This is a genomic window from Collimonas sp. OK412 (assembly GCF_900112135.1).
GTDB classification, from domain to species: Bacteria; Pseudomonadota; Gammaproteobacteria; order Burkholderiales; family Burkholderiaceae_D; genus Collimonas; species Collimonas rhizosphaerae.
In genome coordinates this window covers 1-57,671 of record NZ_FOLC01000026.1, presented here as the reverse complement: position 1 = coordinate 57,671, position 57,671 = coordinate 1, and the positions used below count along the sequence as shown (strand labels likewise).

The window sequence follows — 57,671 nt, the reverse complement described above, 5'->3', positions numbered from 1 at the left end:
AGATCCATACCTCCGCTTCCTTGATCGACTACGTACAAGCGCTGGCCCATGCCTCGCGCCAGAACGGCCTGTTCGCGGAAGGCATGAGCCCGCGCGCCGCCATCGCACTGCTGCAGGGCGCGCGCGCCTGGGCTGCCATGGAAGGACGCAACCATGTCATTCCAGAGGATGTGCAGGCGGTCCTGGTGCCGGTGACGGCGCATCGCCTGCGCCCGCTCAAGGCGCATGCCGGCAGCACCCTGGGCGCACGCGACCTGGTGCTGCAGCTGATGAAGTCGGTCGCGGTTTAACCGGCGTTTTCATGGCTGCCAGCCTGCCCCCGCCACTATGCTGACATCTCTCCGCCAACGATTCCGAAACTGGCTCGACCAGTCTCTGTTCCAGCTGCGCGACGCCGAAGCGGGTGAAGTATTGCTTACCCAGCGGCGCGTGTTCATCGTGCCGAGCCGTCCCGGGCTGGCGTTTGCGGTCGTGCTGGTATTGCTGTTCTTGTGCTCGGTCAATTACAACCTGAGCCTCGGTTTTGGCCTGACCTTCCTGCTGGCCGCCTGCGCTGTCATCGACATGCACCTGACGTTCCGCAACCTCGCCTATCTGTACCTGACGGCAGGCAAGGCAGCCGCGGTATTTGCCGGCGAGGACGCGCTGTTCGAACTGCACCTGACGAACCGCCGCAAGCATGCCCGTTACGCGATCATGCTCGGCTTCATCGGACGCGGCCTGCCCGCCATAGAACGCGCGATGGATGTCTCGGCCCATAGCACCAGCCACCTGACGCTGGCGCTGACCACCACCCACCGCGGCTGGCAGCCGGCTCCCAGAATACGCTTGCGAACCCGCTTTCCGCTTGGCTTGCTGCGGGCATGGAGTTACTGGCAGCCGGACAGCCGGGCCCTGGTATACCCGCAGCCGGAAGCGTCGGCATCGGCACCGCCGTTGCCGCTGGAGCCGATCGAAAAGAGCGACGGCAACGGCGTTGCCGGCCACCAGGATTTTGCCGGCGTGCGCACCTACCAGAGCGGCGACTCGCTCAAGCACCTGGCCTGGCGCCAGATCGCCCGGCTGGACACCGATCTCGACGCCAAGCTGATCACCAAGCAGTTCGAAGGCGGCGCAGTCAGCGACCTGGCTATCGATTTTGCATCCCTGCCCTACGACATGACGCTCGAGGATAAACTCTCGCGCATGACGCGCTGGATACTGGAGGCGGAAGCGCGCCAGCTGGCTTATGCATTCCGCCTCGGCGACAGCGTTTATGCGGCAGCGCTGGGGCCGGCCCACCAGCGCGCCTGCCTGCGTGCGCTGGCGCTTTACCAGGGGGCGCCATGAACACCAGGTCCATGCAGCAGATCAAGGCTGAACTTGAGAGCAAACCCTTGTACCGCATCTCAAGCACGTACGTGCATTCCCTGTCGCGCGACAAGAGCGACACCGTATTGCTGCTCAGCGCCTGCGCCATGGTGCTGCTGCCGCATTTCCTGCATCTGACCTGGTGGAACTCGCTGGTCTGCGGCGGGTTGCTGCTGTGGCGCGCCTGGATCACCTTGCGCGGCCAGCGCCTGCCGCCGCTATGGCTGCTGCTGCCGCTGGCGGCGCTCACCATGGGCGGAGTCTATATCGACTACCGCACTTTATTCGGACGCGATGCCGGGGTGGCGATGCTGGCGCTGTTGCTGACGTTCAAACTGCTGGAGATGCGTGCGCGGCGCGATTTGTTCGTGGTGCTGCTGCTGACTTTCTTTTTGCTGCTCACCACTTTCTTCTATTCCCAAAGCATGCTGTCCCTGCTGTGGATGATGGCAACCCTGGTGCTGATCCTGACGGCGCAGCTTTCTTTCCAATATACCGGCATGGTGCCGCCGCTCAAGCAGCGGCTGCGCCTGGGCGCCACGATACTGGCCATGGCGCTGCCGCTGATGCTGATCCTGTTCCTGCTGTTTCCGCGCATCCAGGGGCCATTGTGGGGCTTGCCTGGCGATGCGCACAGCGGACACAGCGGCATGTCGGACAATATGACGCCGGGGAATATCGCGCAACTTGCCTTATCCGACGATATTGCGTTCCGCGTCAAATTCTCCGGCACGCCGCCGGCTCCTGCCCAGCGCTACTGGCGCGGCATAGTGTTGAGCGATTTCGATGGCCGCACCTGGACCCAAGGACGAGCGAGCCGCAATACGGCTGACGCTGAAACCCAGATCCAACCCGTGGCCAGCCCTAACCCGGCAACCGCTGTGCAACAGCAAATCACGATGGAAGCCAATGGCCAGCGCTGGCTGTTTGCCCTGGAAACGCCGCAGCTGGCGCCGACCCTGGACGGCATCCCGGTACTGCTGACTGCCGACCACCAGCTGCGCGCGGCGCGAGCGATCAATGAGCGTATCCGCTACGATGTCGTATCGAATCTGAGATCGAAATCGCCAGACCCGATCACGGCAAGCGGCATGCAGCAGGCACTGGCATTGCCGGACAACTTCAATCCGCGCACGCTGGAATTTGCCGCCAGCCTGCATGAAAAATGGCCGGACAATGCTGCCTTGGTGAAGGCGGTGCTGAGCTTCTTCCGCAATGAAAATTTCAGCTATACGCTGGAGCCGCCGCTGCTGGGCAAAAATAGCGTCGACGATTTCCTGTTTTCCAGCCGTGCCGGTTTTTGCGAACACTACGCCAGCTCCTTTGTGGTGCTGATGCGTGCGGCAGGCATTCCGGCACGCGTGGTGACCGGTTACCAAGGCGGCGAAATCAATCCGGTCGACGACATGATGACGGTGCGCCAATCCGATGCCCACGCCTGGGCCGAAGTATGGCTGCCGCCGCGCGGCTGGGTCAGGGTCGATCCTACGGCTGCGGTGGCGCCGAACAGGATCGAGACCCAGCTCGGCAATCTGCTGCCGCGTTCCTTCTTCGGCAACCTGCTGGGAGGGCCTGCCGGCCAGGCCAATTGGTGGTCGAGCCTGAACAACGCGACGGCTCTGCTGCGCGCCAATTGGGAAGCGCTCAGCAATGGCTGGAACCAATGGGTCCTGAACTACACGCCGGCGCGGCAAATGGGATTGATGCGTTGGCTGGGACTGGGTGAACTGGACTGGCGCAGCCTGGGCATCGTGATGCTGGCCATAGGCGCGGTGGCAGCCGGCAGCGTCACCCTGCCCTTGCTGCTGGCGCGAAACAAGAGCAACCCGCTCGATACGGTATACTCTTCGCTGTGCGCGCAGATGGCGCGGCGCGGCATGGCGCGCAACAAGCATGAGGGGCCGGCCACTTACGGCCGTCGCCTGTGTGCCGGCGACTCGCCGCTGTCGCCCTCCGTCAAAATGGCGGTCAAGCGCTTCATGGATTTGTACGAAGCCCTGCAATATGGCGCCGACTACGGGCCGCACAATAAACCGCCGGCGCCTTTGATGGCACAACTAAAATTACTGCTTTCCCAATGTCGATGAAATCAACCCCAGGTCTCCTTACCGTCGCCCAGCTTTGCGCTCTTGCCCTGGCGATCTCTGCCAGTCCCGCTCTGCAGGCCCAGCAAAACAGTTCCGGCAAAGTTGCTTCGGCAAAAATCCGCAAAGCGAGCAGCGTTGCCGACGATGGCGAGTTCGCCAATTTCGCCGACTGGAAAGAGGTCTCGGCATTCATCGACCAGATGGTCGAAAAAAACGGCTTCGACCGGAATGAACTGGTCGCCATGTTCAACAAGGTGCGTTACGTCGACAGCGCGATCCAGCTGATGAAGCCGGCTCCGGCCAGCAAACCCAAGAACTGGGCGGCTTACCGTGCCCGCTTTGTCGAGCCGGTGCGGATCCAGGCCGGCGTCGATTTCTGGAATACCTACGCTGACGCCCTTAACCGGGCCGAGGCGCAGTACGGCGTGCCGGCGGAAATCATCGTCGGCATCATCGGCGTCGAAACCGTGTACGGCCGCAATGTCGGCAGCTTCCGGGTGATGGACGCCATCACCACGCTGGCGTTCGATTATCCGAATACGCCAACGCGCGAAGCGCGCATGGCGTTTTTCCGCGGCGAACTGGAAAGTACCCTGCTGTATGCCCGGGAGTCGGGCATCGATCCGTTTACCTTGCTGGGCTCATATGCCGGCGCCATAGGCTGGCCGCAGTTCATGCCGAGCAGCATCCGCCAGTACGGCGTGGATTTTGACGGCAAGGGGAAAATCGACTTGCGCAATTCACCTGTCGATGCGATCGGCAGCGTAGCCCATTACTTGGCCGAGCACGGCTGGAAAACCGGCCTGCCGGTGGTCTTCCCGGCGACACTGTCGACCGACACCAGCGCCGAAAACCGGTGGCAGGCTTTTATCGGGCAGGGCCTGGAAGCCAAATATCCGCTGGATGAACTGACCGCGGCCGGCGTGGTGCCTGGCGTAGTGCCGCCGAACGACATACGGTACGGCCTGATCGACTTGCAAAACGGCCAGGCGCCGGCCGAGTATTGGCTCGGGACCGATAATTTCTACGCCATCACGCAGTACAACCGCAGCTTCTTTTATGCGATGTCGGTGGTGGACCTGGGACGTGCGGTGCGGGTGGCCCGCACTGCGCAATAAATCAGGGATTGCTGACGCTGAGTTCGACCTCGACGGTCTGGCCGTTGGCGCTCAGCCAGATCTGCGCATCCTGGATAGTGCACTGCAATTGCATGCTGCGCTGGGCGAAACCGGTCAGGGCCTCGCTGCTGGCCGCGGCAATATTGATGACTGTCAGGTTGCGGGCGCGCGCTACCTTGCTGCTGATCTGGTTCCACCAGATGTGGCTGGTGCTGCTGTAGCTGTAGACCACCACTTGCGCGGCCCGTCCACAGGCTTTGAGGATGCGCTTTTCGTCAGGCTGGCCGACTTCGATCCAGAGATCGATGGCGCCGGTCAGGTCCTTGGCCCACAAATCAGGCTCCTCGGCATCCGATAAGCCTTTGCCGAATACCAGCGCAGCCGAGGCGTGACGGGCGAACGCCAGCAGGCGCACCATCATGCGCTCGTCGGTTTCCGACGGATGGCGGGCCAGCGTCAGCGCGTGCTCCTGATAATAATGACGGTCCATATCCGCAATTTGCAGATCGGCTTTGAAAATAGTTGCTTTAAGGGCCATAACGCCTATTGTTATATATAGTTGAATCAAACCCGGTGTGTCGCAGTCACGGGATCGGAAGAATAACCCGATTTGCGCCGCCTGGAGCACATATATGAGCGCCGGAAGTGCCTGCGGCAACGCTTGATGCCGCCGGATTCATCCTTATATTCATCTAAATTGTTTGTAAATAATGCTTCCCAATCTCATGAAAACTGCTTCATCCACTACCTCCTCAACAGATATGATGCCGTTTTCCGGCGAAGTAATCGCTCACACAAAATTATGGCTGGAGCGTGCCGTGATCGGGCTAAACCTTTGCCCGTTTGCCAAAGCGGTATTTATCAAGGATCAGATTCGTTACGTCGTCAGCAGTGCACAGACGCCGGAAGAGTTATTGGTGGACCTGATGGCGGAACTGAAATTGCTGCAGCAGGCAGATCCAGAAGCAATCGACACCACCCTGCTGATACATCCTGATGCACTGCGTGATTTCCTGGACTACAACGACTTCCTGGATGTCGCCGATGCAGCGGTCGAGGAGCTTGAACTGGACGGCGAAATCCAGGTTGCCAGTTTCCATCCCGAGTATCAGTTCGCCGGCACCGACATAGACGACATCAGCAACTATACCAATCGCGCGCCTTATCCTACCTTGCACCTGTTACGTGAAACCAGCGTCGAGCGCGCGGTTGATGCGTTCCCCGAGGCCGCCCAGATATTCGATAAAAACATGCGGACCCTGCAACAATTGGGATTAGATGGCTGGCAGAAACTACTTGGGGAGGGGGATCAACAAAAACAGTCTTGATTATTATTTTAACAATATTAGAATGTTGTAAAAATGGTGTTCCTTGCAATTTTTACGGAAAGTTACTAAATAGTAATAGACATCGTAATAAGAAAATTTTAAATTGAGCTTGTGCAACTTATTTGTATATTTGGTCACTAAACAAAGGTAGGTTGTTTGTTACCAATGTAATGTACAACATGCTGTGCAATGTACTTAGCGGTATCAGCTGTCCCATGAAGAAAAAGATAGGGAGTTTCTTTATGATAAATATGTGCTCAAAATCAGTATAAAATACGGCAAGTTGTAGTTTCGCCAATAAAACTGGGAGGTGCACTTGGTAATAGTTCGCTACATATTGCACAAACACTTCCCATATATCAACTAGGATAACGGAATCAATTGATTATGACTAACACTACCCCAGACGCACCGACCAGCAACAAGCTCGATGAGCAGGTAACTTACGATCCGAACCATCTGCTCGACTCTTTGATCGACAAGTTGCACTTGAAAAATGATGCCGCACTCTCGCGCTCGCTCGAAGTAGCGCCACCGGTCATCAGCAAAATCCGCCATCGCCGCTTGCCGGTTGGCGCATCGCTGCTGATCCGCATGCACGAAGTCAGCGACCTGACGATTCGTGAACTGCGCGCCTTGATGGGTGACCGTCGCGAGAAATTCCGTATCAGCGACAAGCAGTTCAAGCCAAAGAGCAAGATCGAAGCCGAAAAGCTGAAGTAATCGGCATGCCAGCCGCGTCCCTGCTTGAAGCCTGCTTCAGGCAGGGAAAACGCCGGTAGACAAATAGCGGTCGCCACGATCGCAGACGACGAAAACGATCGTCGCGTTTTCTACCTGCTGCGAAATCCGTAACGCCACCTCGCAAGCCCCCGCCGCAGATATCCCGCAGAAAATCCCTTCTTCGCTCGCCAGCCTGCGCGCCATATGTTCCGACGCCGCCTGACTGACTGATTCAATCTGATCTACCCTGGAATGCTCATATATCTTGGGCAAATAAGCTTCCGGCCATTTCCTGATGCCTGGAATCTGCGAGCCCTCTTCCGGCTGCGCACCGATGATGCGGATAGCCTGGTTCTGTTCTTTCAGGTAAGTGGAAACGCCCATGATGGTGCCGGTGGTGCCCATCGCGCTGACAAAATGCGTGATGCGTCCTTCCGTGTCGCGCCAGATTTCCGGGCCGGTGGTTTCGTAGTGCGCGAGCGGGTTATCCGGGTTGGCGAACTGGTCGAGAATCAGTCCTTCACCGTCTTTCTGCATTTTTTCCGCCAGGTCGCGCGCATATTCCATGCCGCCGGTCTTTGGCGTAAGGATGATCTTGGCGCCGTATGCCGCCATGCTCTGACGCCGCTCTTCGCTCAGGTTTTCCGGCATCAGCAACACCATCCTGTAGCCGCGCATGGCTGCCACCATCGCCAGGGCGATCCCGGTGTTGCCGCTGGTTGCCTCAATCAGGGTATCGCCGGGCTTGATCTGGCCGCGCGCTTCGGCATGTTTGATCATCGACAAAGCCGGCCGGTCTTTCACCGAGCCGGCAGGATTATTGCCTTCCATCTTGCCTAGGATAATGTTATTCCTCTGCTCGGCTTCGCTGCCGGGGATACGTTTGAGTTGTACCAGGGGCGTATTGCCGATTGTGTCTTCGATAGTCAGATAAGGCATAGTGTGATCAAACGTCTTGTGCAAAGAGCCCATTTTAATATGAGACTTTGTTATGCGTATGAAAGCCTGACAAACCGTATGCAAACGTGGCCTGGCAAGCGAGCGAGCGGTCCCGGAAACGAAAAAGCCCTGGAATCCAGGGCTGGGCAAGGCATTTTATCTCCCGCCGGCCACCCGGCCGCCGCTACTTGCCCTTGGCAGCCGGCTTGGCGGCAGTCTTGGGCGCCGCGGGTTCAGCGTCGCCGGTCTTCGGCTTGCCATTCACCAGTAAACCGGCTTGCGACAGCTTGAGCGCATTTTTCTCGCCGATGCCTGATACGCGGCTTTCGAAATCGGCCCAGTCCTTGAAGTTGCCGCCTTTGCCGCGCTCGTCGACTATACGCTTGGCGGTGGCGGTACCGATGCCCTTGATGCCGTGCAGGGCAGTCAGGTCGCCCTTGTTGACATCGACCTGGGCAAAACTGGCGGTGGTCATCAACATGCACAATACCAGCAGTATTTTTCTCAGCATTTCGTCTTTCTCCCATAGGTGTGTGGATGACTGAAAAATTCAATCAGACGCGAAAACGTCCAATTAATTATAGTCAGCCACACATGGAAAATTGACATTTGAACCACAAACAAGACTTCGCTTAACCAGGCGCTCTCGTCATCGATAAAGCCTGTTTACGCAACGCTACCCAGCAGTTCTTCGCGGCTGACGGTAGCCGTACCGAGCTTGCCGACGACGATACCGCCGGCGCGATTCGCCAGGGCCACGGCGTCGGCAATCGGCAATCCAGCTCCCAGCATCACGGCCAGCGTGGCAATCACGGTATCGCCGGCGCCGGAGACGTCGAACACTTCGCGCGCCATGGCAGGGAAGTGGCGGATTTCATTCTCGGTGTACAAACTCATGCCCTCTTCCGAACGCGTCAGCAGCAGTGCTTCGAGCTGCAGCGAGGCACGCAGTTTTTGCGCTTTTGCGGTGAGCTCTTCTTCATTCTTCCAGCTGCCGACAATGCGGACCATCTCTGACTTGTTAGGCGTGAGGACGGTGGCACCGACGTAACGCGAAAAATCCTCGCCCTTGGGATCGACCAGGATGCATTTGCCGGCTTGCCTGGCGGCGGCGATCATGTCCGCTACGTTGACCAGGCTGCCTTTGGCGTAGTCGGACAAGACCACCACCTGGTATTGCGGCAGCAGGGTGTTGAAACGGGTCAGCTTGTCGCGCAATACGGCGTCGGTAGGCGCTTCTTCAAAATCGATGCGCAGCAATTGCTGCTGGCGGCCTATCACGCGCAACTTGATGATGGTCGAGATAGTCGGATCCCGTGTCAGGAAACTGCTGACGCCCATCTCGCCCAGCATGCTGTCGACGGTGTCGCCGGCCTCGTCCTGCCCCACCACTCCCAGCAATCCCGAGCTGCCGCCCAAGGTAGCGATATTGCGCGCCACGTTGGCCGCGCCGCCCAGCCGTTCCTCGCGCTTTTCAACCCGTACCACCGGCACCGGCGCCTCTGGCGAAATCCGGCTGACTTCGCCAAACCAGTAGCGGTCCAGCATGACATCGCCGACCACCAGGATCTGCACATGCTCGAAAGAGGCCGGCAACTTATAGGTATGATTAGTCATCGTCTTATCCACGCGCCAGCACCGAACGGCCGATCCCGTAATACTCAAAGCCCAGCTCGCCCATTACCTCCGGCTCATACAAATTGCGGCCATCGAATACGATAGGCGTCTTGAGCAGTGTCTTGACCTGGTCGAAATCGGGACTGCGGAAAGTTTTCCACTCCGTCACGATCACCAGGGCGTCGGCGCTTTGCAGGGCCTCGGTCTGGTTGTCGCAAAACCGTATGCGTTCAAAGGCGCCGGGAGTGCCGGCGAAATCCAGCGCCAATACCCGCTTTGCCTCGGCCATCGCGACCGGATCGTGCACCGCCACCGTCGCGCCGCGTGCAATCAGTTCGCCAAGCAGTACCCGCGATGAAGCTTCGCGCATGTCATCGGTATTCGGCTTGAACGCCAGGCCCCACAGCGCGAAGTGCTTGCCGCTCAGGTCCGCGCCAAAACGCTCGCTGATCTTTTGTCCCAGCACATGCTTCTGGTTGTTATTGACCTGCTCCACTGCGCGCAGGATATGCAATTCCTGGCCATAAGCGCGTGCGGTGCGCTCCAGCGCCTGCACATCCTTCGGAAAACAGGAACCCCCGTAACCGCAGCCGGCATACAGGAAGCTGTAGCCTATGCGCGGATCGGAGCCGATCCCGTGGCGCACGGCTTCGATATCGGCGCCCACCTTGTCGGCCAGGTTGGCCAGTTCGTTCATGAACGAGATGCGGGTCGCCAGCATCGCATTCGCTGCATATTTGGTGAACTCGGCGGAACGCACGTCCATCCAGAAGGTACGCTCGTGGTTGCGGTTGAAAGGCAGGTACAGCTGCTTCATCAGCGCCTGCGCCTGCTGGCCTGAAGTGCTTTCGTCGCAGCCGATGACGATGCGGTCCGGCCGCATGAAATCTTCTACTGCGGCGCCCTCTTTCAGGAATTCCGGATTGGAGACAACCGAGAATTGCAGGGGCGCGCCGGCCAGCTTGCGCGCATCCAATTCTTCCTGGATCGCGGCGCTTACCTTGTCCGCAGTCCCGACCGGCACAGTCGACTTATCGACGATCACCTTGAAACCGGTCATGTATTTGCCGATATTGCGAGCCGCCGCCAGCACGTATTGCAGGTCGGCCGAGCCGTCTTCGTCCGGCGGTGTGCCCACTGCAATAAACTGCACCTGGCCATGGGCTACGCTGGCGGCGATATCGGTAGAAAAGTGCAAACGTCCGGCAGCGCGGTTGCGGCCGACGATTTCAGCCAGGCCGGGCTCATGGATCGGGATGCCGCCGCTGTTCAGCAGCGCGATCTTGCTTTGATCCAGGTCGAGGCAGAATACATCGTTGCCCAGTTCGGCCAGGCAAGCGCCTGTGACCAAGCCGACGTAACCGGTACCGATAATAGTAATTTTCATGTTGTTCCGTGAATGCGCTGCACAGCCCGATTGTTTATGGCGGGCCGGCGGGTTTTAGTTCATGACGTTCAGTTCTTCGGTGCGACGCGGCGGATAGGTTTCCCAGCGGCTGCAGCCAGGGCATTGCCAATAGAACTGGCGCGCCTTGAAACCGCAGTGGCTGCACTGGTAGCGCGCCAGCTTCTGGGTATAGCCATGCACCAGGTTCTTGACCACCGACAGTTCGGTATGCATTTCCGGCGTTATTTTCATCAAGCGCGCTTCCAGCAGCTTATCCAGTCCTAGCAGGGTCGGTGTGCGACGCAGTTCATCGCTCACCAGCTGATTGGTAGCTTCGACGCCATCCAGCTCCAGCACCGCCTTGAACACCACTTCCAGCAAATCGATGGAAGATGCTTCCGCAAGGTAGGAGCGCAGCAGGCTGACGCCTTCATGCGGCCGTCCAACCGCGCGATAGCCATCCATCAGGCGCTGCGCCACCAGCGCCACGTGCGGCACGCTTTGCTGCTCGACCCGGCGCCAGACCTGCAGGGCCGCTTCGACGTCGCCCTGCGCCAGGTGCACGTCGCCCAGGAGCATGGTGGCGCGCACGCTGTTGCGGTCGTTGCTCAATGCTTTTTCCAGCAGGGACATGGCGGCTTCGGGGTGGCCGTCCACCAGTTCATCCTGCGCCAGTTCGCAATAAAACTGTGCGATTTCCTTTTGCCGTCCGCCAGCGCCCGATTGCTGCAAAGTCTGGGCCGCTTCGATCGCCCGCAGCCATTCTTTTTCGCGCTGGTAGATTTCCAGCAGGGCACGTCCGGCCTGCGCGCCGTACTGGCTGCCGGCGAGCAGGTTAAAGCTCTCTTCGGCCCGGTCCAGCAAACCGGCTTTCAGGTAATCCTGGCCCAGCTCATACTGGGCGTGCAAACGATGTTCCTGCGCCAGGTCTGGACGCGCCAGCAGGTTCTGGTGGACCCGGATCGCGCGCTCGGTCTCGCCGCGGCGGCGGAACAGGTTGCCCAGGGCGAAATGCAGTTCCGCGGTTTCGGGATCCAGCTTGACGATTTCGATGAATGCATCGATAGCCTTGTCCGGCTGTTCGTTCAGCAGAAAATTCAAACCCTTGAAATAACCGCGGGGCAAACTGCGTGATTCGGATATCAGCTGATTGATATCGACCCGTGCGGCGATCCAGCCTAATCCAAAAAAGACCGGGATACCGAGTAACCACCAAATTTCAAATTCCATACGGGCTGTTGTGCTTTATGCGTGACCTGAATCTCAGGTGTGAAAATGCCGGCAAGCTGCCGCCGTGACATTACGGCGGTGCAGCCAGTTAGATACCTAGCGGCATTATATATTCTTGATGCTGTCCGGTTGCGGTGCTTGTGACTCTGCCAGACGCTGTGCTTCTTGTTCTTTTTGCATCGATGTCAGGGCTTTTTTGGTTTTTGATGCATTGCGGCGGTGCCGGAATACGGACGGCGCCATCGCCAGCACGCCAAGGATCGCGCCAAAGACAAAGAAGCCCAGCAGAAACAGCACCAGCGGCCCTTGGATGGTTGTGCCGGGGAAGAATTGCAGGTCGACGTTGCCTTTGTTCTGCAAGGCGAAGCCGAAAAATACAACAAAGAGCAAGATCGAAAGAATTCGGGAAATGATTTTCATGATGCCTTTCCGTTTGATTGGGTAACAGTGGGCAGCATACGAGCTGTTCTGCAGTTGGCTGATTTTACTCTTGCCATTTTCGCAAATCCACGACTCACACAAACAATATTAACTTTAAATGATGCGAAATTGTACGTGAAAAAAAACGGCATCCGAAGATGCCGTTTCGATTTTGCTTACGCACAAACTATAACTCAGTCCTCTTGAATCGGTTGCCCGACCATCGCGTCGACTCGTTCGCGCAATTCCTTGCCTGGCTTGAAATGCGGCACCCGTTTTTCAGGCACCATCACTTTGTCGCCGGACTTGGGATTGCGCCCGATCCGCGGTGGCCGCCGATTCAGCGCAAAACTGCCGAATCCACGAATCTCGATACGCTGTCCGGTCGCCAAGGCATCGGCCATCGCATCGAGTATGGTTTTCACCGCGTAATCCGCATCCTTAGCTACCAGTTGCGGATAACGTTCGGCCAAGCGGGCAATCAGCTCCGACTTTGTCATTAGCTTTACTCGATTACTCTGCTTAGTTCTTGTTGTCGAGTTTTGCCTTCAGCAACGCGCCCAGGCTGGTCGTGCCGGAAGCTGCATTGGAGTCCGAAGCCGAAGACAGCTTTTGCATTGCTTCCTGGGTTTCAACATTGTCTTTCGCCTTGATCGACAGCTGGATGCTGCGAGCCTTGCGGTCGATGTTGATGACCATGGTTTCGACGGTGTCGCCAACCTTCAGGTGGGTACCGGCATCTTCCACGCGGTCGCGGGAGATTTCGGATGCACGCAGGTAGCCTTCGACTTCTTCCGACAACTGGATCACTGCGCCCTTAGGCTCGACCGACTTGACCGTACCGGAAACCAGTGCGCCCTTGTCGTTCATTGCAGCGAAGTTGTTGAATGGATCGCCTTCCAGCTGCTTGACGCCCAGGGAAACGCGCTCACGCTCAACGTCGATTGCCAGAACGATGGCTTCCAGCTCGTCACCCTTCTTGAAGCGACGCACGGCTTCTTCGCCGGTTTCAGTCCAGGACAGGTCCGACAGATGCACCAGGCCGTCGATGTTGCCGGCCAGGCCGATGAACACGCCGAAGTCGGTGATCGATTTGATTGCGCCCTTGACCTTGTCGCCCTTCTTGTGGGTAACAGCGAAGTCATCCCAAGGATTAGCCTTGCATTGCTTCATGCCCAGGCTGATACGGCGGCGGTCTTCGTCGATTTCCAGGACCATGACTTCAACTTCGTCGCCCAATTGAACGACTTTGTTTGGTGCCACGTTCTTGTTGGTCCAGTCCATTTCGGAAACGTGGACCAGGCCTTCGATACCTTGTTCGACTTCGACGAATGCGCCGTAGTCGGTGAGGTTGGTGACTTTACCGAACAGACGGGTGCTTTGCGGGTAACGACGCGACAGACCGGTCCAAGGATCGTCGCCCAGTTGCTTGACGCCCAGGGAAACGCGATTCTTTTCTTGATCGTACTTCAGAACCTTGGCAGTGATCTCTTGACCGACTGTCAGCACTTCCGAAGGATGACGCACACGACGCCATGCCAGATCGGTGATGTGCAGCAGGCCGTCGATGCCGCCCAGGTCCACGAATGCGCCGTAGTCGGTGATGTTCTTGACCACGCCGGTAACGATGGTGCCTTCTTTCAGGGTTTCCATCAGCTTTTGGCGCTCTTCGCCCATCGAAGCTTCGATAACCGCGCGACGCGACAACACGACGTTGTTACGCTTGCGATCGAGCTTGATGACCTTGAATTCCATGGTCTTGCCTTCGAACGGCGTGGTGTCCTTGACCGGACGGGTGTCGACCAGCGAACCCGGCAGGAAGGCACGGATGCCGTTGGTCAGGACAGTCAGGCCGCCCTTGACCTTGCCATTGACAGTACCGGTAACGATCTCGCCGGACTCCATCGCTTTTTCCAGCGAGAGCCACGATGCCAGACGCTTGGCCTTGTCGCGCGACAGGATGGTGTCGCCGAAACCGTTTTCCAGCGATTCGATAGCGACGGAGATGAAATCGCCGACAGCTACTTCGAGTTCGCCGTTGTCATTTTTAAATTCTTCGATTGGAATGAAGGCTTCCGACTTGAGGCCTGCGTTGACGATAACGAAGTTATGGTCAAGGCGCACGACTTCAGCAGAAATCACTTCACCAGAACGCATGTCTTGACGTGACAGCGATTCTTCAAACAGCGCGGCGAAAGCGTCAGCGCCGGCAGATGCAGGGGACAGAACAGTGATGGACATAGTTTTGACTAGTTGGCCAGTATTGCCGCGCAAGGTGCTTACTAGGATGCGGTCAATAAAGGGTTAGGTTTTTCAACGTCCGGCCAGACTTTGCGTCAGGCCGAACACCAAGGTGCAGCAAAAAAACAACGTATTTGCATGTTTTTATTCATGCTTGAGACTCAACACCTCTCGCATAACTCATTCAGGCAGGCTTGGAAGCGGCATACCACCCGAGCACTTGCGCGACCGCCTGATCGACAGTCATTGCAGAAGTATCCAGCAAATACGCCCCTTCCGCGGCCTTTAACGGTGCCGAGCTGCGGTTGCTATCGCGCGCGTCACGCTCCGTCAAATCCTTTGAGAGGTCTTCCATATTAGCAGAAAAACCCTTGTCAATCAATTGCTTATAGCGCCGCTGGGCCCTGGCCTCGACACTGGCGGTCAAAAACACTTTCAGGCCTGCATGCGGGAAAATCACCGTGCCCATGTCGCGGCCGTCGGCAACCAGCCCGGGATGTTGCCGGAAACTCAACTGCAGGCCAAACAAGGCTTGCCTGACAGTTGGTATTGCAGCAATTTTAGAAGCCAGGTTGCCCACTGCCTCGGCCCGGATATCGTTCGATACGTCCTCGTTCGCCAGGAAAATGTGGGCGCCGTTGAAATGGCAATGCAGATGCTCGGCAGCCTTGGCCAAAGCGTGCTCATCGTCGAGCGGGATATCGCGCCGCATCACGGACAGGGCCGTCAGGCGATACAAGGCCCCCGAATCAAGATAATGAAAACCCAGGTGCTGCGCAACCTTCTGCGCGACAGTGCCTTTGCCGGATGCCGTCGGACCATCGATCGTGATGACAGGGATGTGGGGATTGGGCATAGGAGTACTCGATGGTTATGAATGAAATTATTGCCCGTGCAGAACTTGTCCGTCACTCGGCCAAGGGCGCAAAGATTGCCTGCAAGTCGTCTTGCGTCAATCCGATATTCTGGGTTTCGCCTTCGGGGGACAGCATGGCTTGCGCCAGGTCGGCTTTCTTCTGCTGCAGCAGCTGGATGCTTTCCTCTACCGTACCCTTGGCGATCAGCTTGTACACAAACACCGGCTTGTCCTGGCCGATGCGCCAGGCGCGGTCGGTCGCCTGGCTTTCCGCCGCCGGATTCCACCAAGGATCGTAGTGGATCACGGTATCCGCCGCGGTCAGGTTGAGGCCGACGCCGCCGGCCTTGAGGCTGATCAGGAACACCGGCACTTCGCCGTCCTGGAAGCTGCGCACCGCCTCTGCCCGGTCCAGCGTGGCGCCGGTCAGCATGGCGTAGCCGATATCGCGCTGGCGCAGCTCGGCGGCGATCAGCGCCAGCATGCTGGTAAATTGCGAAAACACCAGGATACGCCGGTCTTCCTGGCGCAGTTCGTCCACCATTTCCAGCAGTTCCTGCAGCTTGGCCGACGGCACCTCGGCCGCTTCTTTCCCGTCTTCCGCTTCCGGCACGCCGGTCTTGAGCAGGCGCGGGTCGCAACAAGCCTGGCGCAGTTTCAGCAAGGCTTCGAGGATCACGATATGGCTACGCGCGACGCCCTTCTTGGCGACTTCTTCGCGCACCTTCTTGTCCATCACCAGGCGCACGTTTTCGTACAGGTCGCGCTGCGCCCCGCTCAGCGTCACCGAGCGCAGCATTTCGGTTTTCGGCGGTAACTCCTTGGCTACCTTGTCCTTGGTCCTGCGCAGCAGGAAAGGCTTGATGCGGCGGCCCAGCAACGCGCGCCGGGCGGCGTCGCCATGCTTCTCGATCGGCTGCCGGAAATCGCGGTTGAAAGCTTTTTCGTCGCCCAGCAAACCCGGCAGCAGGAAATGGAATTGCGCCCACAGTTCGCCCAGGTGGTTTTCCACCGGCGTGCCGGTCAGGCAGAGGCGATGGCGGGCATTCAGCAACGCCGCGCTTTGCGCCACCTTGGAGCGGGGATTCTTGATGTAATGCGCTTCGTCCAGGATCAGCAAATGGAACTCATGCCGACGCCAGTGCTCTTCGTCGCGCGGCAGCAAGGCATAGGTGGTCAGGACCAGGTCGAACCGGCCGATCTGATCGAACTGCTCCAGCCGCTGTTTTCCTTGCAGCACCAGCACCCGCAGTTCAGGCGCAAAACGCAGCGCTTCCTGCTGCCAGTTATCCATCAGGCTGGTCGGCGCGACCACCAGCGCCGGCGCAGTCAGGCGTCCGCTTTGTTTCTCGACCAGGATATGCGCCAAGGTCTGCACCGTCTTGCCCAGGCCCATATCATCGGCGAGGATGCCGGCCAGGTCGTACTCGCGCAAGAACTGCATCCACGCCAGGCCTTCCAGCTGGTAATCGCGCAGCGTCGCCTGCAGGCCGGCTGGCGCCGCAATCTTCCTGACGCCGCCAAAGGTGTGCAGTTTTTGTCCCATGCTGCGCAGGCGATCGCCGCCCACCCAGCGCAGCTTGGCGCCAGCGTCCAGTTCCGCCAGGCGGGCGGCGTCGAGCGCCGATAACCGCACCGGGCCATCCGATTTTTCGGCGAAATACAGCTCGCCCAGGGTATTCAGGATGGGCTTGATGCGGCCCCAAGGCATGGCGACATGGATGCCGTCGGACAAACGCACCAGCAGTTCGTCCTGGTCGTCGCGCAGCGCCATGTTGCGCGGATCGAAATCCTGCGGAGCGTGGCGGATCAGGTCGACCAGCAAGGGCAGCAAAGGCACGCGCTGGTGATTGACGACGATGCCCAGCTCAAGGTCGAACGCCGCATTGGCAGGCTGGTCTGCCGCTTCGTCGATCTCGGCATACCAGTCTTCCACCGCGGCCACGTCAAAACGGTATTCCGCCCGCTTGTCGATCTGCCAGCCCTGGCTCGCCAGGCTCGGCAAACCTTCTTTTGCAAAACGCAGCCACGACGACTGGTCCGGCTGCATGAACATGCCGGGCATCATCGCCAGCGGGTGCTGCGTGCCCTCGAGCGGCAACATGCCGAGTGCGATCAGCGTCTTCCTGAAAACCGTTTCGGCGTCCTGGTCGCGCACGATCTGTTCGATGCCGGCCGGCGTGTTGCGGCTCAGCGTCGCGGCAAATTGAGTGGATACGATTTCACCGTCGTAACGGAAATGCAGTTCGGCGAAATCCTGCATCAGCGGATTGCTGACGCTGGGCAAACTTCCAAGCACCAGCAGCGGCTGCGGCCGGATGTCCTTGCGGATTGTCTGCGGCACTTGCGGCGGGAACGGGATCACATCGTTCAAGCCTTGCGTCAGCAATTGCTGGGCAACCGCCAGGCGATCGTCGGGATCCAATAGCGGCGCCTGTATCACCAGGTCGTTGAGCGCCTTGCTGGAAATCCTGGCGTCGCGCTGCGGCAGCACCAGTTCCCCGCATGACAGGTTGTCGACATACCAGGGCGGCTCGGTCGGCAACAGGTAATCGACATGCTTGCGCGCCTGGCTGGACTTCCCTTCGGCTTCCGGCTCCGCTTCGAATTGCCAGCCCAGCTGCCACATGTCGCGCACCACGTCGCGGCTATCCTCTACCGTTTCATACCAGGCCAGGCTGGCCCGGCGGGTGGCGGCAAGCTGCAACGGATAGGCGGTGCCCTTGGCCAGGTCGGCCAGCGAATTGGCCCATAACAGGCGCTGTTGCTGCAACAGGGCGCGCAGCAGTTGCGCGCCGAGCTTGCCGCTCAATTCGCAAGCCGCATGCTGCGCATGGTTGCCATCGTTCTGGGCGACGAACAAACCAATCAGGTCACGATCTTCCGGACGCAAGAACACTGCGGGATCAGACAACAGGCGCGGCACGTCGGTCGCCGGCTGGGCAGAGACAAACTGGCCGTTCGGACGCTGCTGCGCCTTGCATAAATGCAGCACGGCTTTCTTGCCGTTATAAGCGGCAGACAATACGAACAGTACCTGGTGGGTGGCGGCTTTCTGGCGCAAACCCGAGGGCTGCGCCGGCGCCGAGCCAGCCGCGGAGACTTCACCTTCTACTCGCGTCAGCCAGGCTTCCATAGGCCGCGCCAGTGCCTGCACTGGATGGGCTTTGGGCGCGGCGACCGGCTTTGCCGGCGCCGCCGGTTGCGGCAGCGCCGGCCTGGCGACGGGGATTGTCAGCTGATCGGTGGACGGCCGCTGCAGGTATTCAATCAAGGCCGCTGCCACATGCTTGCAATTGGAGCCGACCGGGCAAGAGCAGACGCTGTCGATATCGGGCGTATCGCGAAATACGGATAGCGTGATTTCCTGCTGGTAGACGTTGCTGCCGCTGCCCTGGACCGTCGCGTTGAGGACGTCGCCATCCTGCTCCACCGCAAGCACGCGGCGCTGGCGGACGTATTCCTGGCCGCGATCATAGGTTGCCTGGTGCAACACGTCGCGCACATCGGCAAGTGTCAGATTCATGCGCGGCCCGCTACCTACAATAAAATCTGCTCGGCGATCTGCCCGAACACGGTGAAATAATCAGGGAAGGTCTTGGCGACGCATTGCGGATCGTTGATGCGCACCGTGGTGCCGCGCAATGCGGCGCCATCCAGCGAAGCCAGCGAAAAACACATCGCCATGCGATGGTCGTCATAGGTATCGATGGTTGCCGCATGCAATTGCGCCGGCGGCGTCACGCGCAGGTAATCGCTGCCCTCTTCAATCGTTGCTCCCAGCTTGCGCAACTCGGTGGCCATGGCGCTGAGCCGGTCGGTTTCCTTGACGCGCCAGCTGGCGATATTGCGCAACGTGCTAGGGCCGTCGGCGTACAAGGCGGCGACAGCAATCGTCATCGCGGCGTCGGGGATATGGTTGAAATCGGCGTCGATGGCTTTCAATACGCCGCTCGAAGATGCTTCAATCCAGTTGTCGCCCATCGTGATGACGGCGCCCATCTGCTGCAGGGCTTCGACAAACCGGACATCGCCCTGGATACTGTTGCTGCCGACGCCTTCGACCCGCAGCGGCCCGCCGGTTATCGCTCCGGCCGCCAGGAAATAAGACGCGGAAGAAGCATCGCCTTCGACGTGGATGGTCTTCGGGCTCTGGTACTGCTGCCCGGCCGCGACGGTAAACGACTGCCAGCCGTCGCGCTCTACGCTGACGCCGAAACGCTGCATCAGGTTCAGGGTAATTTCAATATAAGGCTTGGAGATCAGCTCGCCGACCACCTCGATCGTCACCGCCTCATGTTTCGCCATCAGCGGCGCCGCCATCAGCAGCGCTGTCAGGAACTGGCTGGAAACGTTGCCGCGCACCTGCATACGCTGGGTGTGCAACTGGCCGCGCTGGATATGCAACGGCGGATAACCGGCAACGCCGGTGTAGGCGATACGGGTGCCGACGGCATTCAAGGCGTCGACCAGGTCGCCGATCGGCCGCTCATGCATGCGCGCCACGCCGTGCAAGGTATAGTCGCCGCCCATCGCAGCCAGGGCCGCGGTCAGCGGACGGATCGCGGTGCCGGCATTGCCCATGAACAGGTCGGCCTGGTGCACCGGAAAACTGCCGCCGCTGCCATGCACGGTATAAGCCTGCGTGCCTTCTGCCTGTTCCCATGCCACGCCCAATTGCTTGAGCGCCATCAGCATGACCAGCGTATCGTCGGATGCCAGCAAATCAAGAATCCTGGTAGTACCGTTGGCCAGCGCCGCCAGCAGCAAAGTGCGGTTGGAAATGCTTTTGGAGCCCGGCAGCCGGACTGTGCCCTGCACCCGTGCTACCGGATGCAGATCGATGTATTTTGGATAGTGCTGCTTAGGTTTCGTAGTCATTAATTTAGTCATAAGCGCCGCCTTCTTTATTCTGTTGTTCCGCCGCCTCTATGGCGCTGATCCAGTTGTGCCTTGCCTGTTGCGCATTGCTGTAGACGGCTTCCAGCGCCGGGCCGTCGCCGGCCGCCAGCAAGCCGCGCAAGCGGGTCAATTGCAGCAGGTAAGCATCCAGCTCGCCGAGCAAAGCCTCTTGGTTTGCCAGTGAAATATCGCGCCACATTTCCGGCGACGAGCCGGCGATGCGAGTGAAGTCGCGAAAACCGCTGGCCGCGTATTGAAACAGCGATGCCGCATGCGGCTTGTTGGCGATATCGTCCACCAGCGCATACGCCAGCATATGCGGCAGATGGCTGACCGCGGCAAAAATGGCGTCGTGCTGTTGCGGCGACAAGCGGTGAATCAAGGCGCCGCACTGTTGCCACGCGGCGGCGACCTTGGCCACATCCTGTTCGGCATTTTCCGGCAGCGGCGCCAGCACCACTTTTCTGCCGGCATACAGCTCGGCCAGTGCTGCCTCAGGACCATTCTGCTCGCGCCCGGCAATCGGATGCCCTGGCACAAACTGGGCAATCTTGCCGCCCAGCGCCGTCCGCGCAGCCAGCACCACATCGGACTTGGTGCTGCCGGCGTCGGTAACGACAGTGCCTGGCTGCAGATGCGGCTCGATGCTGGCGAGGATAGCGCCAGTCTGCGCTACCGGCGCCGCGATCAGGATCAGGTCGGCGCCGGCAACGGCGTCGGCGGCAGAAGCGGCAATGACATCGATGATTCCCAATTCGCGCGCGCGCTGCAAGGTCGCGAGCTGACGGCCTGCCCCGACCACCTGTTCCGCCGCGCCGGCTTTTTTCAAAGCCAGGGCAAATGAACCGCCGATCAGCCCCACACCAAATATTGCGATTTTCTTGAACACGAATGATGCTTTAATAAAAATTAGTCGAAGCTAAAGTTAACGTCGATGTCAGCTCAGCAGTTTTTTCAGCGCATCGATGAACGCCGCGTTTTCATCCGGCAAGCCGATCGTGACGCGCAGCCACTGCGGCAAGCCATAGTTGGCCACCGGACGCACGATGATGCCCTGCTTCAGCAGCGCCAGGTTGACACGGGCGCCGGCGCCCTCGTCTTCACCTACCTTGACCATGACGAAGTTGCCGAACGACGGCACGTATTCCAAACCCAGTGCGTCGAAGGTCTGCGTCAGCTGGCGATAGCCGTCGCGGTTCAGCTGCGCGCTGCGCTGCAGGAAAGCGGTGTCGTTCAAGGCCGCCACCGCGGCGGCTTGCGCCAGCGAGTTGACGTTGAACGGCTGGCGGATCCGGTTCAGCAGGTCGGTTATCGCCGGCTGGGCGATGCCGAAGCCGATGCGCAAGCCGGCCAGTCCATAGGCTTTCGACATCGTGCGCGAGACCAGCAGGTTCGGATATTTGCGCACCCAGGAGATCGACTCGTATTGCAGCTCCGGCGGCAGGTACTCGTTGTAGGCTTCATCCAGCACCACCACGATTTGCGGCGGCACGCGCGCCAGGAAAGCCTCGAGTTCGGCGGCCGGGACGAAACTGCCGGTCGGGTTGTTCGGATTGGCGATGAAGATCAGCTTGGTATCATCGGTAATGGCGGCAGCCATGGCGTCGAGGTCATGGCCGTAGTCCTTGGCCTTGACCACGATGGCGCGCGCGCCCACGGCCTGGGTCGCCAGGGCGTACACCACAAAAGAATATTCCGCATACATCGCGGCTTGGCCCGCCTGCACGAAAGCGTGGGTAGCCAGTTCAAGGATATCGTTGCTGCCGTTGCCCAGCGTAATCCACTCCGCCGGCACATCGTATTTGGCGGTGATCGCGGCTTTCAGGTCGAAACCGTTGGCGTCCGGGTAACGGCCGATATCGGCGACTGCCTTTTGCATCGCAACCTTGGCCGATTCCGGCATGCCCAGCGGATTTTCATTGGAGGCCAGCTTGATGATCTTGGCTTCGTCCAGGCCAAACTCGCGCGCGACTTCGGCAATCGGCTTGCCGCCCTGGTACGGGGCGATAGCGCGTACATATTCTGGACCAAATTTAATTGACATTGTCTGCTTTCGAAATGTGTTATTGATTGCTTATCGGCTACTTGCTCAGAAACTGCGCGGATACGATCCCAGCAGCTTGTAGAACGCGGCGTTTTGCTGCAACTCCGCCAGCGCCTTGGCTACCTTGTCGTCTCCCGCATGTCCCTCGACGTCGACATAGAAATAATATTCCCATGCGCCCATGCGCGCCGGCCGCGACTCGAAGCGCGTCATCGAAACGCCGTGCTTGGCGAGCGGCGCCAGCAACTTGTAAACGGCGCCGGCCTTGTTCGCCACCGACAGCACCAGCGACGTCTGGTCTTTGCCGCTGGCGCCGTTTTTCAGGCGGCCGACCACAGCGAAGCGGGTGCGGTTGTGCGGATCATCCTGGATGTGGGCACTGACGATTTGCAGATCGTATTTTTGCGCAGCGATCTCACCGGCAATTCCCGCCACCGTGGCGTTTTCACTGGCCATGCGCGCCGCCTCGGCATTGGACGCAACCGCCTGCCGTTCGATATTCGGATAGTGCTGGTTGAGCCAGGCATTGCATTGCGCCAGCGCCTGCGAATGCGCGCAAATGCGGGCCACGCCATCCATTGTGCCGGCTTTGCTCATCAAGCTGTGATGGACCGGGATCGACACTTCGCCACTGATGCTGAGCGTGGTCTGCAACAGCAAATCAAGGGTGCGGTTGATCACGCCCTCGGATGAATTCTCGATAGGCACCACGCCGAAATCCGCTGTGCCGGCTTCGGCCGCACGGAACACTTCGTCGATCGACACGCAGGCCAGGCCTTCCACTGCGTGGCCGAACTGCTGGTACACCGCCTGCTCGCTAAACGTGCCGGCCGGCCCCAGGTAGGCAACCGTGACGCGTTTTTCCAAGGCGCGGCAGGCCGACATCACTTCGCGGAAAATGGTTTGCACATCGCTGCCCTGCAGCGGGCCGGGATTGCGCTCGGCGACTTTTTGCAAGACTTGCGCCTCGCGCTCAGGGCGGAACACCGGCGCATTGGTCTCGGCCTTGACGTGGCCGACTTCTTGCGCAATCTGGGCACGGCGATTCAGCAAGGCCAGGATTTCGGCATCGATCGCATCGATCTGCTGACGCAGCGGGAGGAGTTTGTCTTCGCTCATATTTCTATCTTTGGTTCTGTTGCTTGGCTAAGCAGGTCATCAAAACAAGCTGTGGTCGGCAACGGGCTAACCGTGCTGCTTTTCGAATTCTTTCATGTAGGCCACCAGCGCTTGCACGCCAGCCAGGGGCATCGCGTTGTAGATCGACGCACGCATGCCGCCAACCGACTTATGTCCCTTCAACTGCAGCAAGCCGATCTCTTTGGCGCCGGCCAGGAAAGCGTCGTTCAGCGTTTCATCCGCAAGGAAAAAAGGCACGTTCATGCGCGAGCGGCAGTTGCTGGCGATCTTGGTCCGATAGAAACCGGTCGAGTCCAGGTAGTCATACAACAGCGCTGCCTTGGCGATATTGCGCTGTTCCATCGCAGCCACGCCGCCCTGCTTCTTGAGCCACTGGAACACCAGCCCGGCGATATAAATCGCATAGGTCGGCGGCGTGTTGTACATGGAATCGTTGTCGGCCACGATTTTCCAGTTGAACGCGGAAGGACAAACCGGCAAGGCATGGCCAAGCAAATCTTCGCGCACCACTACCAGGGTCAGCCCGGCTGGCCCGATATTCTTTTGCGCGCCGCCGTAGATCACGCCGTATTTGGAAACATCCACCACACGCGACAAGATGTGCGACGACATGTCGGCTACCAACGGCGCGTTATTGGTTTCAGCAGCGATATCGGGCGTGAATTGATATTCAACGCCGTCAATGGTTTCATTGGTGCAGATATGGACGTAGGCCGGATCTTTGGACAGCCGCCAGCTGTCGCGCTCAGGTATCTGCGCGAAATGGCTATCTTCGGAAGAGGCGGCGACGTTGACGTTGCCATAGCGCCGCGCTTCCTTCAGCGACTTGGTCGACCAGGAACCGGTATTGATGTAATCGCTGGTGGCCGGCTGGGCACGGCCGTCGCGGCCCAGCAGGTTGAGCGGCACGATCGCGTTCTCGGCAATCGCTCCGCCCTGCATGAACAGCAGCTTGTAATTGTCCGGCACGGCAAGCAGCTCACGGAAATCGTGCTGCGCCGCCGCCAGGATAGACATGAATTCTTTGCCGCGATGGCTCATTTCCATCACGGACATGCCGCTGCCCTGCCAGTCCAGCATTTCGGCGGCAGCTTGCTGCAGCACCTCTTTCGGTAACACAGCGGGGCCAGCAGAAAAATTATAGATAGGCATGATGAATAGCGTCAGATAAAAAACCGAGATTGACTACGAACCAACAGATGGCGTTACTGTGCTGCTACTGCTACAAATATTCAAATCCAAACCATGCGCGCCCCGGCTGCGGGCCGGGGCGCGGTGCTGTCTTTACTCCGCAGCCGGATCGGTCGGGCCGCGATCGGTCGGGCCGCCACCTTCTTCGGTGTTGCCGCCGGCATCGGCTTCGGCTTCGGTTTCCACCTCGGCGTCAGACTCGACCACCCGCTGCAAACCGCTCAGCTTGTTGCCGTCTTCCACCGCGATCAAGGTCACGCCTTGGGTCGCACGACCCATTTCACGGATCTCGGCAACCCGGGTACGGATCAGGATGCCGCCGGTGGTGATCAGGATGATTTCATCGCTAGGCTCAACCAGCGTGGCGGCGACTACCTTGCCGTTGCGCTCGCTGGTCTGGATCGCGATCATGCCCTTGGTGCCGCGGCCATGGCGGGTGTACTCGGTGATCGGGGTACGTTTGCCGAAGCCGTTTTCAGTGGCCGTCAACACCGATTGCTGTTCGTTTTCAGCGACCAGCAAGGCGATCACCTGCTGGCCGTCTTCCAGGTTCATGCCGCGCACGCCGCGCGCGGTACGGCCCATCGGACGCACATCGTTTTCGTCGAAACGCACTGCCTTGCCGGAATCGGAGAACAGCATGACGTCATGCTGGCCGTCGGTCAGCGCGGCGCCGATCAGGAAATCGCCCTCATCGAGGTCGACCGCGATGATCCCGGCCTTGCGTGGATTGCTGAAATCCGACAACGGAGTTTTCTTGACGGTGCCCAGGCTGGTCGACATGAAGACATAACGGTCTTCCGGGAAACTGCGGTTGGCGCCGGACAGCGGCAACACCACGGTGATCTTCTCGCCATCCTGCAGCGGGAACATGTTGACGATAGGCTTGCCGCGCGAGTTGCGCGAACCTTGCGGCACTTCCCAGATCTTCAGCCAGTACAAACGGCCGCGGTTGCTGAAGCACAAAATGTAATCGTGGGTATTGCCGACGAACAGCTGGTCGATCCAGTCGTCGTCCTTGGTGGCCATGGCCTGCTTGCCGCGGCCGCCGCGTTTTTGCGCACGGTATTCGGACACCGGCTGCGCCTTCATGTAGCCGGTATGCGACAAGGTCACCACCATGTCTTGCGGCGTGATCAGGTCTTCGGTGCCAAGATCGGTAGGATTGTGTTCAATCTGCGAACGGCGCTCATCCTTGTTGCCGATGCCGTATTCATTCTTGGCCGCGGTCATTTCGTCGGTGATGATGACGGTGACGCGTTCCGGCTTGGCCAGGATGTCCAGCAGGTCGGCGATCTGCGCCATCACGTCTTTGTATTCGTTGACGATCTTGTCTTGTTCCAGGCCGGTCAGGCGCTGCAGGCGCATCTGCAGGATTTCCTGCGCCTGGTCGTCCGACAGCTTGTATAAGCCGTCAGTCTGGATGCCGTAGTGCTTAGGCAGGTTTTCCGGACGGAAGGATTCGATGCCGCCGATGTTCTCGTCGCCGGTGCGGGCCAGCATTTCGCGCACCATGGACGAATCCCAGGCGCGCGCCATCAGCTCGGTTTTTGCAACCGGCGGCGTCGGCGCGGCTTTGATCAGGGCGATGAAATCGTCGATATTGGCCAGCGCCACTGCCAGGCCTTCCAGCACGTGGCCGCGTTCGCGCGCCTTGCGCAGTTCGAACACGGTGCGGCGCGTAACGACTTCGCGGCGGTGCGACAGGAAGCATTCCAGCATCTGCTTCAGGTTCAGCAGTTTCGGCTGGCCGTCGACCAGCGCCACCATGTTCATGCCGAAGGTATCCTGCAGCTGGGTCTGCTTGTACAGGTTGTTCAGCACGACTTCAGCGACTTCGCCGCGCTTGAGCTCGATCACCACGCGCATGCCGGATTTGTCCGATTCGTCACGCAGGTCGGAAATGCCTTCCAGCTTCTTGTCGCGCACCAGTTCAGCGATGCGTTCCAGCAAAGCCTTCTTGTTTACCTGGTACGGCAGTTCGTCGATGATGATCGCGGTGCGGCCTTCACGTCCGAATTCTTCGAAGTGGGTCTTGGCGCGCATCACCACGCGGCCGCGGCCGGTGCGGTAGCCATCGCGCACGCCGGACACGCCGTAGATGATGCCGGCGGTCGGGAAGTCCGGCGCCGGGATGATCTCGATCAGCTCGTCGATGGTGCAATCGGCATTGCGCAATACATGCAAGGCGCCGTCGATCACTTCAGTCAGGTTGTGCGGCGGGATGTTGGTCGCCATGCCGACCGCGATGCCGGACGAACCGTTGATCAGCAGGTTCGGGATGCGCGTCGGCAGCACCGACGGTTCTTTTTCCTTGCCGTCATAGTTAGGCACGAAATCGACGGTTTCCTTGTCGAGGTCGGCCAGCAGCTCGCCGGCGATCTTGTCCAGGCGGCACTCGGTGTAACGCATCGCTGCCGCGCCGTCGCCGTCGATCGAACCGAAATTCCCCTGGCCGTCGACCAGCATGTAGCGCAGCGAAAACGGCTGCGCCATGCGCACCAGCGTGTCGTAGATCGAAGCGTCGCCGTGCGGGTGGTACTTACCCATGGTCTCACCGACCACGCGCGCGCACTTCACGAACGGGCGATTCCAGACATTGTTCATTTCGTGCATCGCGAACAAGACCCGGCGGTGCACCGGCTTGAGGCCGTCACGCACATCCGGCAGCGCACGGCCGACGATCACGCTCATCGCGTAATCGAGATAGCTCTTGCGCATTTCTTCTTCGAGGGAAATTGGGATTGTTTCTTTAGCGAATTGATCCATTAGCGAGTCGGCGAGTCTTTACTTGGGTTGATCGATCACAGATATCTATATCCGATATAAACCGGCATTCAGGACGGCAATCGCGGCGCAAGGCCGCATGCTGCCAGGAACGCTGGTAATAAGACGTATGATTTTAGCACGCGGGGCGGCCGGTTCAGGCTTTTCAGGGAGCGCGCAAGATCCTGGGCGGCGCGGCAGAAAATCTGGCCGCCGGAAAAAATATGTTTAAATGCCGCCTTGCCCGGCAATCAGGCGATTTTGAATATAGTCCCGCCTCGACATTTCTTTCAGGAAACAATTTATGCGCCATACCATCGTGCTGAGTCTATTAATAGGCTCGGCTTCCGGCTTCGCAGCCAATCCCGGCTTCGCCCAGACCGCCCCGGCTCAGGCTGCTCCTGAAAACAGCGCTTATCTGCAGGACGGACGCGGTCCGGTCGTGCGCAGCCAGGATGGTTTGTGCTGGCGCTCCGGCTACTGGGACCAGAATGACGCGATCACCGGTTGCGACGGCGCCCTGGTGGCGCCGGTCATGAAGGCCAGTGCGCCTGCCCTGGTCGCCGATCCGATGATCGCCAGCAATGAAATCGCTCCTGCTGCCGTGACCGCGCGATGCAATGCCAGCGTGACGCTGGCGAGCGACCAGACTTTTGGTTTCGGCAAGGCAATGCTGACCAATGCCGCCAAGCAGCGCATCGACCAGCAAGTAATTACCGAACTGACAAACTGCGGCAGCGCCGACCTGATATTGGTTACCGGCCATACCGACCGCCTCGGCTCAGAGAAATATAACCGGAAGCTATCGATGCAACGCGCCGCCAACGTCGCCAGCTATTTAAAGAGCAAAGGCGTGACCAGCAAAATAGAGATTGCCGGCGCCGGCGCATCGGATCCGATATTGCAATGCAGCAATAAACTGAGCCGCAAAAAACTTGTCAATTGCCTAAACCCTAACCGCAGAGTCGTAATAAAAATGCAATCGAATTAAAATAAAATAGATAGTTCTGTTGCGCCGATGTAAGATGACGCCCGTGGTGATGTTTTCATAGTGTTATGTTGTATGAAAACAACGAAGCAGGCAAAACGTGGGCTGGATCATTTGGCATCCTTCGCTAGCGCTTGCAGCCTGTGGCAGAATGGTGGTCAAGTTCATTGCGTGTGGTCAATCCCACATGTAACGGCCTGAACCACGTGGTACTATCCAATTTTTGATGTCGTATATTAGTTGCGCAGTTAATCTGCGGATATCTCAACCGAGAGGAGAAACATGAATAAATTAGCAAAACTCGTCTTCGCTGCGTCCGCAGTCGTCGCACTCTCTGCCTCTGCGCAGGAAATCAAAGATATCCAGGCAAACACTCCTAACAGTGCTTACGTGCAAGATGCACGTGGTGTAATCGCACGTGACCCGTACGGTCTGTGCTGGCACACCGGCTACTGGACACCAGCTGACTCGGTTCCAGGTTGCGACGGCGAAATCGCTCAAGCTGCTCCAGCTCCAGTTGCTCCAGCTCCAGCACCAGTCGTCCCAGCTCCAGCACCAGTTTCGCAAAAGGTTACTTTTGCTGCTGACGCATTCTTTGACTTCGACAAAGCTGTCCTGAAGCCAGAAGGCAAAGCAAAACTGGATGACCTGACATCGAAACTGGGCGCAATCAACCTGGAAGTCATCATCGCTGTTGGTCACACTGACTCGGTCGGTTCTGTTGCTTACAACCAAAAACTGTCGGTCCGCCGCGCTGAAGCTGTCAAGGCATACCTGGTACACAAGGGTATCGAAGCTAACCGTGTTTACACCGAAGGCAAGGGCAAGTCGCAACCGGTCGCTGATAACAAGACCGCTGCTGGCCGCGCTAAAAACCGTCGCGTTGAAATCGAAGTTGTTGGTACAAGCAAGTAATCGACCCAACCTCGTCGACTAAACCTCGATCAAAGAACCCCGCCTCGGCGGGGTTTTTTTTCGTACAAAAAACCATCGCCAAGGACCAGTCCGGAAACTTTCGGCGATGGTTTTTAATCAGACAACAAACCGCAACGCTGTACTTCCAGCTATGATTCAACCTATGAACGCAGACCCATCAGAACTCAAGAAATTCAGCGACCTGGCGCACCGTTGGTGGGATCCGGAATCGGAATTCCGCCCTCTGCATGAAATCAATCCCTTGCGCCTGGAGTGGATCAACTCGCGCGCCGCGCTGGCCGGCAAGAACGTGCTGGATATCGGCTGCGGCGGCGGCATCCTGGCCGAATCCATGGCGCGCAAAGGCGCTACCGTCACCGGCATCGACCTGTCCGACAAAGCCCTGAAGGTCGCCGACCTGCACAGCCTGGAATCGGGCATCCAGGTGCGTTACGAGAAAATCGCCGCTGAAGAGATGGCCAGCCGCGAAGCCGGGCAATTCGATGTGGTGACCTGCATGGAAATGCTGGAGCACGTACCCGATCCGGCGTCCATCGTGCGCGCCTGCGCCACGCTGGTGAAACCTGGCGGGCAAGTGTTTTTCTCCACCTTGAACCGCAACCTGAAAGCCTACCTGCAAGCGGTGCTGGCGGCCGAATACCTGCTGCGCATGTTGCCCAAAGGCACGCACGACTACGCCAAGTTCATCACGCCGGCCGAACTGGCGCAGTTCGTCCGCAACGCCGGACTGGCGGTGGATGTCATGCGCGGCATGAGCTACAACCCGCTGACCCGGATCTATTCGCTCAACCAGGACACCAGCGTCAACTACCTGATGGCTTGCACCCGGCCAGGCTAATTGCTTCGGGCCGGCGCTGTACTCGATCAGCGCCGGCCGTTTTCTCGTACTTTAGGAACCACCCATGCCCTTGCCAATGCCGCGCGCCATCCTGTTTGATCTTGACGGTACGCTTGCCGACACTGCTCCGGACCTGGCTGCCGCACTGAACCGATTGCGCCGCGACCGCGGCTTGAGCAGCACCCCATACGAACAACTCCGGCCGCATACCTCGGCCGGCGCGCGCGGCATGATAGGCGCCGCCTTCGGCCTGAAGCCGGGCGATCCCGACTATGAAGAACTGCGGGTCGGTTTCCTCGACCACTACGCCGCCGCACTGGCGGTCGACAGCACCTTGTTCGACGGCATACCTGCCTTGCTCAACGACCTGCGCCAGCGCCGCCTGGGCTGGGGCGTAGTCACCAACAAGGCCGCCAGGTTTACCGATCCCCTGGTTTTCCAGATCGGCCTGGCCGATGCGGATTGCGTCATTTCCGGCGACACTACCGCCCACGCAAAACCCCATCCGGAACCGCTGCTGGAAGCCGCCCGGCGCCTCAAGCTGCAGCCGCAGGAATGCTGGTATGTCGGCGACGACCTGCGCGATATCCAGGCCGGCCACGCAGCCGGCATGGTGACCGTTGCGGCGGCCTGGGGTTATTGCGGCGAGAGCGCACCGGAATCCTGGGATGCGGACGCCCTGATCGATGCTCCCCATCAATTGCTGGCTTTGCTGCCGCAAGCGGTCTCGAAGAATTGAATTAATCAGCGGGCAATACTGTCTGGCGGTATATTGTGGACATGCTTGCCCATAAGGAATAAAAATGGCAAATATCCCTCGTCCTTCCTGGCTGCCGCGCGCAATGCGCTGGACCGGCATCACAGTCATCGTGCTGCTGGTGCTGGCGCTGATCAGCTGGCTGGCGGTGCCGCCTGTCGCCAAGCACCTGGTCGAACAACAGATCGAAGCCCAGCTCGGGCGCAAGGCAACGGTCGGCAAGGTCGCCTTCAACCCTTTCAACCTGGCGCTGACGGTATCTGATTTCACGCTCTACGAGCAAGACAAGACTACCGCCGCATTCTCGGCAAAAACGCTGCTGGTCAATGCCTCGTCAGCCTCGCTGTTCCGGCTGGCGCCGGTGCTCAATGAAGCCAAGCTGGTCGATCCCAGCCTGCATGTCGTGCGCACCAGCGCCGACGGCATCGGCCGCTACAATTTCTCCGACATCATCGACCGTATCCTGGCGATGCCGAAGAGCGACAAGCCGACCCTGTTTTCGGTGTCCAACATCCAGCTCGAAAACGGCAGCATCAAGTTCGACGACAAGGTAACCAACAAGCTGGTCGACATCCAGGCGCTCAACATCGGCGTGCCCTATGTCTCGAACTTCCCGAGCAAGGTCGACACCTTTGTGCAGCCGCACCTGTCGGCCAAAGTCAACGGTACGCCGTTCGACCTGAGCGGCCGCAGCAAGCCATTCGCAGGCAGCCTGGAAACCTCGCTGGCGATCGATATCGACCAGCTCGATGTCGCCAGCTTCGTGGCGTTTTCTCCGGTGGCGCTGCCGCTAGCGATCCAGAGCACCAAGCTGTCGACCAAGCTCGACCTGACTTTCGTGCGCAACAAGGACAAACCCGAAGTATTGCTGTCGGGCGCCATCAAGCTGGCCGACGTCGCCCTCGCCGACAAGAATGCAGCGCCGCTGCTCAAGGCACAGGCGATCAATGCCCAGATCAATAAACTCAACGTCCTGACCGGCGCCGCCGCACTTGACCAGATCGACATCCAGCAACCGGAAGTCTGGGTCAACCTGAACGCCAACGGCAGCCTGAACTGGGCGGCGCTGAGCACTCCGGCTGCGAAGCAGGAAATCACCAAGGATGCCGCCAAGGACGCGCCGAAAAAACCAGCCGGCCCGGCACCGCAGATGACGCTGGCCAAACTCAGCATCCACGACGGCACCGTCAACTGGCTGGATGCCGCCAACGCCTCGCCGGCGCTGAACCTGCAGGTCAAGAACGTCGCGCTGGATGCGAGCCGGCTGTCGCTGGCCGCTGACGCCAAACCGGCGACCGTGACCCTTTCCAGCGGCACCGAAAACGACCAGCGCATCCAGTTCATCGGCCAGATCACTCCTGCCAAAGGCATCGTCGCCGGCAAGGCCAGCATCAACGCCTTGTCGCTGGCGCCGTACCAGCCTTATGTCAACCGCTCCCTGGCGGCGGTATTGTCCGGCCAGCTGTCGCTCAGCACCTTGCTGGCGATCGATGGCAGCCGCATCCGCCTGCACCAGCTGGGCATCGATGTAGATGATCTCAAGGTAGCAGCAAAAACCAGCGCGGGCGGCAGCATAGGGGCCAAGAAAATCAGCCTGGAAAACGCCAGCGTCGACACCGAAGCCCACATTTTCAACGCCGATGCATTGCACCTGGCAGGCATACAAGGCGATGTGCGGCGCGACGCCCAGGGTAAACTCAACCTGCAGCAATTCATTGCCAACACCGGCGGCGCCAGCAAGGCTGCCCCTGCCGCGCCCGCCAAGCAGAGCGGGCCTGACTGGGTCGCTACCCTGGGCAAGTTTGCCATCAGCGACAGCAGCCTGGCTTACCAGGACGACGCGGTAAAACCGGCCGTCAAGCTGCGCGCCGACGGCCTCAACCTGAGCGCCGAAAACATCTCCAGCAAACTCGATAAACCGATCAAGGTTTCCCTGCGCACCCAGCTTAACAAGACCGGCAAGTTGTCGGCTGACGGCAGCGTCGCCGCGCAAATGAAATCCATCGCCCTCGACCTCGACGCGCAAAACCTGCCGGTGGCCGCTTTCCAGCCGTATTTCACCGACTACGTGAACGTTAACCTGACTTCGGGCCAGGCCAGCACCAAAGGCAAGTTGTCACTGACGCCGCCCAGCGCCCGCCAGGAACTCGCCACCAGTTATAACGGCAACCTGCGCCTGGCTAATTTCCGCGTGCTCGACAAGGAAACGTCGGCCGATTTCCTGAAATGGAAACTGCTCGACGTCAGCGGCATCAACGCCAATATCGGCGGCCCGCGCCAAAACGTCACGCTGGCGAAGATTGCGCTGACTGATTTCTATGCGCGCATCATCTTGTCCGAATCGGCCAAGCTGAATTTGCAGGATATCGTTGTCTCGAAAAACGCCCCGGCCGGCGCGCCGGCGCCATCCCTGACTTCCGCGGAGGCCGGTGAAGGCATGGGCCAGGGGACGCAAAAAGTCACCAAGTCCACTGCCGAAGGCAAGGTCACCGTGGCCCCCATCGCTGCCGCGCCGCCTAAAGAGAACGCACCGGTGATCAAGATCGGCCAGGTGGTCATCAAGGGCGGCAACATCAACTACACCGACAACTTCGTCAAGCCGAACTACACCGCCAACATGACCGGCATGAACGGTACCGTCGGCGCGATTGCTTCCGACAAGCCGGCGCCAGCGCCGATAGACCTCAACGGCAAGATCGACAACGACGCTCCGGTCGCCATTTCCGGCTCGCTCAATCCTTTGTTCAAGCCGATGTTCCTCGACATCAAGGCCAGCGCCAACGGCGTCGAATTGCCGCGCCTGACCCCGTATGCCGCCAAGTACGCCGGCTACGCCATCGAAAAGGGCAAGCTGTCGATGGATGTCAGCTACCACATCGAAAACGACAAGCTGGTGGCGCAGAACAATGTGCGCATCGACCAGCTCACTTTCGGCAACAAGATCGACAGCCCTACCGCCACCAAGCTGCCGGTGCTGCTGGCCGTCGCCTTGCTGAAAGACCGTAACGGCCAGATCAACATCAACCTGCCGATTTCCGGCACCTTGTCCGATCCGGAATTCTCGATAGGCGGCATCATCGTCCGCATCTTCATCAACCTGATCGTCAAGGCTGTCACTTCGCCGTTCGCGCTGATCAGCTCGGCCTTCGGCGGCGCCGGCGGCGACGATCTCGGCTACGCTGAATTCGCGCCCGGCTCGGCTACCCTCACAGCCGCTACGCAAAGCAAGCTGGACACCCTGGCCAAGGCCCTGACCGACCGACCGGCGCTGAAGCTGGACCTGATCGGCCGGGTCGATCCGAAAAGCGATACCGACGGCGTCCGCCAGCAAATCCTCAACCGCAAGCTGAAAGCGCTGAAGCTCAAGGATTCGGTTGACGGCAGCGACGATACGCAATCGGACGACGTGGCCTTGACCGATGCCGACAAAGAGAAATACATGGGCAAGGTATATGGCTCGGAAAAATTCGACAAGCCGCGCAACGTGATCGGCCTGTCGAAATCGCTGCCGACCGCGGAGATGGAAAAACTGATCGTCGCCAACACCGCGGTGACTCAGGACGCCTTGAGCGCGCTGGCGACCCGGCGCGCCGAAGCCGTCCGCAAATACCTGGAGACCAAGGGCCAGATCCCGCTGGAACGGATCTTCCTGATCGCACCGAAACTGACTGCCGACGGCATCAAGGACAAGGGCCAGCCGAACCGGGTCGATTTTGCGCTGAAATAGAGAGATTCCGGCAAGAGGAGAATTTCCTCTTGCCGGAAGAACGACGGGAACATCACACGCGTTGCAGTCCCAGTGAAAACACCACGCCGTCCGCCACATTTAATGCCGTAATGGTTCCGCCCATCTTGGCCATATACGTCTTGGCCACAAAAAGCCCTTGTCCCCGGCTGCCGTTCGCACCAGCCTCAAACTGATCCGACACCCCGTATTCGAAAATCTTGTCGATCAGTCCTTCAGCGATATTCGGCCCGTAGTTATGGACGGCGATGGTGGCTGCGGTTTCCGTGGTTTTGAGGTCGATGGAAATCATGGAACCCGGTTGGCGGCAGCGATCGGCATTGCGCAGGACATGCGTTACCACATCTTCCAGCGAGTAATCATCGGCCCTGACCATCACGCCCTCCTGGCCGCCGAAAAACCTGACGTCTGCGATCCCGACCAGCGGCGCATTGTCCGCCACGTTGCCGAGAAAAGCGCCGATGTCGATTGCCGTCACCTGCAACACCGTGGATTGAAACGCTTCGCTGGGAGAGGCGCTGCCATACAGTACCCGCACCGCCTGCTGCATGCGGTTGATGTAGCGGCTGCTCTGGCTGTCGGCCGTGCCGTGCAAGGCCATCAGCGACTGCAGCGGCGACATGATTTCATGGCCCACCGCATGCCACATTTCCTTTTCCTGCTCGGCGCGGATTTCCTCCCGCTCGACATCTTCCTTGACGCGCCTCAGCAGGTCATGCAGGCAGCTTGCCAGCACGCCAAGCTCATCGGCGCCGCGCAGGTCGGTCAGGTTGAACTGGTCCAGCCCGCCTGAACCCTTGACGATCTTCGACACCTTGGCAGCACGCCGTGTCAGCATCGTGATGCGGCGGATGATGCCGATCTCGATGATCAGCCAGGCCACGAACAAGGCCAGCAGCATCGCCCCGACAAACCACAATACCCGCGCCGCCACGACGCCCAGACTGCGATTGACGCTGCGTTCGTCGCCGATCAGGGTCACGTCATAGATCCCCGCCGACGTCACTACGGATTCCCTGCTTTCGTTCGGCGCGCCGATTTCGTCCACGGGAAGGCGGCGCACCAGGCGGCTTAGCAGGCGCGAGGTATCGTCCGGGTGATCTTCGGCGCCGGTCAGGCTGACCAGGTCAGCGCCGCCTGCCGCGCCGCGCTTCCTGATGCGCAAGCTCTCGCCCGGCAACAGCAGCGAGGCCAGGTCGCCCACCGAAAATGCCCGTGCCGCAGCGGCGCTTTTACTGTCGAAAAGCAGCGGGCCATCGCCCGGGGGCAGGACCTCGATGCGCACCTGGATGTTATCCAGGTCGGCCGGCGGCCAGACCGGATTTTTTTCCTGGAACAAGGCATCCTGCAAGACACCCACCGGCAGGCGCAGCGAGAAAAATGAACTGCGCGGACAATCGGCATCGCCGTCGCCCTGCCCGGGCTTGCTGCATAAGGTGCTTTGCCAGATCCAGCCGCGGAAATCCTTGACCGGCCTGGATCCCACACGGCCGCTATCGTCATCGAGAAAACCGGTCAGGCGGCCATGCGCGCCACGCGTTTGCACGGCATTCGGATCGCCGTTCTTTTCAAACGGCGCAATCCAGCGATAGGTCTGCCCGCGCAGCGTCACTGTCACCCGCACGCGATGCGCATCGCCGATATCCTGCTCGCCGCGCTGGTGCGGCATCAGTTCGCCGCTGACGAAACTGCCGGCAACATAAATGAAGCCGCCGGCCCACGGGTTGTTGCCGACGGCCACGCATAGCGCGCCGTCGTCGCCATACTGCACCAGGCAGCCAGACATGGTGATGGCTTGCCGCACTTTGTTCTGGTCGTCGAAATCAAGCGAGGGAAACGGCAGCAATACCGGGTGCAGCACAGCCGCGCCGCCATTTTCAGTGCGTGGATTCAACAGCGCCAATTGTCCGGCAGGATGGCGCAAGGTCGCCAGGATCTGGTCGCCGGTCTTGCGGAAACTGGCCTGGTAATTCTTGTAGCTCAGCTGCTTTTCCTGCTGCAGCACGTACAGCGCCAGCGCAACGGTAGCCACCGCCAGCAGCAGGAAGGCGCCGCGAAACAGGATGCGCAAACGGTATTGGGCGATATTCGGAAAGCTGATCTTCATGTGCAGTCATCCCCGCGGTTGAAGTGGCCGCACATCATTTTTCCTGGTCAACCCAGCGAAAGCCGCGCATCGGGATATTTTCAATGCAGGCAAACTCTGCGTCGACCTCGCGGAATGCATCGCGGATGGTGCTGACGTGCTTGCGGATATTGTCGCGATTGCGCCCGCTCTTGACCACCTGGAACAGCTGCTCATAGGTCACAACCTGGCCGCGATGCTCGTACAGCGCGGCCAGCAGGCGCTGCGCCGTCAGCGGCAGGTTGATGCGTTGCGCGCGCCAGATCGGGGTCTTCTGGCGCAGCGGGTCGATCGACAGTTCGTTGCTGCTGGCCGCGGGCGCACTCTCCTTCGTGCTGTTGCGGTCCTTTGCGGCGCGCAGGATTTCCAGGAAGGTATCGATGAAATCGGATTCTTCGAAGGTTGCCTTTTGCAGGTAATCCCAGGCATCCAGCGCCTTCATGATGCTGCGGTAGATGGTGGCCGGCATGGCCGACACCACCAGCACCGGCGTTGCCTGGCCCTTGTTGATGGCATTGATGATGGCGACGCCGGCATGGCGCTCGCGCCCCAGTTCGATGTCAAGCACCACCAGGTCATAGTTCTCGCGCGCCAGCGCCGCTTCGGCGTCGTCGCGCGTATACCACTGGTCGACGTGGATGCCAGGCTTGGCCGATTCGATCCAGCCCTTGAGCTGGTTGCTGGTCGGGATGTCGTCTTCGATCACCGCTACTTTTTGTGCCTGCTTTGACATTTTTTTCTCCGCTACATCCGCTATCAATGACGCCCCTCGTCCCGACTCTTTTCGCGGCTTGCCCGCTGCCCCTGTGCATCTGCAGGGAGAGGGCGCCCGCTTGCAGGACGCAGGGTCATGAAAGTATCCACGCTTTCCCATGAAATGTCTGCGCCGCGCTGTGAGTATTTCTTCACACGGCTTACCGGACTGCGACGTTGCGGAGCATTCACCGCCCCCGGATAACGCGACTGCCCCGGCCCGGCCATTGTTACTTCCGCCGCCTGGAGCGCAAGATTCTTCCCAGGGAAAAGCATTGCGTGCCGCTCCCAACCATCGAATTACTACATCAACCGGGGGAAATATCATGTCTGAACGGCTCGAATCACTGGCGCAGGGCCTGCTTGCACTGCTCACCACAACCATTTCGGCAATCGGCGCTGCACTGGTCGGCCTGGCCCGTGCAGCACGGCGTGCCTGGATACTGTTGCTGGCGCTCGCGCTGATAGGCGGCAGCGGCTACGAATTGATTACCCACCCGCCGTTCAAGACTTTGGAACCCGGCGAAGTCGGCATCCGCGCCAACAAGCTCACCGGCGGCACCACCGAGGTGAAAGACGGCCTGGTGGTGGTCATCCCCGGCCTGCATGAACTGCGGCGCTACTCGCTGCTCGACCAGGTCTACCGCCCGGTCCGCAGCAGCAAGGCGAATGGCGAAGCGCCGTTCCAATCGATCGAGGGCCTGTCGCTGGGCGTGGACCTGACCATACGCTACGCCATCGACCCGGCCAGGCTGGCCGCTATCGCAGAAAAACTGCCTGCCGACATCAACGGCGAGATCGTCGAGCCGATGGTGCAGGGCGTGATCTACAAATCCTTCACCCGCTATTCGGTGCGCGACATCTTTTCCACCAAGCGCGGCGAAATCCAGAAAGAAATAGAAAACGAATTGAAACCGAAACTGGCGGCCGACGGCATCATCCTACGCGGCGTACAGATGGGCCAGGTCGACCTGCCGCCGGAGTACCGCCAAGGCATGGAAAAATTGCTGGCCGAAGAACTGGAAACCGAAAAAATGAAATACACGCTGGAGCTGAAGAGCAAGCAAGTGCGGCAAACCGAGCTGGAAGCCGAAGCCGACAAGGTCAAGCGCGAAAAATCGGCGGAAGCGGCCGGCAACGAACAAATCATCGCCGCCAAGGCCCAGGAAGAGGCCATGAAGCACGTGTTGCCGTTCAAGCAAAAGCAGATCGAGCAGCGCCAGTATGAAGCCGAGGCAGAAAAGGTATCGCGCATCAAGACCGCCGAGGGCAGCGCAGAAGCGCGCCGCATTGAAGCTACCGGCGAGGCCGATTCACGCCACAAGCTGGCCGACGTCGAAGCCTACCGCCTGGAAACCATCGGCAAGGTCACCAGCGCCCAGCTTGAACGCGACGGCGCGCTGATCTCGAAGAACCCCTTGCTGATCCAGAAAACCATGGCCGACAAACTGTCCGACAAGATCTCGGTGATCATCGCCGCGCCCCCGGCCAACGGCGGCTTCATCGGCTCTGCCTTGCTCGGCGGCGGCCAGGCGGTTGCCTCGCAAAACTCGCAAACCAGCGTTACCGCAGCTCAGGAGACACAGCAATGATGCTCGCCGCCCTGGCCTTGGTCGCCATCGTCACCCAGGATAGTGCCGCCCTGCGTGCCGCCCCCCGTGAATCGGCCCAGCAGCAAGCCGTGCTCTGGCAAGGCGACAGCCTGGAAGTGCGCGGCGAGAAGATGGACTACCTGCAGGTGTACGATCACCGCCGCGAACGCGGCGGCTATATCCGCGCTTCGCAAGTACGCACCCAGTCGCTGGAACCGAAAGACGCCCCCGACCTGCTGGCGGTGGTGCGCTTCCTGCGCGACACACCGGGAGCCGAGGCGCTCGGCATCAGCTACGCGGCGGCCTACCTGAAAGCGGCGCCGGCCGAAGCCATCGGCCCCGAGCCATTCGATGCGCTCGGCACCATGGCAGAACGGCTGGCGCGCCGCGCCTCAGCCAAACGCGGAAAAACCGACGACACCGTATTGGCGGCCCATCTTGAAGTGGCATCCAGCTACGGCATCAGCATGCAGGGCTTCGAGCGCGATGGGCGCATCCAGCTTTGCTACAACGGTGAAGCCTTCCGCCGCGTATTGGCCATGAAATCGGACGATGGGCAGCGCGCCCGCGCCGCCCTGGCGCTGACCCGGCCCGAGTGCGTAGACCCCAACCTCACCCCCACCGACCGCAACAGCCTCGACGCCTGGCGCGGCGACATCCTCGACCGCGTGCAATTGACCAACCTGCCCGAATACGAAAAAAACCGCCTGCGCCTGCGCCGCGCCGGCGTCTGGGCCAGCATCGCCTTCGAACGCGCCAGGCAGCGCCTGCCGGCCCAGGAAGCCGCCAACCGCGCCTTGCAGGAACTGGCCGGCGTCAACAAGGAAGAAATCGCTGAACCGGACGCAGCCGCCTATACCGATGCCGCCGTGCGCGTCGCTGCCTCGCGCTGGGCGGCAGAACCGGAACCGGCGACCGGCAGCGGCCTGGCGGTCCTCACCGCACCCGGTGAAACCGGCGAAACCTGCGTCACGCTGGTAGACGCCAAACACGATCAAAAGAACCCGCTCTTCAAGCGCTGCACCTACGGCCTGGTCTGGAAAGCCTCGGCCAGCGTCAACGCCCAGCAAACCGCATTGGCGCTCGCGGTGCAACCGCTCGACTCATGGCGCGAGCTCTGGGTATTCCATCAAGGAGATAAGGGCTGGACCATCGACATCCTGCCGCCGGCCGCGAACGCGCCCGATGTCGGCTACCTGGAATTCGCCGGCTGGGTGCCGGGCAGCGCGAAGATGCTGGCGGTACGCGAAGCGCGCGTGGACGGGCGCTTCAAACGCAGCTTTGAAGTGATCCGGATGGATACCATGGATGTCGAGAAACAGGCTGACAGCCCGCGCTCCCTGAGCCTGTTTTACCGCTGGCAGGACCCGGCCTGGAAGAGAGGGACCTTGAGCATGCGGTGACGGCGGATGCGCAAGCCGGGCTGGAAAGCCCGGCATGGCGCCAGGCAAGAGCCGGGATGCGAGCTGGAAATCCGCGCCATTGGCTCCAAGCCAGTCAGGCGCTCGGGATGCCCGTCTCGGATCGAGCGATAAAGTGCTATACTGACAGCTGCTTTACCGTCGGGGGCGACCTGGTTTCGACGTGGGTTACAAAGCAGCGCAGGGCATACCGAGGACCGACTACCTCGTAAATACAATCGGAATAGATCTAACTGCAAACGATAACTCGTACGCACTAGCCGCTTAATAACCGGTTAGCTCTACACCATCTCGTCCCTGGGGTGGGCTGGTAAAACAGCAGTAGAGTCATTTACAGGGAATCGCTTTTAGCCGGGTTACTTGGCTGAAAGTTAAATTTAGGTGACTCGCCTGAACGAAGCGTGTGCGTCCGCGTCGGCTGGGTTAAATCAAATGACAGCACTAAGTATGTAGAACTGTCTGTAGAGGACTTGCGGACGCGGGTTCGATTCCCGCCGCCTCCACCAATATATCGTTTCAAATCAAAGACTTAAAAATATAATGCTGTCATGTGTGTGGTGTTTTGGAGCTGTTTTGGCTCCAGAATGACAACATAATGACAGCATTTCTTTTTTCATCTAACGAGGCGGATTCGATTTCCGCCACCTCCCCTATTACAAACCACGCCAGGCCACCGCAAACCTCGTAAATACTGGGGGTTACAATGACTGCGAGGTCCGGCGATGGCTCAAATAGTCTCCATTTCCGCCCAAATTTCGCCCACGTTTGCGACTTAGCGATAACGCTGTTACCCATCTCGCACACACCAATAATCGCACTCATGAATCGGCGTCAGTCAATACTGACGCCGATCGTCATTCTGAGCGGGCATTTTTTTTGACAATATCGGCCTGTGTTGTTTATTTACAATATTTGAATGTCAAATATTGTCACATGTTGTCATGTGGCAATGTAATCCTGAGAAAATGAATTGTTAAATCAAATTCAGATTTAACAGCATATCCGATGGATTTTTAGAATTCAAAACGTTAAATATCATCTTGCATTGTTAATTTTTCAATGTGAGCCACAAACACGAAATGTTAAATCTATAAGCGCCAACAAAAAAAATGCCCCAACCTATTCACTATCGTCTAGTTCTTTCTGCCGCCTCTTCCCTTGTGCTAATACCTGCGCTGAGTGTGGTACCGGGAACAGCCTACGCAGCGTGCAACACTTCTGGTCAACTTACAACCTGCGATGCCTCCGCGACCAATCCCTGGGTTACGACAGTGGGGACCGGCAATCTGCCCGCCGAGGATGGTCGAACCGTCACCGTCGGGACAGGCAGCCAGCTCGCAGTCGGCGATGCAAACGCCATCAGCCTGCGTGACAATGCGAACGTAACGATCCAGAACGGCGGTACGGTGAGCGCCAAGGGGGTCAACAACAATGGGCTGTACAGCACCGGCGCCAATACAGTCGAATTCCGCAACAACGGCACATTGACGGTCGATCAAGGAGGCCAAGTTCTCGCGACCGGCACGCAAGGCAGTGCGGAAGCCATCAATCTGCAAGGCGCAGGCAACGTCATCACCAACAATGGCACGATCAAGGCAGATCATGCCGCCGCCATCTGGTTTCAGAATACAAGTGGCCTGAACACGATCGTCAATAATGCAACGGGAATCATCCAGGCGCCAGGCAATGTGATCGGCGCGTCAGGAAACGGTGCGGTCGACTTTACCAATAGAGGACAAGTCATCGGCAATCTCGTTTTTGCCGGTGGCGATGATACGTTGCGGCTCTATACGGGCTCGGTCATTACGGGCAATTTCAATGGCGGCGGCGGCAATAACACCATTTTCTTGAGCGGCGCAGGAAGTTCGTCTCTGTCTGGCAATATGGTTAACTTCTCATCGCTTATCAAAAACGATACGGGAACCTGGACGCTGACCGGCACCATCACGGGGGCCACTGTCGCCGAGGTTCAGCAAGGCACACTGGCGCTCACCGGCAACAACAGCGCGTATACCGGCAAGATAACCGTCGATGCGGCAGGCACGCTTGAGGCGCGGGCGCAGAGTTTGCCGCCTAGCGTCATCGACAATGGCCTGGTGCGCTTTGTACAGCCTGACAATGGCACTTATGCCGGTCTCATTTCAGGCACCGGCGCGGTCGAAAAGACCCAGGGCGGCACCTTGGTGCTGGCGCCGACAGCTGCCGGCGGCAATACCTATTCCGGCGGCACCACGCTCACCGCCGGCACCGTTGCCGTCGGCGCCGACAACGCACTGGGTGCAAACACCGGTGGACTGACATTCAACGGCGGCACACTTCAGCTTCAGCAGAGTTTTGATCTCGCCAGCACACGTGCGGTAACCATCAATGCGCCGGGCGGCACCATCGACACACAAGGATTTGCATCCACGCTGACGCAAGGCATGACTGGCTCGGGCAGCTTCAACAAGGCAGGAACAGGAAGCCTGACGCTTGCAGGAAGCAATACCTATACCGGCGGCACGACGATTTCGGCCGGTACGCTGCAACTGGGTAACGGCGGCACGAACGGCAGCATCGTGGGCGATGTCGCCAACAATGGCTCTCTTGTCTTTAACCGCTCTGACACGCTGCTTTTTCCTGGCACGATCTCAGGCACAGGCTCGGTCAACCAGGCCGGCAGCGGCACCACGGTGTTAACCGGGAACAGCACCTATAGCGGAGGAACCAGTATCTCGGCCGGTACGCTGCAACTTGGGGGCGGTGGTACAACAGGTAGCGTCGTGGGCGATGTTACAAACAATGGTGCGCTGGTCTTCAACCGTTCCGACGACGTCACTTTCCCTGGCACGATTTCCGGCACCGGCTCGGTTACACAGGCCGGCGCCGGCATGACCGTGCTGAACACCGACAATCCCTATACCGGAGGAACGATCGTCGCAGCCGGAACACTGGCAGTGGGCGACGCCTCGCACACTGCGGCGGCATTGTCCGGCGGCGGTAATACAACCGTCGCCTCAGGCGCCACGCTCGGCGGCTACGGCAGCGTCACAGGAACGGTGACCAACAACGGCACGATTGCGGTGGCCAATGCCTTGCCTCAGTTTGCCGGCTTAGGCAACGGCAGCTTTACGATCAACGGACCATTGACCAACGCCGGCCTGCTGCAAATCGGCGGCCAAGGAGTTGGCAACCGGCTCACTGTTGTCGGCAACTATGTCGGCCAGAATGGCAGCATCGCCCTGAACACCTACCTCGCAGGCGATGGCGCAGCGTCGGATCGCTTGGTGATCAACGGTGGTGCCGCCAGCGGATCGTCCAGCTTACGTATCACGAATGTCGGTGGGCCCGGCGCGGCCATAGTCGCCGACGGTATTGAAGTGGTGCAGGCCGTGAACGGCGCGACGACCGCCGCAAGCGCTTTTGTGCTGGCGGGACCGGTCAAGGCTGGCGCCTATTCCTACTATCTCGCCAAAGGCGGCGTGAGCGGCGGCACCTCGGAAAACTGGTATCTGCGTAACACCGTGGCGCAAACTCCAACACCGCCCGTCGTTGTGCCTCCAAGCACGCCCACAGGTACGCCCCCGGCCGGGGCGCCGACCACCCCGTCGGTTACTCCTGCAGACCCAACGCCGTCGGCCGGCTCTGGAGCAATCCCACTGTATCGCCCCGAGGTCCCTGTCTATGCGGCAGTTGCCAGCGTCGCCCGGCAAGTCAATATTCAGCAACTCGATAATTTTCATGACAGGCAGGGCGAGCAGTCGCTGCTGATCGAGAACGGCGAACTGCCGGCGGCCTGGGGTCGTGTCTGGGGTAACCGTACCAAGCAACGCCAGGATGGCACTGTCACGCCCCAGTTCGATGGCTCAATGACGGGAATGCAGGTCGGTCACGACATCTACGCAGACACCAGCGCCAGTGGCCAACGCAACCATTACGGTCTGTTTGTCGGCTTCGCGCATGCCACCGGCAAGGTCAACGGTTTTGCGATGGCTGTGCAGAATCTTGATGTCGGCAATCTTGCTGTCGACGCATACAGTCTTGGCGGCTATTGGACCCACGTCGGCCCGAGCGGCTGGTACACGGATGCAGTCCTGATGGGAAGTTCACTATCGGCGGATCCGCGCTCGCACGATGGCGTGGGCGCGCACACCCACGGCAGCGCGCTTATCGGATCGATTGAGGGCGGCCTTCCCATTCCACTCGGCGCGGATATCATCATCGAGCCTCAGGCGCAAGTGATCTGGCAAAATCAATCCTTCAATAACTTGAATGACGGTGTCTCGACTGTGAGCTTCAACAACGGCAATACCATCCTCGCTCGCCTCGGAGTGCGCTTGCAAAGCCGTTTTGACGCAGCTGCAGCGATCTGGCAGCCATATCTGCGGCTGAACTTGCTGCGCAGTTCCGGCTCCCATGACACCACCACTTTTGACGGTACTACCGTGATTTCCAGCGGTACGAATCAGACAGCAGGCCAGCTGAACGCAGGCCTGGTTGCCACGATCAACAAGTCGACCAGTGCGTTTGTGACCGGAACTTACACGACCAATCTCGGCGGAGCGCAACAGCGCACGGCGATGGTGGATGCCGGCATGCGATGGAGCTGGTAAGCATGGCGACAATGCCTGGCGTGTCTTCATGCAATTGCGGAACGGATGATTCTCAGGTAGTTTAATGTGCCGCAACGAGGATACTTGATGGTGAGGGTGATACATTCACTTTCACCATTTTTTACGTTTCCGCTATCGACTCAAGCTGTGTAAAAACGAAGCGCCGTCGCGCCCTCCCCATGAATTAGGAATTTTTGGATCCCGATATAAACGAGGTCAGTTCTGAAACGTAGAATAGCTATCCCATACACGTTAATGGTACGCAGATGAAAAGGTTAGTTCACGGCGTGGAATGAGACTGTAGGCCCGCACCAGCTATGTTTATCCTGCTCTGCTGTAGCAAATTTGTAACAGTTGTTTTTGGCGATACATCACCAAGGGCATAAGATGAGCACTGAGTTTTTTATTCTAAAAAATCCCCGAGGCATGCTGGAGAAAACTATCCTATGCGTAGTTCTTCTGACGATGTGTCAATACGTTCATGCTCAATCTTTGCTCGTCACAGCGGAATATCCACAACCCTGGCCGACCACTAAACGAGATACGTCTGAACATATGCTGCGTTCGATGGACGGTCACCAAACGCCTGAATCTCCCTTCGCACGCGCAATAGCACGCTCTGCGACAAAGAGTTTTATTGAACTTGGTATCGAAGCATCGACAAAGGCGCTTATTGATTGCCAAAAGGAAACATCAGGCACGCTGACAACGCCCTTTGGGAGGGGGGAAAGCCAACAAGCCCACTGCTTTCGGTTTTAGTGGCAACCTAATGGGGCACAGCATTTATCAATTTAATCCGTTCACCTAAGGAACGCCAGGTGTGATGACAATGCATCTCCTAGTTCAATGGATAGAACGAGTGCCTCCTAAACGCTAGATACAGGTCCGATTGGCAAGATAAAATCACGACACTGAACAACTGAATTTGACCTGACAACGGCACACGTCAAACCGGGGAATGTCAGATCAGGTCGCGACTACTACACTTGAAATCATCGGAATGCCAATTCATCGCATCTGAAAATTCACTTAGATGCGGTTTCTTTCCTGGCGCGGTATCACTGATCACGACGCCATGCCTCAAATGTAATCGGATGCTTGCTGTTGGCCTTCGTGACATGAACGGGATCTAGCTCCAAGGCATCCCCTCCAGGATCAGAGTTCAAATGCCAGCTTTGCACGATTTCCTTGTGGAACAGCCAGTCGTGCCGCTTCTCGTCGTAATGGAACGTAATGTAATCAGTCCAGTGCTGACCGCAGGCAACGCTATGCTGAACAGTGAAATAACGATCCTTGATTGCCAGTCCATTGTCTTCGCTATCTGTGAACGGGTCGCACTGCCCTCCTTCGTCGGCGCGCATTACAAGCGTGTCATTCCTTGTCGCAAGCCTGAACGTTCCGTCGGGATTCTGGGTGAAGATAAGCAGGGGGCGCAGTGAAGGTTGCAGCCTCGTATCGACAGGATGATGAACGACCACCAGATAATCCTGAAGATTATCGTCATTAAGCTGACCCACCGCGTAGCTTAATACCTCATATCCTTTTGGAATGAGCCTAACGATGTTTGCGGGAAATTCGGCTGCACGAAGTGCGCCAGAGGCAAACAGTGCAAGAACAAAAAGGTATTTCATGTGTTTGATGGGAATTACTATTGATGGGAGATTTTTCTTCAGAATTAGTTATGGTTGAGTATCATTCATACCCATGCAAATTGAAAAATTCTTTTTGGTCTTTTTCTTCAATAAAATTAGAGGCTGCGGCAGTATCGCCATAAAAATCTTTTGTAGGCTAGCCGATCAACGGTCGCCGACTTTGGCGGTCAACTTTGCCGGCATACGCAGAAATGACAGCATTATGCCAACCATCAAGCCAAAAGCCGCATAAACTCCAGGTTTAGGGCGGGTTCGATTCCCGTCGCCTCCCATTATTTCATTGGAAACAATGACCCCGGCATATGCGGCCTCCAGAAATGGGGGCCGTTTTGTTTTGCGCTTCAAAACCGGGAACCCAGATCCCGTCCGATGAGACAAGGAAACAACAAAACGTCTCGGATTCGACGCATTTTTCCAAGCCATTTCATACACTCTGCCAACAGTTTTTTTGTAAATTCGCAGGAAAGAAACAGCGCGACACAATTCCCGATTATTCCGTATACAAACTTTCTGCCCAGACATAGAATCCTGTGCGTAACAATCGTTGCGGCAGTATTGTGAGCCATTGAAAAATGGACATGGGTTCGTTCAATTGATTCTGGGAGTCTTCTTGTGAAGCGTTACGCCGGTGTATTTGCATGCATTCTTGTCTATTCCGTTGCCTTGGCGACCACCCTGTTGCCGGCCCATGAGAGCCGCGCCGATGCACTGGAAGACGTGCAGAACCGCCGTGCGATCCGCATCGCCGTGCCCAAGGATACGCCGCCTTTCGGCTCGCCCAATCAATACAAGTCGCTGGAAGGATTCGATGTCTCGATCGCCAGGATGATTTCACTGGAACTGGGCGTCAAGCTGGACATGGTGCCTATGGATAGCGCCGAGCGCATTCCTTCGCTGTTGAATCGGCATGTGGACCTGGTGATCTCCAGCCTTGGCAAAAATCCGGAGCGCCAAAAACAGATCGACTTTTCGCAAGCTTACGCACCGTTTTATCTCGGCATCTTCGGCGCGCAGAGTGTCGAGGTCAAGAACGCGGCCGGCCTGGCAGGCAAGTCCATCGCTGTGCTCAAAGGCTCGATCGAAGATGGCGAGCTGAGCAAGGTTGCGCCGGCATCGGCCAATATCAAGCGTTTCGCCACCGAACCGGAAGCGGTCAAATCGTACGTGCAAGGCGAGTCCCAGTTGCTGGCCGCGGGTAACGTGCTGATTTCCGCCTTTACCAAAGAACAGGCGGAAGCAACCCGGCTGAAAATCGTGCTGAAGGACTCGCCCTGCTTTATCGGCGTCAACAAGAACGAAACCGCCTTGCTCGGCAAGGTGAATGCGATGCTGAGCCGCATCAAGCAAAACGGCATGCTGAACGTCAATGCCCAGCGCTGGTTCAAGGCGCCACTGCCTGACAGCGTGCTGCAGAGCGGTATCGAGTAAGGTTGCCGAGCCGCTCGGCACCGGACTGAAAAAAGGGATCCCGCAACCGGGATCCCTTTTTCGTTGTAGGGTAAGCTGTGCAAAGCTGGCGTCGCAACGACTGCCGCGGCCTGAACCGACACTTGTGAAACCAGACGATGAACCAACCTCAGATTCCAGCGGCAGCAGACATCGAATTGCCGCCGTCCCCGGTCAGCTTTCGCCAAGCGTTCATGTTCTGGCTCAAGCTGGGCTTCATCAGTTTCGGCGGACCTGCCGGACAAATCTCCATCATGCACCAGGAGCTGGTCGAGAACCGTCGCTGGCTTTCCGAACGGCGTTTCCTGCACGCGCTGAATTACTGCATGCTCTTGCCCGGACCGGAGGCGCAACAGCTTGCCACCTATATCGGCTGGCTGATGCACCGTTCATGGGGCGGCATTGTGGCCGGGGTCTTGTTCGTATTACCCTCGCTGTTGATCCTGATCGGCCTATCGTGGCTATATATCGCCTTTGGCAACCTGCCGCTGGTCGCCGGCCTGTTCTATGGCGTCAAGCCGGCAGTGACTGCCATCGTGCTGCAGGCCGCTCACCGCATCGGCTCGCGGGCGCTCAAGAACAACGTGCTCTGGGCGATCGCGGCAGCCTCGTTCGTCGCCATCTTCGCCTTGAGCCTGCCTTTTCCACTGATCGTCGCAACTGCCGCCCTGATCGGCTACATCGGCGGCCGCATCGCGCCGGAGCGCTTCAAGACCGGCGGCGCGCACGGCAAGGCAGACCAGTCGTTTGGGCCGGCGTTGATCGATGACGATACGCCGACGCCGGACCATGCTCGCTTTCGCTGGCGCAGCCTGCTGCGCGTGGCCATCGTCGGCGCATTGCTATGGGCGGTTCCGATGGGATTGCTGACCGCGGCCTACGGCTGGCATGACACCTTGACGCAAATGGGCTGGTTCTTCACCAAGGCGGCCATGCTGACTTTCGGCGGTGCTTATGCCGTATTGCCGTATGTGTATCAAGGCGCGATAGAACACTACAACTGGCTGACGCCGGCACAAATGATCGACGGCCTGGCGCTGGGCGAAACCACGCCCGGGCCGCTGATCATGGTGGTGGCTTTTGTCGGTTTCGTGGGCGGCTATGTGAAAGCCCTGTTCGGACCGGACAGCCTGTTTCTTGCCGGTGCAGCCGCTGCCGCATTGGTAACTTGGTTCACTTTCCTGCCATCGTTCCTGTTCATCCTGGCGGGCGGACCACTGATCGAAGCCACTCACCACGACCTCAAATTTACCGCTCCCCTCACGGCCATCACCGCCGCCGTGGTTGGCGTGATCCTGAACCTGGCGGTATTCTTCGGGTATCACGTACTCTGGCCGCAGGGTTTTAACGGCGCCTTTGACTGGATATCGGCGCTGATTGCGCTGGCCGCAGCCGTCGCCCTGCTCCGTTTCAAACGCAACGTGATCCATGTCATTGCGGCATGTGCGATCTGCGGCCTGATCCTGAAAATATGGATACTGTGAAACGATGGACGCAACTTGTCGCGGCAAATGTGATAAGTTCGGCAAACGATCTGGAATTCAAGCAGGAGAAACATCATGCCAAGCGCCCGCCTGAACGGCGAAATCATCACCGACTGGGATAGTTTCCACACCGAATGCGCGCAGGCATTCGGCTTTCCCGAATTCTATGGCCGCAACATGAATGCCTGGATCGATTGCCTCAGCTATCTGCGCGATGAAGATGGCATGAGCAAGTTCCGGCTGCAGGAAAACGAAGTGTTGAATATCGAGATACTGCACAGCGAAACACTGCGCCGGCAGGCGCCCGAGATCATCGAGGAACTTGAGTTCTGCATCGCCGCCATCAACGAACGCTACGACGACTACGGCGAAAAGCCGGCGCTGAAACTGACGCTCCGCTAGGGCATGGCCTAATCAATCAGATTGTCGCCATCGTAGAACGGATACGGCCCGTCAAACTCGCCGACATAGGCGGTATGGCTGATCAGGCCGGCCTCCGCATCCCACAGGTGCAGCTGGAATGCCGGCGGTTCCATGACGAATTGCGATGCTGCCTGCGGGCTCAGGTCCAGCGCCACCTGGTGCGCGACGCCGGGACAGGTAGAGGCGATCGTACCGCCGAAGCGCACCTGGATCGCTCGGTGCAAATGACCGCAAAGAATGCGCTCGACCTGAGGATGGCGGCACACCACGTCGGCCAATGCCTGCGGCTGCGCCAAAGCGATCTGGTCCATATGGCCGATGCCGGTCTTGAACGGCGGGTGGTGCATCACGATCACCGTCGGCTTGTCCGGTTGCGTCTGTAATACCCGGTCCAGCCAGGCCAGGCTGGCCGGCGCCAGCGCACCGCTGCTGGCGCCCGGAATGACGGTGTCCAGTGCGACAATGCGCAAAGGATAATCATCGATCACATATTCGATCCTGTTTTCGTTTTGCCGCAGGTAAGCGTGATCGGGAAATGCTGCGCGCAGCGCGCTGCGCTCATCGTGGTTCCCCGGCAGCAGGTAGCAAGGCATCGCCAGGGGCTGCAGCAGCTGGCGCAGGAATGCATATTCTTCCGGCTTCCCGAAATCGACCAGGTCGCCGGTCAGCACCACGGCATCGGGCCGCTGCCTGAGCTGGTTGACCTGCGCCACGCAACGCCGCAGGCTTTCAGCGGTATCGACGATCCGGTACGACTTCTTGCCGTCGGCCTTGATATGCAAATCGGAAATCTGGCAAAGGATCATGCTGTTGCTCCATCGCTAAAATGCAGCAGACCATGTTCCGCTACGCGCAATGCGATAGGTTCGCCTGCCCGCCAGGAAGCACGCCTGCCGGTTTCCACGATGACCGGCTGTTCGGCGCCGATATCGATCACCAGGCGCGTCCGGTCTCCCAGGAAGAAGGTGGACAACACGGCGCCCTGCATGTTCGCACCGGCCGCGCCGTCGGTGACGACCTCCACATCTTCCGGCCGGAACATCAGCGTTGCCGCCGGCGCCGGCGACGATGCGGTGAATGGCAGCATGCCGCCGGCAAAGCGCAGGTAACCGTCGTGCACCCTGCCCGTGACCCGGTTCATGGTGCCGATGAAATCGGCTACAAAATGGCTGGCGGGACGATAATAGATATCCTGCGGACTGCCGACCTGCGCAATCCTGCCGCGTTCCATCACCACCACCCGGTCGCCCAGCGCCATGGCCTCGCTCTGGTCATGCGTCACATAGATCGCCGTGATGCCGAGCTTGCGCAGCAGCTGGTTAAGATCGGCGCGCAGGGTCTCGCGCAGTTTCGCGTCCAGCGCGGTCAAGGGTTCATCCAGCAGCAGCACCTTGGGTTCGACCGCCAATGCGCGCGCCAGTGCGACCCGCTGTTTTTGGCCTCCCGAGAGCTGGTCGATGCGCCGCTGTCCCAATCCTTGCAGATGCACCATCTCCAGCAGCGTGTCGATTTTTGCGAGCCGCTGGGCCGCCGGCATTTTGCGGATCTTCAAGCCATAGGCAATGTTTTCGCCAACCGTCATGTTCGGAAACAAGGCGTAATTCTGGAACACCATGCCGACACCGCGTTTTTCTATCGGCAAGGCAGTGACGTCTTCGCCGCCAAACAGGACCTGGCCGCCGGCATCCGGAAATTCCAGACCGGCAATCAGGCGCAAGGTGGTGGTCTTGCCGCAGCCGGACGGCCCCAGCAGGACGACGGTTTCTCCGGGCCTGATTTCCAGTTCTATCGGCTGCAGCGCTTGCGCGCCGTTGGCGAAGGTTTTTCCGCACTGGATTAACTGGATGGAAACAGCATTCTTCATAAACGGACTCTTGAGCGTGTAGTGTGCGTTACCCATTGCATGGCGATCAGCAACGGAATGATCATCAGGAAGAAGATCAGCGTATAGGCGGAGCCGACTTCAAGCCGCATCGAGGCATAGCTGTCGGCCAGCCCGACCGGCAGCGTCATGGTCAGGGGGGTATGCAGCATCCAGGTAATGTTGAATTCGCCTATCGACAAGGTCACCACCATCAGGGCGCCGGCAAGGATGCCCGAAAATACGTTGGGAACCACGATCCCGAAAAATCGCTGCCACAGTCCAGCGCCCAGGCTGGCGGCGGCTTCCTCCAGCACCGGCAATTGCGACGACTGCATCACCGCCAGCACCGGACGCACCATGAATGGCAGCGTAAACAGCACATGGCCGACCAGGATAAACAGCAGGCTGCCGCGGAATTCCCGGTACTGGCCGTATGCCATGATCAGGGCCAACGCCGTCGCCAGGCCCGGCACGGCTACCGGCATCATCAGCAGCTCCTCGAACGCGCGCGCCAGCCGGCTGTTGCCGCCCCGGTGACGCGCCAGCATGTAAGCCAGCGGCACGCCGGCGGCAGTGGTGACAACCAGGCAAGCCAATGCGATGGCGATCGAACGCCAGATCGTCTGCTGATAGGTGGTCCAGACCTGCTCTACCCAACGCAAAGTGAAACCGCTGGACCAGCCGACGAAAAAATTATCGGTGATGCCGGCCAGCATCGACAATACGATGGGCACGATCAGGAACGCGCACACCAGCAAGGTGAACGCCAGCTGCAGATAAAAACGGAAAGAATGTTTCATGCAGCGGCTCCCGCTGCGTTGCCTGACCATGAACGCGCCAGCGCCAGCACCAGCCAGGTCATCGCGCCTAATACGATCGACAATGCAGCGGCCATCGAAAAATTGGCGTAGCTGGTGAATTCGTTATAGATCGCCATCGGCAATACGTCGATATTGGTCGCCAGCGTGAAGGCCGTGCCAAAAGCGCCGACGCTGGTGGCAAAACAGATCGCTCCGGAAGACACCAGCGCCGGCGCCAGAGCCGGCAGCACGATATCGACGAATACCCGCAGCGAGTCCGCGCCTAGCGAGCGCGCCGCTTCTTCCAGCGCCGGATCAAGCTTTTCCGCTGCCGCCATTACGGTCAGGATCACGCGTGGAATCGAAAAATAGAGATAGCCGAGGAACAGGCCGCCCAGCGAATAAGCGAATACCCAGGCGTCGCCGAACAGCCAGTTGGTCACGACGCCGATCAAGCCTTGGCGGCCGGCCAGCATGATCACCATGAAACCGACCACCACGCCGGGAAACGCCAGCGGGAAGGTCAGCATGGACAGCAGCAGCGCTTTACCGGTAAAACGGTTACGCTGCAAAAACAGCCCGACCAGGGAGGAAATCATCAATGTCGCCAATGTGACTGCGGCCGACAGCAGCAGGGTCGACATCAGGCTGGTGAAATAGTGGCGATTGGTCAGCACGGCAAGATACGCTGCGGCGCCGCTCGATCCGCTGGCGCCGACTTCTACCAGGCGCAGCATCGGCAGCAGCCAGAAGGCCAGGAACAGCGTCATGCCTGGCGCTGCAAACAGCAGGTAAACGTGGCGCCCGGCTGGCGTGCGCCGCTTCTGGCCATGCCTGTTCACCGCAGTTCAGCCTGATAACGTTCGCTGAATTTGCGCTGGACCTCGGCCATCTTGCCGTAGTCGACCGGCTTGGCGCTGGCGTACTCCACAGCCGGCAGGAAGCGTGACTGGGCTTCCTTGGAAATGGCGGAAGCACGCACCGGCCGCAGATAGGCATTGGCCCAGATTGCCTGTCCTTCGTTGGACAGCAGGAAATCAAGTACTTTTTTGGCGTTGGCAGGATTCGGACCGTTCTTTACCAGGCTGACCACATACGGCACCGTCACGGTTCCTTCGCTAGGGATTACAAACGCGACGTTGGCTTTGTCTTTGTATTTAGCGCGATAGGCGTCGAAGTCATAACCGAACAAAATCGGGATCTCGCCAGACAGCAGGCGCGCATAGGAAGTCTGCTTGGGCACGATAGGCTGGTTTTTTTGCAGGGCCTTGAAATAGCTGATGCCCGGCGTGAAATTATCCAGGGTGCCGCCCAGCGCCTGGTTGACCGCCACCGCGCCGACATAGCCGACAAAGGCACTGGCCGGATCGAGGTAGCCGATCAGTCCCTTGTATTCCGGCTTCAGCAAGTCCTGCCAGGAACGAGGCACCGGCTTTCCCTTGAGCGCATCGACATTCACCATCAAGCCCATGGTGCCGGAGTGGATCGTGAACCAGTAGCCGTCAGGATCTTTCAGGTCGCCTGGAATATCATTCCAGCCGGCCGGCTTGTAAGGCGTCACGACCTCATTTTTTTTGGCTTCGATGCCGAAGGTCACGCCGACATAGGTAAAGTCGGCTACCGGACTGGCTTTTTCAGCGATGATCTGCGATAGCGACTGGCCGCTGTTCTTGTTATCCGGCGGCACCGTGACGCCGGTCTTGTCCTTGATGGCCTTGATCTGCGTTGCCCAGTCGGCCCATTCCGGCGGACAGTTGTAGCAGATCGCGTTTTGCGCGAGGGCATGGGCCGATGCGGCCAGGGCGACGGCGGCAACCATCGTATGGAAAACACGTGCTAAGCGCATGCTTGTTCCTTTCTTGAATTTAACTGTGAAAATCAAAGGTTCTGACCGAGCCGCCCAGGCGGACGGTGTGAGGCAATAATTGCGTGGATGCCGGCGCTTGGCCGTCTTGCGGTTCCTCGATCGCGTGCACCAGGGTACGCAGCGCCAGCTCGCCGATTTGCTCGGATGGCTGGGCGACGCTGCTCAGCATCGGATCCATCAGCTCGCCTAGCGGGATGCCGTCGAAACCCATTACCGATACATCGTCGGGCACGCGCAGGCCAATTGCGCGCAAATCGCGCATGACGCTCAGCGCCAGCAAATCGTTGGAACAGAACAGCGCGCTTGGCCGCTGCGAAGGATCTCGAAAGATTTGCAGGTGCTCAAGGGAAAGCGCGGCATAGGTATGGCGTGGAATTTCAATCGGCGTCAGCGCTTGCAGCCCATGCTCGCGCATCGCCTGCTGGTAGCCGTGATAACGCTGCAGCGCCCGGTCGGACGCATGGAATTGCCCGGACAGCATCTGGATCCGGGTATGGCCGAGATGGATCAGGTGCGTTACCGCGTCATGGGCGGCTGCCCGGTTATCGACCGACACGGATGGCCGCGCCGTCTGTTGCGGCTGGTTGTACACCAATACATACGGGATGCGTTCGCGTTCCAGCACATCCAGCGTGCTGCTCGCGTCGGCGTTGGTGACGGTGAGGATGATGCCGTCGACCCGGTGCGCCAGCAACAGCGCGACGGCGGCAGACTCATCTTCCTGGCGGTATTCGGTTGCAGTGAACATGACCGAATAGTCGCGTTGGCGCGCCGCCGTTTCTACTCCCTGCAGGCATTGCGCAAATACCGTATTGGACAAGGTCGGCACCACCACGCCGACCGTGCGCGAGCGTCCGGCGCGTAAATTGCGACCGGTAAAATTCGGGCGAAAGCCGAGGACTTCAATGGCCTGGTTAATCTTGCTGGCGGCATCGATGCTGACCGAATCCGGCTTGTTCAGCAGGCGCGATACCGTGGCGATCGATACGCCGGCTTCCAGGGCTACCTGTTTGATGGATGGACGCACAATTTTATCCGCGATGTAAACGTTTACATCGTGCCAGCGCTTTGTTACGCGCTGATGACCATGTGCAGGTCTGCCGGGATCGGCTGCTTAGTGTTGTATTGCCTGCCTAGTTGCCGCGCAGGGGCTTGGATGCCGCGGCCGCCAGGGCAACGCTATCGCGATGGACGCAGATAATAGATATCCCACTCCTCTTCTGCGAGGAATTCAAAACCATGGCGCTGATAGAAACGGTTGGCATCGCTTCCTCTCAGGGCGCCTACGCGCAGCGGCAGTGATAGCGCATCGGCCTCTTTAAAGACTTGCGCGAGGACGGCGGCCCCGATTCCTTTTCCCTGGTTGCCGGGGCGGATATAGAGATGGTCGAGCAACAGCTGGCCGTTGGCAGGCTTGACAACCACAAAACCCAATCGCCGGCCGTCGGCCACCACGTGCCGTGTATGCAATGCCGAAAAACCGGCGCGGAATCGTTCCCTCGCACGAATCGGATCGAAACGGCCGATACGCTCCAGGCTTTCGCGCATGGCGTCTATGCGCAATGCGACCAGCTCCTCAAAGTCTATTTCAGCTGCCTGGACCAAGGTGACGGGTGGTGTGTTCGATGCCGGCATGTTCACTTTCAGAATTGGTTTCCATTTGATCCGGCAATTTTATCTGAATCAGTGAATCGGGCCTTTAATTCCCATCGCTGGCGCAGCGGCGCAAGGTGGATTAGGCTATACAGGTTGCCATGTAGCGCCTATGGCTATTCACAGGTTGCCGTTATGGAAAAGACTGCATTTGTTTTCGCCGGTGGCGGAAGTCTTGGCGCCATTGAAGCCGGTATGTTACGAGAGCTGATTGCATCCGGCCTGCGCCCGGATTTCCTGGTCGGCGCCTCTGCCGGCGCAATCAATTGCGTATTCTTTGGCTTTCAGCCGCATGCAGCCGGCGCCATGCGCCTGGAATTCCTGTGGCGCGGCATCCGTCGCCAGCAGATCATGCCTTGGTCGTTTCTTGCCCTTCTTGGCGCCGCCCGCGGCACGCACCTGGTAAATCCGGCGCGGTTACGAAGCCTTCTTTATGAACATTTCGGGAATCGCCCGCTGGAGGATACAGATCTTCCGGTGCATGTCGTCGCCACCGAGATGAGCACCGGCAACGAGATAGTGATTTCTTCCGGGTCGGCGGTAGAGGCTGTGTTGGCCAGCACGGCAATTCCCGGTGTTTTTCCACCGGTTTCCCTTGCGGGAAACCTGCTGATTGATGGCGGCGTTGCAAACAATACGCCTATCTCTACGGCGATAAGGCTCGGTGCGACACGTGTGATCGTGCTTGCCACCGGCTTCAGCTGTGCCGATCGGCGGCAGCCCAAGGGGGCGCTTGAGCACGCAATGAGTGCGCTCAACCTGCTGGTGGCGCGTCAATTGGTTTCGGATCTGGAGCGTTGGGCGGCGCATGCCGAGATAGCCGTGGTGGCGCCGCTATGTCCGCTGGATGTCTCGCCGTACGATTACAGCCAGTGCGGTTTGCTGATAGACCGGGCTGCGGCGGAAACTCGTCGCTGGCTGGACACCGGAGGATTGGATAATCATGGAATTCCCGGCGCGCTGAGGCCGCATTCTCATGCCGAAGAATAACGGGCTGCCAGTCGTAAAACCGTTCGCCCAAAGCAAAAACCCTCTGCATGTGAATGCAGAGGGTTTTTTAATAAAAGCCTGACGATGACCTACTTTCACACTGGTTGCAGCACTATCATCGGCGCAAAGTCGTTTCACGGTCCTGTTCGGGATGGGAAGGGGTGGTACCAACTCGCTATGGTCATCAGGCATAACTTGTATCGTTCCCTGTTCCACGGTAGTGGCAACAAAGAGCGCAATTTAGAAGAAGTAGTTTTTTATACCGGCCACACCGGGGTGGGTGTGGTCGGTTGGGTATGATTGTCCAAACGGTGTTGCTATCTTTATGGATAGTCACCTTGGCAAACAAATAAGCTCATCATATAACCTGCTAAGGTTATAGGGACAAGCCTCACGGGCAATTAGT

Annotated in this window: 46 protein-coding genes, 1 rRNA gene and 1 other RNA gene (1 of these 48 running past the window's edge); 19 read left to right on the top strand and 29 right to left on the bottom strand. The window is 59.0% G+C overall.

Translation table 11 applies throughout. The annotated features are described in order from the left end of the window. The 4 genes in view from BM062_RS20895 to mltB are tightly spaced (at most 37 nt apart) and all read left to right on the top strand, a layout consistent with a single transcriptional unit that may run on beyond the window. Positions 1–290, top strand: partial view of an AAA family ATPase gene (locus tag BM062_RS20895; protein WP_092400442.1) — the final stretch only. Its footprint begins 631 nt before the window's first position; only the last 290 of its 921 coding nucleotides appear in the window; the start codon falls outside the window, past its left edge; its stop codon occupies positions 288–290. A 37-nt stretch (positions 291–327) separates the two neighbouring features. Further along, on the top strand, positions 328–1,329 hold the full coding sequence (locus tag BM062_RS20890; protein ID WP_092400440.1) for a DUF58 domain-containing protein: 1,002 nt from the start codon (positions 328–330) through the stop codon (positions 1,327–1,329). Beyond that, the gene (locus tag BM062_RS20885) at positions 1,326–3,437 is read left to right on the top strand and encodes a transglutaminase TgpA family protein (protein ID WP_092400438.1); all 2,112 of its coding nucleotides are present in this window, start codon (positions 1,326–1,328) and stop codon (positions 3,435–3,437) included. Before BM062_RS20890 ends, BM062_RS20885 begins: the two co-directional genes overlap by 4 nt. Further along, a complete protein-coding gene (gene mltB, locus BM062_RS20880; RefSeq protein WP_092400436.1) occupies positions 3,428–4,555 on the top strand; it encodes a lytic murein transglycosylase B in 1,128 nt (375 codons plus the stop codon). The genes BM062_RS20885 and mltB overlap by 10 nt, the downstream gene beginning before the upstream one ends. A 1-nt stretch (position 4,556) precedes the next feature. Here the strand turns inward: mltB and BM062_RS20875 are convergent, their stop codons facing one another. Further along, on the bottom strand, positions 4,557–5,093 hold the full coding sequence (locus tag BM062_RS20875) for a YaeQ family protein (RefSeq protein WP_092400434.1): 537 nt from the start codon (positions 5,091–5,093) through the stop codon (positions 4,557–4,559). Positions 5,094–5,280: 187 nt separating this feature from the next. On the opposite strand from BM062_RS20875, the gene BM062_RS20870 reads away from it, so the two are divergent. After that, positions 5,281–5,883 (top strand): DUF1415 domain-containing protein, encoded by a 603-nt coding sequence (locus BM062_RS20870; protein ID WP_254785191.1) that lies wholly within the window; start codon positions 5,281–5,283, stop codon positions 5,881–5,883. Positions 5,884–6,270: 387 nt separating this feature from the next. Beyond that, positions 6,271–6,606: a hypothetical protein gene (locus BM062_RS20860; protein ID WP_038492934.1), complete on the top strand. Its 336-nt coding sequence runs from the start codon at positions 6,271–6,273 to the stop codon at positions 6,604–6,606. Positions 6,607–6,642: 36 nt separating this feature from the next. Here the strand turns inward: BM062_RS20860 and cysM are convergent, their stop codons facing one another. From cysM to gyrA, 16 genes are all read right to left on the bottom strand, one after another. Continuing rightward, the gene (gene cysM / locus BM062_RS20855; protein ID WP_092400428.1) at positions 6,643–7,545 is read right to left on the bottom strand and encodes a cysteine synthase CysM; all 903 of its coding nucleotides are present in this window, start codon (positions 7,543–7,545) and stop codon (positions 6,643–6,645) included. Positions 7,546–7,729: 184 nt separating this feature from the next. Next, the gene (locus BM062_RS20850; RefSeq protein ID WP_092400426.1) at positions 7,730–8,056 is read right to left on the bottom strand and encodes a ComEA family DNA-binding protein; all 327 of its coding nucleotides are present in this window, start codon (positions 8,054–8,056) and stop codon (positions 7,730–7,732) included. Positions 8,057–8,211: 155 nt separating this feature from the next. Beyond that, a complete protein-coding gene (gene rfaE1, locus BM062_RS20845) occupies positions 8,212–9,162 on the bottom strand; it encodes a D-glycero-beta-D-manno-heptose-7-phosphate kinase (protein ID WP_092400424.1) in 951 nt (316 codons plus the stop codon). A 4-nt stretch (positions 9,163–9,166) separates the two neighbouring features. Next, positions 9,167–10,549: a UDP-glucose dehydrogenase family protein gene (locus BM062_RS20840; protein ID WP_092400422.1), complete on the bottom strand. Its 1,383-nt coding sequence runs from the start codon at positions 10,547–10,549 to the stop codon at positions 9,167–9,169. 54 nt (positions 10,550–10,603) lie between these two features. Beyond that, the gene (lapB, locus tag BM062_RS20835) at positions 10,604–11,779 is read right to left on the bottom strand and encodes a lipopolysaccharide assembly protein LapB (RefSeq protein ID WP_092400420.1); all 1,176 of its coding nucleotides are present in this window, start codon (positions 11,777–11,779) and stop codon (positions 10,604–10,606) included. Between the two features lie 105 nt (positions 11,780–11,884). Beyond that, positions 11,885–12,199 (bottom strand): LapA family protein, encoded by a 315-nt coding sequence (locus BM062_RS20830; RefSeq protein ID WP_092400418.1) that lies wholly within the window; start codon positions 12,197–12,199, stop codon positions 11,885–11,887. 194 nt (positions 12,200–12,393) lie between these two features. Further along, positions 12,394–12,699 (bottom strand): integration host factor subunit beta, encoded by a 306-nt coding sequence (locus BM062_RS20825; protein ID WP_038492951.1) that lies wholly within the window; start codon positions 12,697–12,699, stop codon positions 12,394–12,396. A gap of 22 nt (positions 12,700–12,721) precedes the next feature. After that, entirely contained in the window at positions 12,722–14,440 is a 1,719-nt protein-coding gene (gene rpsA, locus BM062_RS20820; protein WP_092400416.1) for a 30S ribosomal protein S1, read from the bottom strand. Between the two features lie 184 nt (positions 14,441–14,624). After that, a complete protein-coding gene (gene cmk / locus BM062_RS20815) occupies positions 14,625–15,296 on the bottom strand; it encodes a (d)CMP kinase (protein ID WP_092400414.1) in 672 nt (223 codons plus the stop codon). 52 nt (positions 15,297–15,348) lie between these two features. Continuing rightward, the gene (locus tag BM062_RS20810; protein WP_092400412.1) at positions 15,349–18,822 is read right to left on the bottom strand and encodes a DEAD/DEAH box helicase; all 3,474 of its coding nucleotides are present in this window, start codon (positions 18,820–18,822) and stop codon (positions 15,349–15,351) included. 14 nt (positions 18,823–18,836) lie between these two features. Next, entirely contained in the window at positions 18,837–20,177 is a 1,341-nt protein-coding gene (gene aroA, locus BM062_RS20805) for a 3-phosphoshikimate 1-carboxyvinyltransferase (protein WP_092400410.1), read from the bottom strand. A 4-nt stretch (positions 20,178–20,181) separates the two neighbouring features. Continuing rightward, positions 20,182–21,087, bottom strand: a complete 906-nt coding sequence (locus tag BM062_RS20800) for a prephenate dehydrogenase (protein WP_092400408.1) — start codon at positions 21,085–21,087, stop codon at positions 20,182–20,184. Between the two features lie 48 nt (positions 21,088–21,135). After that, entirely contained in the window at positions 21,136–22,242 is a 1,107-nt protein-coding gene (hisC, locus tag BM062_RS20795; RefSeq protein ID WP_092400406.1) for a histidinol-phosphate transaminase, read from the bottom strand. Positions 22,243–22,287: 45 nt separating this feature from the next. After that, a complete protein-coding gene (gene pheA / locus BM062_RS20790) occupies positions 22,288–23,361 on the bottom strand; it encodes a prephenate dehydratase (RefSeq protein WP_092400404.1) in 1,074 nt (357 codons plus the stop codon). A 66-nt stretch (positions 23,362–23,427) separates the two neighbouring features. Beyond that, positions 23,428–24,534 (bottom strand): 3-phosphoserine/phosphohydroxythreonine transaminase, encoded by a 1,107-nt coding sequence (gene serC, locus BM062_RS20785; RefSeq protein WP_092400402.1) that lies wholly within the window; start codon positions 24,532–24,534, stop codon positions 23,428–23,430. Positions 24,535–24,666: 132 nt separating this feature from the next. Next, a complete protein-coding gene (gene gyrA / locus BM062_RS20780) occupies positions 24,667–27,342 on the bottom strand; it encodes a DNA gyrase subunit A (RefSeq protein WP_092400400.1) in 2,676 nt (891 codons plus the stop codon). Positions 27,343–27,643: 301 nt separating this feature from the next. On the opposite strand from gyrA, the gene BM062_RS20775 reads away from it, so the two are divergent. The 5 genes from BM062_RS20775 to BM062_RS20755 all read left to right on the top strand — a co-directional run bounded on the left by BM062_RS20775 (position 27,644) and on the right by BM062_RS20755 (position 34,585). Further along, positions 27,644–28,330: an OmpA family protein gene (locus tag BM062_RS20775; RefSeq protein ID WP_092400398.1), complete on the top strand. Its 687-nt coding sequence runs from the start codon at positions 27,644–27,646 to the stop codon at positions 28,328–28,330. Positions 28,331–28,609: 279 nt separating this feature from the next. Continuing rightward, positions 28,610–29,242, top strand: coding sequence for an outer membrane protein OmpA (ompA, locus tag BM062_RS20770; protein WP_092400396.1), 633 nt, complete (start codon positions 28,610–28,612; stop codon positions 29,240–29,242). A 163-nt stretch (positions 29,243–29,405) separates the two neighbouring features. After that, positions 29,406–30,101 (top strand): bifunctional 2-polyprenyl-6-hydroxyphenol methylase/3-demethylubiquinol 3-O-methyltransferase UbiG, encoded by a 696-nt coding sequence (ubiG, locus tag BM062_RS20765; RefSeq protein WP_092400394.1) that lies wholly within the window; start codon positions 29,406–29,408, stop codon positions 30,099–30,101. A 64-nt stretch (positions 30,102–30,165) separates the two neighbouring features. Next, entirely contained in the window at positions 30,166–30,840 is a 675-nt protein-coding gene (locus BM062_RS20760; RefSeq protein ID WP_092400392.1) for an HAD family hydrolase, read from the top strand. A 64-nt stretch (positions 30,841–30,904) separates the two neighbouring features. Continuing rightward, positions 30,905–34,585 carry a DUF748 domain-containing protein gene (locus BM062_RS20755; RefSeq protein ID WP_092400390.1) on the top strand — a complete coding sequence of 1,227 codons (3,681 nt, stop codon included), beginning with the start codon at positions 30,905–30,907 and terminating at the stop codon, positions 34,583–34,585. A gap of 52 nt (positions 34,586–34,637) precedes the next feature. On the opposite strand, the gene BM062_RS20750 is transcribed toward BM062_RS20755, so the two are convergent. Continuing rightward, positions 34,638–36,710: a sensor histidine kinase gene (locus tag BM062_RS20750; RefSeq protein WP_092400388.1), complete on the bottom strand. Its 2,073-nt coding sequence runs from the start codon at positions 36,708–36,710 to the stop codon at positions 34,638–34,640. Between the two features lie 34 nt (positions 36,711–36,744). Beyond that, positions 36,745–37,461 (bottom strand): response regulator transcription factor, encoded by a 717-nt coding sequence (locus BM062_RS20745; protein ID WP_092400386.1) that lies wholly within the window; start codon positions 37,459–37,461, stop codon positions 36,745–36,747. A 346-nt stretch (positions 37,462–37,807) separates the two neighbouring features. Between BM062_RS20745 and BM062_RS20740 the strand changes: the two genes are divergently transcribed. The 4 genes from BM062_RS20740 to BM062_RS20725 all read left to right on the top strand — a co-directional run bounded on the left by BM062_RS20740 (position 37,808) and on the right by BM062_RS20725 (position 45,086). Beyond that, positions 37,808–39,073, top strand: coding sequence for an SPFH domain-containing protein (locus tag BM062_RS20740; RefSeq protein WP_254785190.1), 1,266 nt, complete (start codon positions 37,808–37,810; stop codon positions 39,071–39,073). After that, a complete protein-coding gene (locus tag BM062_RS20735) occupies positions 39,070–40,476 on the top strand; it encodes an SH3 domain-containing protein (RefSeq protein ID WP_092400382.1) in 1,407 nt (468 codons plus the stop codon). Before BM062_RS20740 ends, BM062_RS20735 begins: the two co-directional genes overlap by 4 nt. 161 nt (positions 40,477–40,637) lie before the next feature. Further along, positions 40,638–41,000: a transfer-messenger RNA gene (ssrA, locus tag BM062_RS20730) on the top strand. 765 nt (positions 41,001–41,765) lie between these two features. Beyond that, positions 41,766–45,086 (top strand): autotransporter outer membrane beta-barrel domain-containing protein, encoded by a 3,321-nt coding sequence (locus BM062_RS20725; protein WP_254785189.1) that lies wholly within the window; start codon positions 41,766–41,768, stop codon positions 45,084–45,086. A 26-nt stretch (positions 45,087–45,112) separates the two neighbouring features. Here BM062_RS20725 and BM062_RS26275 read toward each other — a convergent pair whose 3' ends face one another. Together BM062_RS26275 and BM062_RS20720 are read right to left on the bottom strand one after the other, a co-directional pair. Continuing rightward, complete coding sequence (locus BM062_RS26275; protein ID WP_139220147.1) at positions 45,113–45,187, bottom strand: Com family DNA-binding transcriptional regulator; 75 nt, start codon at positions 45,185–45,187, stop codon at positions 45,113–45,115. A 957-nt stretch (positions 45,188–46,144) separates the two neighbouring features. After that, on the bottom strand, positions 46,145–46,717 hold the full coding sequence (locus BM062_RS20720; protein ID WP_092400378.1) for a hypothetical protein: 573 nt from the start codon (positions 46,715–46,717) through the stop codon (positions 46,145–46,147). Between the two features lie 633 nt (positions 46,718–47,350). Here BM062_RS20720 and BM062_RS20710 point away from each other — a divergent pair. From BM062_RS20710 to BM062_RS20700, 3 genes are all read left to right on the top strand, one after another. Then, positions 47,351–48,166: a transporter substrate-binding domain-containing protein gene (locus tag BM062_RS20710; protein WP_092400374.1), complete on the top strand. Its 816-nt coding sequence runs from the start codon at positions 47,351–47,353 to the stop codon at positions 48,164–48,166. A gap of 137 nt (positions 48,167–48,303) precedes the next feature. After that, complete coding sequence (chrA, locus tag BM062_RS20705; RefSeq protein ID WP_092400373.1) at positions 48,304–49,668, top strand: chromate efflux transporter; 1,365 nt, start codon at positions 48,304–48,306, stop codon at positions 49,666–49,668. A 75-nt stretch (positions 49,669–49,743) separates the two neighbouring features. Continuing rightward, on the top strand, positions 49,744–50,070 hold the full coding sequence (locus BM062_RS20700) for a barstar family protein (protein WP_092400371.1): 327 nt from the start codon (positions 49,744–49,746) through the stop codon (positions 50,068–50,070). An 8-nt stretch (positions 50,071–50,078) separates the two neighbouring features. Here the strand turns inward: BM062_RS20700 and BM062_RS20695 are convergent, their stop codons facing one another. The 7 genes from BM062_RS20695 to BM062_RS20665 form a co-directional block, all read right to left on the bottom strand. Further along, the gene (locus BM062_RS20695) at positions 50,079–50,897 is read right to left on the bottom strand and encodes a phosphodiesterase (protein ID WP_092400369.1); all 819 of its coding nucleotides are present in this window, start codon (positions 50,895–50,897) and stop codon (positions 50,079–50,081) included. Beyond that, positions 50,894–51,955, bottom strand: a complete 1,062-nt coding sequence (locus BM062_RS20690) for an ABC transporter ATP-binding protein (RefSeq protein ID WP_254785188.1) — start codon at positions 51,953–51,955, stop codon at positions 50,894–50,896. Before BM062_RS20690 ends, BM062_RS20695 begins: the two co-directional genes overlap by 4 nt. Beyond that, positions 51,952–52,755, bottom strand: a complete 804-nt coding sequence (locus tag BM062_RS20685) for an ABC transporter permease (RefSeq protein WP_092400365.1) — start codon at positions 52,753–52,755, stop codon at positions 51,952–51,954. Before BM062_RS20685 ends, BM062_RS20690 begins: the two co-directional genes overlap by 4 nt. Further along, complete coding sequence (locus BM062_RS20680; RefSeq protein ID WP_254785192.1) at positions 52,752–53,525, bottom strand: ABC transporter permease; 774 nt, start codon at positions 53,523–53,525, stop codon at positions 52,752–52,754. The genes BM062_RS20685 and BM062_RS20680 overlap by 4 nt, the downstream gene beginning before the upstream one ends. A 68-nt stretch (positions 53,526–53,593) precedes the next feature. After that, positions 53,594–54,601 carry an ABC transporter substrate-binding protein gene (locus tag BM062_RS20675; RefSeq protein ID WP_092400361.1) on the bottom strand — a complete coding sequence of 336 codons (1,008 nt, stop codon included), beginning with the start codon at positions 54,599–54,601 and terminating at the stop codon, positions 53,594–53,596. 19 nt (positions 54,602–54,620) lie between these two features. Then, positions 54,621–55,649 carry a LacI family DNA-binding transcriptional regulator gene (locus BM062_RS20670; protein WP_092400359.1) on the bottom strand — a complete coding sequence of 343 codons (1,029 nt, stop codon included), beginning with the start codon at positions 55,647–55,649 and terminating at the stop codon, positions 54,621–54,623. A gap of 152 nt (positions 55,650–55,801) precedes the next feature. Then, positions 55,802–56,257: a GNAT family N-acetyltransferase gene (locus BM062_RS20665; RefSeq protein WP_092400357.1), complete on the bottom strand. Its 456-nt coding sequence runs from the start codon at positions 56,255–56,257 to the stop codon at positions 55,802–55,804. A 153-nt stretch (positions 56,258–56,410) separates the two neighbouring features. Here BM062_RS20665 and BM062_RS20660 point away from each other — a divergent pair, with 153 nt between their 5' ends. Continuing rightward, complete coding sequence (locus BM062_RS20660; protein WP_092400355.1) at positions 56,411–57,265, top strand: patatin-like phospholipase family protein; 855 nt, start codon at positions 56,411–56,413, stop codon at positions 57,263–57,265. A gap of 76 nt (positions 57,266–57,341) precedes the next feature. Here the strand turns inward: BM062_RS20660 and rrf are convergent. After that, positions 57,342–57,454, bottom strand: a 5S ribosomal RNA gene (gene rrf / locus BM062_RS20655). Positions 57,455–57,671: the final 217 nt, after the last annotated feature.

Excerpts from the sequence above, each read along its gene's own strand:
- BM062_RS20890 (WP_092400440.1), top strand. The coding sequence starts at position 328 with ATGCTGACATCTCTCCGCCAACGATTCCGAAACTGGCTCGACCAGTCT.
- BM062_RS20885 (WP_092400438.1), top strand. The coding sequence starts at position 1,326 with ATGAACACCAGGTCCATGCAGCAGATCAAGGCTGAACTTGAGAGCAAA.
- mltB (WP_092400436.1), top strand. The coding sequence starts at position 3,428 with ATGTCGATGAAATCAACCCCAGGTCTCCTTACCGTCGCCCAGCTTTGC.
- BM062_RS20875 (WP_092400434.1), bottom strand. The coding sequence starts at position 5,093 with ATGGCCCTTAAAGCAACTATTTTCAAAGCCGATCTGCAAATTGCGGAT.
- BM062_RS20870 (WP_254785191.1), top strand. The coding sequence starts at position 5,281 with ATGAAAACTGCTTCATCCACTACCTCCTCAACAGATATGATGCCGTTT.
- BM062_RS20860 (WP_038492934.1), top strand. The coding sequence starts at position 6,271 with ATGACTAACACTACCCCAGACGCACCGACCAGCAACAAGCTCGATGAG.
- cysM (WP_092400428.1), bottom strand. The coding sequence starts at position 7,545 with ATGCCTTATCTGACTATCGAAGACACAATCGGCAATACGCCCCTGGTA.
- BM062_RS20850 (WP_092400426.1), bottom strand. The coding sequence starts at position 8,056 with ATGCTGAGAAAAATACTGCTGGTATTGTGCATGTTGATGACCACCGCC.
- rfaE1 (WP_092400424.1), bottom strand. The coding sequence starts at position 9,162 with ATGACTAATCATACCTATAAGTTGCCGGCCTCTTTCGAGCATGTGCAG.
- BM062_RS20840 (WP_092400422.1), bottom strand. The coding sequence starts at position 10,549 with ATGAAAATTACTATTATCGGTACCGGTTACGTCGGCTTGGTCACAGGC.
- lapB (WP_092400420.1), bottom strand. The coding sequence starts at position 11,779 with ATGGAATTTGAAATTTGGTGGTTACTCGGTATCCCGGTCTTTTTTGGA.
- BM062_RS20830 (WP_092400418.1), bottom strand. The coding sequence starts at position 12,199 with ATGAAAATCATTTCCCGAATTCTTTCGATCTTGCTCTTTGTTGTATTT.
- BM062_RS20825 (WP_038492951.1), bottom strand. The coding sequence starts at position 12,699 with ATGACAAAGTCGGAGCTGATTGCCCGCTTGGCCGAACGTTATCCGCAA.
- rpsA (WP_092400416.1), bottom strand. The coding sequence starts at position 14,440 with ATGTCCATCACTGTTCTGTCCCCTGCATCTGCCGGCGCTGACGCTTTC.
- cmk (WP_092400414.1), bottom strand. The coding sequence starts at position 15,296 with ATGCCCAATCCCCACATCCCTGTCATCACGATCGATGGTCCGACGGCA.
- BM062_RS20810 (WP_092400412.1), bottom strand. The coding sequence starts at position 18,822 with ATGAATCTGACACTTGCCGATGTGCGCGACGTGTTGCACCAGGCAACC.
- aroA (WP_092400410.1), bottom strand. The coding sequence starts at position 20,177 with ATGACTACGAAACCTAAGCAGCACTATCCAAAATACATCGATCTGCAT.
- hisC (WP_092400406.1), bottom strand. The coding sequence starts at position 22,242 with ATGTCAATTAAATTTGGTCCAGAATATGTACGCGCTATCGCCCCGTAC.
- pheA (WP_092400404.1), bottom strand. The coding sequence starts at position 23,361 with ATGAGCGAAGACAAACTCCTCCCGCTGCGTCAGCAGATCGATGCGATC.
- serC (WP_092400402.1), bottom strand. The coding sequence starts at position 24,534 with ATGCCTATCTATAATTTTTCTGCTGGCCCCGCTGTGTTACCGAAAGAG.
- gyrA (WP_092400400.1), bottom strand. The coding sequence starts at position 27,342 with ATGGATCAATTCGCTAAAGAAACAATCCCAATTTCCCTCGAAGAAGAA.
- BM062_RS20775 (WP_092400398.1), top strand. The coding sequence starts at position 27,644 with ATGCGCCATACCATCGTGCTGAGTCTATTAATAGGCTCGGCTTCCGGC.
- ompA (WP_092400396.1), top strand. The coding sequence starts at position 28,610 with ATGAATAAATTAGCAAAACTCGTCTTCGCTGCGTCCGCAGTCGTCGCA.
- ubiG (WP_092400394.1), top strand. The coding sequence starts at position 29,406 with ATGAACGCAGACCCATCAGAACTCAAGAAATTCAGCGACCTGGCGCAC.
- BM062_RS20760 (WP_092400392.1), top strand. The coding sequence starts at position 30,166 with ATGCCCTTGCCAATGCCGCGCGCCATCCTGTTTGATCTTGACGGTACG.
- BM062_RS20755 (WP_092400390.1), top strand. The coding sequence starts at position 30,905 with ATGGCAAATATCCCTCGTCCTTCCTGGCTGCCGCGCGCAATGCGCTGG.
- BM062_RS20750 (WP_092400388.1), bottom strand. The coding sequence starts at position 36,710 with ATGAAGATCAGCTTTCCGAATATCGCCCAATACCGTTTGCGCATCCTG.
- BM062_RS20745 (WP_092400386.1), bottom strand. The coding sequence starts at position 37,461 with ATGTCAAAGCAGGCACAAAAAGTAGCGGTGATCGAAGACGACATCCCG.
- BM062_RS20740 (WP_254785190.1), top strand. The coding sequence starts at position 37,808 with ATGTCTGAACGGCTCGAATCACTGGCGCAGGGCCTGCTTGCACTGCTC.
- BM062_RS20735 (WP_092400382.1), top strand. The coding sequence starts at position 39,070 with ATGATGCTCGCCGCCCTGGCCTTGGTCGCCATCGTCACCCAGGATAGT.
- BM062_RS20720 (WP_092400378.1), bottom strand. The coding sequence starts at position 46,717 with ATGAAATACCTTTTTGTTCTTGCACTGTTTGCCTCTGGCGCACTTCGT.
- chrA (WP_092400373.1), top strand. The coding sequence starts at position 48,304 with ATGAACCAACCTCAGATTCCAGCGGCAGCAGACATCGAATTGCCGCCG.
- BM062_RS20700 (WP_092400371.1), top strand. The coding sequence starts at position 49,744 with ATGCCAAGCGCCCGCCTGAACGGCGAAATCATCACCGACTGGGATAGT.
- BM062_RS20695 (WP_092400369.1), bottom strand. The coding sequence starts at position 50,897 with ATGATCCTTTGCCAGATTTCCGATTTGCATATCAAGGCCGACGGCAAG.
- BM062_RS20690 (WP_254785188.1), bottom strand. The coding sequence starts at position 51,955 with ATGAAGAATGCTGTTTCCATCCAGTTAATCCAGTGCGGAAAAACCTTC.
- BM062_RS20685 (WP_092400365.1), bottom strand. The coding sequence starts at position 52,755 with ATGAAACATTCTTTCCGTTTTTATCTGCAGCTGGCGTTCACCTTGCTG.
- BM062_RS20680 (WP_254785192.1), bottom strand. The coding sequence starts at position 53,525 with ATGACGCTGTTCCTGGCCTTCTGGCTGCTGCCGATGCTGCGCCTGGTA.
- BM062_RS20675 (WP_092400361.1), bottom strand. The coding sequence starts at position 54,601 with ATGCGCTTAGCACGTGTTTTCCATACGATGGTTGCCGCCGTCGCCCTG.
- BM062_RS20665 (WP_092400357.1), bottom strand. The coding sequence starts at position 56,257 with ATGCCGGCATCGAACACACCACCCGTCACCTTGGTCCAGGCAGCTGAA.
- BM062_RS20660 (WP_092400355.1), top strand. The coding sequence starts at position 56,411 with ATGGAAAAGACTGCATTTGTTTTCGCCGGTGGCGGAAGTCTTGGCGCC.